This window comes from Methylobacterium platani, assembly GCF_001653715.1.
Taxonomy (GTDB): domain Bacteria; phylum Pseudomonadota; class Alphaproteobacteria; order Rhizobiales; family Beijerinckiaceae; genus Methylobacterium; species Methylobacterium platani.
The window spans coordinates 1-55,054 of record NZ_LWHQ01000022.1 but is presented as its reverse complement, the minus strand read 5'-3'; the positions used below and the strand labels follow the sequence as shown (position 1 = coordinate 55,054).

At 72.8% G+C, this 55,054-nt stretch carries 52 protein-coding genes, 2 tRNA genes and 1 pseudogene (1 of these 55 cut by a window edge); 21 read left to right on the top strand and 34 right to left on the bottom strand.

The genetic code is table 11. The features are described 5' to 3' along the window. Together A5481_RS12815 and A5481_RS12810 are read right to left on the bottom strand one after the other, a co-directional pair. Window positions 1-72: the start of a helix-hairpin-helix domain-containing protein gene (locus A5481_RS12815; protein WP_064503979.1), read on the bottom strand. Its footprint begins 567 nt before the window's first position; 72 of the gene's 639 nt are visible here — the first part of the coding sequence; it begins with the start codon at window positions 70-72; the stop codon falls past the left edge of the window. Between the two features lie 243 nt (window positions 73-315). Next, window positions 316-1,206: a C40 family peptidase gene (locus tag A5481_RS12810; protein WP_156655624.1), complete on the bottom strand. Its 891-nt coding sequence runs from the start codon at window positions 1,204-1,206 to the stop codon at window positions 316-318. A 333-nt stretch (window positions 1,207-1,539) separates the two neighbouring features. Here A5481_RS12810 and A5481_RS12805 point away from each other — a divergent pair, with 333 nt between their 5' ends. The 4 genes and pseudogenes from A5481_RS12805 (at window position 1,540) to A5481_RS12790 (ending at window position 4,291) form a co-directional block, all read left to right on the top strand. Then, complete coding sequence (locus tag A5481_RS12805; RefSeq protein ID WP_048437726.1) at window positions 1,540-1,902, top strand: hypothetical protein; 363 nt, start codon at window positions 1,540-1,542, stop codon at window positions 1,900-1,902. A 179-nt stretch (window positions 1,903-2,081) separates the two neighbouring features. After that, the gene (locus A5481_RS12800) at window positions 2,082-2,543 is read left to right on the top strand and encodes a MarR family winged helix-turn-helix transcriptional regulator (RefSeq protein ID WP_048434212.1); all 462 of its coding nucleotides are present in this window, start codon (window positions 2,082-2,084) and stop codon (window positions 2,541-2,543) included. A 294-nt stretch (window positions 2,544-2,837) separates the two neighbouring features. Beyond that, window positions 2,838-3,293, top strand: a pseudogene (locus A5481_RS12795) (NUDIX hydrolase); the annotation flags it as partial. A gap of 281 nt (window positions 3,294-3,574) precedes the next feature. After that, complete coding sequence (locus tag A5481_RS12790) at window positions 3,575-4,291, top strand: MgtC/SapB family protein (RefSeq protein ID WP_048434213.1); 717 nt, start codon at window positions 3,575-3,577, stop codon at window positions 4,289-4,291. Window positions 4,292-4,297: 6 nt separating this feature from the next. Here the strand turns inward: A5481_RS12790 and A5481_RS12785 are convergent, their stop codons facing one another. The 4 genes from A5481_RS12785 to A5481_RS12770 are packed head-to-tail and all read right to left on the bottom strand — an operon-like array spanning window position 4,298 to window position 8,444. Then, window positions 4,298-5,194, bottom strand: a complete 897-nt coding sequence (locus A5481_RS12785) for an ABC transporter permease (protein WP_048434214.1) — start codon at window positions 5,192-5,194, stop codon at window positions 4,298-4,300. Between the two features lie 3 nt (window positions 5,195-5,197). After that, the gene (locus tag A5481_RS12780) at window positions 5,198-6,145 is read right to left on the bottom strand and encodes an ABC transporter permease (protein WP_048434215.1); all 948 of its coding nucleotides are present in this window, start codon (window positions 6,143-6,145) and stop codon (window positions 5,198-5,200) included. Further along, window positions 6,142-7,425, bottom strand: coding sequence for an ABC transporter substrate-binding protein (locus A5481_RS12775; protein WP_048434216.1), 1,284 nt, complete (start codon window positions 7,423-7,425; stop codon window positions 6,142-6,144). Before A5481_RS12775 ends, A5481_RS12780 begins: the two co-directional genes overlap by 4 nt. A gap of 29 nt (window positions 7,426-7,454) precedes the next feature. Further along, entirely contained in the window at window positions 7,455-8,444 is a 990-nt protein-coding gene (locus A5481_RS12770) for an ABC transporter ATP-binding protein (RefSeq protein WP_064503978.1), read from the bottom strand. A 264-nt stretch (window positions 8,445-8,708) separates the two neighbouring features. Here A5481_RS12770 and A5481_RS12765 point away from each other — a divergent pair. The 3 genes from A5481_RS12765 to A5481_RS12755 all read left to right on the top strand — a co-directional run bounded on the left by A5481_RS12765 (window position 8,709) and on the right by A5481_RS12755 (window position 10,618). Next, window positions 8,709-8,783, top strand: a tRNA-Thr gene (locus A5481_RS12765). A gap of 85 nt (window positions 8,784-8,868) precedes the next feature. Then, a tRNA-Thr gene (locus A5481_RS12760) sits at window positions 8,869-8,943 on the top strand. A gap of 238 nt (window positions 8,944-9,181) precedes the next feature. Beyond that, window positions 9,182-10,618 carry a phosphohexomutase domain-containing protein gene (locus A5481_RS12755; RefSeq protein ID WP_064503977.1) on the top strand — a complete coding sequence of 479 codons (1,437 nt, stop codon included), beginning with the start codon at window positions 9,182-9,184 and terminating at the stop codon, window positions 10,616-10,618. A gap of 42 nt (window positions 10,619-10,660) precedes the next feature. On the opposite strand, the gene A5481_RS12750 is transcribed toward A5481_RS12755, so the two are convergent. Continuing rightward, window positions 10,661-13,507 (bottom strand): bifunctional diguanylate cyclase/phosphodiesterase, encoded by a 2,847-nt coding sequence (locus A5481_RS12750; protein WP_156655623.1) that lies wholly within the window; start codon window positions 13,505-13,507, stop codon window positions 10,661-10,663. A gap of 297 nt (window positions 13,508-13,804) precedes the next feature. Here A5481_RS12750 and A5481_RS33485 point away from each other — a divergent pair, with 297 nt between their 5' ends. The 3 genes from A5481_RS33485 (at window position 13,805) to A5481_RS12740 (ending at window position 15,307) form a co-directional block, all read left to right on the top strand. Then, the gene (locus A5481_RS33485; RefSeq protein ID WP_156311916.1) at window positions 13,805-13,960 is read left to right on the top strand and encodes a hypothetical protein; all 156 of its coding nucleotides are present in this window, start codon (window positions 13,805-13,807) and stop codon (window positions 13,958-13,960) included. 459 nt (window positions 13,961-14,419) lie between these two features. Then, the gene (locus tag A5481_RS12745; RefSeq protein ID WP_048435020.1) at window positions 14,420-14,653 is read left to right on the top strand and encodes a hypothetical protein; all 234 of its coding nucleotides are present in this window, start codon (window positions 14,420-14,422) and stop codon (window positions 14,651-14,653) included. 195 nt (window positions 14,654-14,848) lie between these two features. Continuing rightward, the gene (locus A5481_RS12740; protein WP_245238942.1) at window positions 14,849-15,307 is read left to right on the top strand and encodes a hypothetical protein; all 459 of its coding nucleotides are present in this window, start codon (window positions 14,849-14,851) and stop codon (window positions 15,305-15,307) included. Window positions 15,308-15,310: 3 nt separating this feature from the next. Here A5481_RS12740 and A5481_RS12735 read toward each other — a convergent pair whose 3' ends face one another. Then, the gene (locus A5481_RS12735; RefSeq protein ID WP_053082427.1) at window positions 15,311-17,035 is read right to left on the bottom strand and encodes a sensor histidine kinase; all 1,725 of its coding nucleotides are present in this window, start codon (window positions 17,033-17,035) and stop codon (window positions 15,311-15,313) included. A 119-nt stretch (window positions 17,036-17,154) separates the two neighbouring features. Continuing rightward, window positions 17,155-19,593, bottom strand: coding sequence for a PAS domain-containing protein (locus tag A5481_RS12730; RefSeq protein WP_053082426.1), 2,439 nt, complete (start codon window positions 19,591-19,593; stop codon window positions 17,155-17,157). A 371-nt stretch (window positions 19,594-19,964) separates the two neighbouring features. Here A5481_RS12730 and A5481_RS12725 point away from each other — a divergent pair, with 371 nt between their 5' ends. Then, entirely contained in the window at window positions 19,965-20,210 is a 246-nt protein-coding gene (locus tag A5481_RS12725; RefSeq protein ID WP_048435019.1) for a (2Fe-2S)-binding protein, read from the top strand. A 24-nt stretch (window positions 20,211-20,234) separates the two neighbouring features. Here the strand turns inward: A5481_RS12725 and bfr are convergent, their stop codons facing one another. Next, window positions 20,235-20,732, bottom strand: coding sequence for a bacterioferritin (bfr, locus tag A5481_RS12720; RefSeq protein ID WP_048435018.1), 498 nt, complete (start codon window positions 20,730-20,732; stop codon window positions 20,235-20,237). 126 nt (window positions 20,733-20,858) lie between these two features. Further along, window positions 20,859-21,962 carry a GTP cyclohydrolase II RibA gene (gene ribA / locus A5481_RS12715; RefSeq protein ID WP_048435022.1) on the bottom strand — a complete coding sequence of 368 codons (1,104 nt, stop codon included), beginning with the start codon at window positions 21,960-21,962 and terminating at the stop codon, window positions 20,859-20,861. 225 nt (window positions 21,963-22,187) lie between these two features. On the opposite strand from ribA, the gene A5481_RS12710 reads away from it, so the two are divergent. Beyond that, a complete protein-coding gene (locus A5481_RS12710) occupies window positions 22,188-22,733 on the top strand; it encodes a cytochrome b (RefSeq protein ID WP_064503975.1) in 546 nt (181 codons plus the stop codon). A gap of 321 nt (window positions 22,734-23,054) precedes the next feature. Further along, window positions 23,055-24,506 (top strand): mannose-1-phosphate guanylyltransferase/mannose-6-phosphate isomerase, encoded by a 1,452-nt coding sequence (locus A5481_RS12705; RefSeq protein ID WP_064503974.1) that lies wholly within the window; start codon window positions 23,055-23,057, stop codon window positions 24,504-24,506. A gap of 79 nt (window positions 24,507-24,585) precedes the next feature. Here A5481_RS12705 and A5481_RS12700 read toward each other — a convergent pair whose 3' ends face one another. From A5481_RS12700 to A5481_RS12685, 4 genes are all read right to left on the bottom strand, one after another. After that, on the bottom strand, window positions 24,586-25,422 hold the full coding sequence (locus A5481_RS12700; RefSeq protein WP_048431878.1) for a methyltransferase domain-containing protein: 837 nt from the start codon (window positions 25,420-25,422) through the stop codon (window positions 24,586-24,588). Beyond that, window positions 25,419-26,474 (bottom strand): glycosyltransferase family 4 protein, encoded by a 1,056-nt coding sequence (locus A5481_RS12695; RefSeq protein ID WP_048431877.1) that lies wholly within the window; start codon window positions 26,472-26,474, stop codon window positions 25,419-25,421. Before A5481_RS12695 ends, A5481_RS12700 begins: the two co-directional genes overlap by 4 nt. After that, window positions 26,474-26,875 (bottom strand): 6-pyruvoyl trahydropterin synthase family protein, encoded by a 402-nt coding sequence (locus A5481_RS12690; RefSeq protein ID WP_048431876.1) that lies wholly within the window; start codon window positions 26,873-26,875, stop codon window positions 26,474-26,476. The genes A5481_RS12695 and A5481_RS12690 overlap by 1 nt, the downstream gene beginning before the upstream one ends. Before the next feature lie 114 nt (window positions 26,876-26,989). Beyond that, entirely contained in the window at window positions 26,990-27,937 is a 948-nt protein-coding gene (locus A5481_RS12685) for a zinc-dependent alcohol dehydrogenase (protein ID WP_245238594.1), read from the bottom strand. 33 nt (window positions 27,938-27,970) lie between these two features. On the opposite strand from A5481_RS12685, the gene mdoH reads away from it, so the two are divergent. Beyond that, a complete protein-coding gene (mdoH, locus tag A5481_RS12680) occupies window positions 27,971-29,755 on the top strand; it encodes a glucans biosynthesis glucosyltransferase MdoH (protein WP_048431875.1) in 1,785 nt (594 codons plus the stop codon). A 15-nt stretch (window positions 29,756-29,770) separates the two neighbouring features. On the opposite strand, the gene pdxY is transcribed toward mdoH, so the two are convergent. After that, window positions 29,771-30,619 carry a pyridoxal kinase PdxY gene (pdxY, locus tag A5481_RS12675; protein WP_048431874.1) on the bottom strand — a complete coding sequence of 283 codons (849 nt, stop codon included), beginning with the start codon at window positions 30,617-30,619 and terminating at the stop codon, window positions 29,771-29,773. Window positions 30,620-30,827: 208 nt separating this feature from the next. Here pdxY and A5481_RS12670 point away from each other — a divergent pair, with 208 nt between their 5' ends. Both A5481_RS12670 and A5481_RS12665 read left to right on the top strand, forming a co-directional pair. After that, window positions 30,828-31,352 carry a DedA family protein gene (locus A5481_RS12670; protein WP_048431873.1) on the top strand — a complete coding sequence of 175 codons (525 nt, stop codon included), beginning with the start codon at window positions 30,828-30,830 and terminating at the stop codon, window positions 31,350-31,352. A 164-nt stretch (window positions 31,353-31,516) separates the two neighbouring features. Continuing rightward, complete coding sequence (locus A5481_RS12665) at window positions 31,517-32,698, top strand: GGDEF domain-containing protein (protein WP_048431872.1); 1,182 nt, start codon at window positions 31,517-31,519, stop codon at window positions 32,696-32,698. Between the two features lie 3 nt (window positions 32,699-32,701). Here the strand turns inward: A5481_RS12665 and A5481_RS12660 are convergent, their stop codons facing one another. The 5 genes from A5481_RS12660 to A5481_RS12640 all read right to left on the bottom strand — a co-directional run bounded on the left by A5481_RS12660 (window position 32,702) and on the right by A5481_RS12640 (window position 36,870). Beyond that, window positions 32,702-33,703, bottom strand: a complete 1,002-nt coding sequence (locus A5481_RS12660; RefSeq protein ID WP_048431871.1) for an ABC transporter substrate-binding protein — start codon at window positions 33,701-33,703, stop codon at window positions 32,702-32,704. A 23-nt stretch (window positions 33,704-33,726) separates the two neighbouring features. After that, complete coding sequence (locus tag A5481_RS12655; RefSeq protein ID WP_048431882.1) at window positions 33,727-34,512, bottom strand: ABC transporter permease; 786 nt, start codon at window positions 34,510-34,512, stop codon at window positions 33,727-33,729. Between the two features lie 22 nt (window positions 34,513-34,534). After that, on the bottom strand, window positions 34,535-35,365 hold the full coding sequence (locus tag A5481_RS12650) for an ABC transporter ATP-binding protein (RefSeq protein ID WP_064503973.1): 831 nt from the start codon (window positions 35,363-35,365) through the stop codon (window positions 34,535-34,537). Between the two features lie 159 nt (window positions 35,366-35,524). Next, window positions 35,525-35,746, bottom strand: coding sequence for a hypothetical protein (locus A5481_RS12645; protein ID WP_048431881.1), 222 nt, complete (start codon window positions 35,744-35,746; stop codon window positions 35,525-35,527). Then, window positions 35,743-36,870: a PepSY-associated TM helix domain-containing protein gene (locus tag A5481_RS12640; RefSeq protein ID WP_048431869.1), complete on the bottom strand. Its 1,128-nt coding sequence runs from the start codon at window positions 36,868-36,870 to the stop codon at window positions 35,743-35,745. Before A5481_RS12640 ends, A5481_RS12645 begins: the two co-directional genes overlap by 4 nt. Window positions 36,871-37,095: 225 nt before the next feature. Between A5481_RS12640 and A5481_RS12635 the strand changes: the two genes are divergently transcribed. After that, window positions 37,096-37,578 carry an MmcB family DNA repair protein gene (locus A5481_RS12635; RefSeq protein WP_048431868.1) on the top strand — a complete coding sequence of 161 codons (483 nt, stop codon included), beginning with the start codon at window positions 37,096-37,098 and terminating at the stop codon, window positions 37,576-37,578. Between the two features lie 4 nt (window positions 37,579-37,582). Here A5481_RS12635 and A5481_RS12630 read toward each other — a convergent pair whose 3' ends face one another. Then, the gene (locus tag A5481_RS12630) at window positions 37,583-38,206 is read right to left on the bottom strand and encodes a PilZ domain-containing protein (protein ID WP_048431880.1); all 624 of its coding nucleotides are present in this window, start codon (window positions 38,204-38,206) and stop codon (window positions 37,583-37,585) included. 173 nt (window positions 38,207-38,379) lie between these two features. Beyond that, window positions 38,380-38,985, bottom strand: a complete 606-nt coding sequence (locus A5481_RS12625; protein WP_048431867.1) for a PAS domain-containing protein — start codon at window positions 38,983-38,985, stop codon at window positions 38,380-38,382. Window positions 38,986-39,498: 513 nt separating this feature from the next. Here A5481_RS12625 and A5481_RS12620 point away from each other — a divergent pair. Continuing rightward, window positions 39,499-40,317, top strand: a complete 819-nt coding sequence (locus A5481_RS12620; protein ID WP_048431866.1) for a rhomboid family intramembrane serine protease — start codon at window positions 39,499-39,501, stop codon at window positions 40,315-40,317. 132 nt (window positions 40,318-40,449) lie between these two features. After that, entirely contained in the window at window positions 40,450-40,881 is a 432-nt protein-coding gene (locus A5481_RS12615) for a CBS domain-containing protein (protein WP_048431865.1), read from the top strand. Window positions 40,882-40,896: 15 nt separating this feature from the next. Here A5481_RS12615 and A5481_RS12610 read toward each other — a convergent pair whose 3' ends face one another. Next, the gene (locus A5481_RS12610) at window positions 40,897-41,961 is read right to left on the bottom strand and encodes a patatin-like phospholipase family protein (protein WP_048431864.1); all 1,065 of its coding nucleotides are present in this window, start codon (window positions 41,959-41,961) and stop codon (window positions 40,897-40,899) included. A gap of 127 nt (window positions 41,962-42,088) precedes the next feature. Then, window positions 42,089-42,580: an Lrp/AsnC family transcriptional regulator gene (locus tag A5481_RS12605; RefSeq protein WP_048431863.1), complete on the bottom strand. Its 492-nt coding sequence runs from the start codon at window positions 42,578-42,580 to the stop codon at window positions 42,089-42,091. 132 nt (window positions 42,581-42,712) lie between these two features. On the opposite strand from A5481_RS12605, the gene hppD reads away from it, so the two are divergent. Then, window positions 42,713-43,840: a 4-hydroxyphenylpyruvate dioxygenase gene (gene hppD / locus A5481_RS12600; RefSeq protein ID WP_048431862.1), complete on the top strand. Its 1,128-nt coding sequence runs from the start codon at window positions 42,713-42,715 to the stop codon at window positions 43,838-43,840. A gap of 324 nt (window positions 43,841-44,164) precedes the next feature. Further along, a complete protein-coding gene (locus tag A5481_RS12595) occupies window positions 44,165-45,889 on the top strand; it encodes an ABC transporter ATP-binding protein (protein ID WP_048431861.1) in 1,725 nt (574 codons plus the stop codon). Window positions 45,890-45,908: 19 nt separating this feature from the next. Here the strand turns inward: A5481_RS12595 and A5481_RS12590 are convergent, their stop codons facing one another. The 9 genes from A5481_RS12590 to benB form a co-directional block, all read right to left on the bottom strand. Beyond that, entirely contained in the window at window positions 45,909-46,205 is a 297-nt protein-coding gene (locus tag A5481_RS12590) for a hypothetical protein (protein WP_048431860.1), read from the bottom strand. Between the two features lie 394 nt (window positions 46,206-46,599). Further along, window positions 46,600-47,856: an FAD-dependent monooxygenase gene (locus A5481_RS12585; protein WP_197514179.1), complete on the bottom strand. Its 1,257-nt coding sequence runs from the start codon at window positions 47,854-47,856 to the stop codon at window positions 46,600-46,602. Window positions 47,857-47,932: 76 nt separating this feature from the next. Beyond that, window positions 47,933-49,279, bottom strand: a complete 1,347-nt coding sequence (locus A5481_RS12580) for an MFS transporter (RefSeq protein ID WP_048431858.1) — start codon at window positions 49,277-49,279, stop codon at window positions 47,933-47,935. A 295-nt stretch (window positions 49,280-49,574) separates the two neighbouring features. Next, window positions 49,575-49,853, bottom strand: a complete 279-nt coding sequence (gene catC / locus A5481_RS12575; RefSeq protein WP_048431857.1) for a muconolactone Delta-isomerase — start codon at window positions 49,851-49,853, stop codon at window positions 49,575-49,577. A 4-nt stretch (window positions 49,854-49,857) separates the two neighbouring features. Continuing rightward, on the bottom strand, window positions 49,858-51,027 hold the full coding sequence (locus tag A5481_RS12570; RefSeq protein ID WP_048431856.1) for a muconate/chloromuconate family cycloisomerase: 1,170 nt from the start codon (window positions 51,025-51,027) through the stop codon (window positions 49,858-49,860). A 584-nt stretch (window positions 51,028-51,611) separates the two neighbouring features. Further along, window positions 51,612-52,550, bottom strand: coding sequence for a catechol 1,2-dioxygenase (gene catA, locus A5481_RS12565; protein ID WP_048431855.1), 939 nt, complete (start codon window positions 52,548-52,550; stop codon window positions 51,612-51,614). Between the two features lie 34 nt (window positions 52,551-52,584). Continuing rightward, the gene (locus tag A5481_RS12560; protein ID WP_048431854.1) at window positions 52,585-53,394 is read right to left on the bottom strand and encodes a 1,6-dihydroxycyclohexa-2,4-diene-1-carboxylate dehydrogenase; all 810 of its coding nucleotides are present in this window, start codon (window positions 53,392-53,394) and stop codon (window positions 52,585-52,587) included. Beyond that, the gene (gene benC, locus A5481_RS12555; protein ID WP_048431853.1) at window positions 53,391-54,404 is read right to left on the bottom strand and encodes a benzoate 1,2-dioxygenase electron transfer component BenC; all 1,014 of its coding nucleotides are present in this window, start codon (window positions 54,402-54,404) and stop codon (window positions 53,391-53,393) included. Before benC ends, A5481_RS12560 begins: the two co-directional genes overlap by 4 nt. A gap of 10 nt (window positions 54,405-54,414) precedes the next feature. After that, entirely contained in the window at window positions 54,415-54,906 is a 492-nt protein-coding gene (gene benB / locus A5481_RS12550) for a benzoate 1,2-dioxygenase small subunit (RefSeq protein ID WP_048431852.1), read from the bottom strand. Window positions 54,907-55,054: the final 148 nt, after the last annotated feature.

The following is a 55,054-nucleotide window of genomic DNA, read 5'->3' as shown; positions in this document are numbered from 1 at the left end:
CCACAGCCCGGCGAGGCCGGCCGCCAGCACGACGATGACGAGGGCGCGGGTGATGGCCGAACCGGTCAGCATCGCGGGCAGGTGTCCTTGAGGGTGCGAGACGGGGCGCCCGCCGAGGGCGGCATTCGGCGCCAGTCTACAGCAGGTTATGGCCGGGGCGAGGCAGGAGCGCAGGCCCGCGGCCGGTCTTCTGCGAGATGTCCACGGTTTCACGCGCCGGTTATCCGTCCGGCCGGGTCCGGTTCCCCAGCGTCGCGGGGCGAGAACCACCGCGAAACATCGCCCGCGCGCCGGGTCTCGACGGTCGTCGGCCGCTCAGGCGAGGGCGGGCAGGCGCCGGATCGACCGGATCGCCCCGTCCCCGGTGCCCGGACCGGTCGCGCCGGCCCGGATGCGGCCTTCCGCTTCGGCCAGGGGCTCGACCGCCACCGCCATGTGGTGGCCGTTGGCGTGGATCAGCCGCGTGGCGTCGAGCATCATCCCGGTATGGCCGCGCCAATACACCAGGTCGCCGCGCCGCAGGCCCGCGAGATCCGGCCCGAAGGCGACCGGCTCGCCCAGCGCCGCCTCCTGCTGGTCGCTGTCGCGCGGGGCCGGGATGCCGGCGGCGGCGAGCGCGGCCTGGACCAGCCCGGAGCAGTCGAGCCCGAGGCTGCTGCGCCCGCCCCACAGGTAGGGCGTGCCGAGGAAGCGCAGGGCCGTCGCGGCGATGTCCGGCTCGACCGCGTCGCGGGGCGCGAGGTGGCCGGCCCAGACGAAGCGGCCGTCGGCGAGGCGGGCGTACTGTCCCTCCTGCGCCGCCACCGCCACCAGGGCGCCGAGGTCGAGGGCGGCGAGGGCCGGGCGCTTCAGGTCGGCGGCGGGGTAGAGGAAGGTGCGCAGGGCCGCGACCTTGTGGGTCGGGGCCGGATCGACCGGGCCGAGGGCCTCGGCCGGGAGGTAGCCGACATAGCCGTCCGCGGCGAGCTGCGCGAAGGCCCAGCCGTCGCGCAGCTCGTAGACCGTCGCCGCCTCGCCGAACAGCGCCTCGCTGTCGAGGGCGGCCTGCGGGTCGGGCGCGCGGCGCAAGGGGGCGACGGGGGCGACGATCCGCTGCGTCCGTCCGGCGACGAAGCGCGCCGCCTCGACCCGCCCGCGCAGGCGCTCGTCGGCGAGGTCCGGCCGGGCCGGGGTGAGGCGCGGGTCGAGGCGGGGCAGGTCGGTCATCGGAACAGATCGGTCACGCGCGACGAGGGGGCCGTCGGAGGGCTGCGGACCGCCGGGCGGTGGCCGGCGGGGACGGGCGGGCCGGCCGATCCTCTCAGGCCGGCGACGTCCCGGCAAGCCGGCCTGAGAGGATCGGCCGGCCCCGACCCGGTCGGCGTCCAGCGGCGCCTGCGACCTTATGCCATAGATCGCGGGCAGCGGCGGCCGTGGACCGAATTCCGCTGGCGGCGCCGCATCCTACCCGGAAACACGGCGCAACCATTCCAGCGCCGCCGGGTTGGACATGCGCGTGTTGCACTGCAACAATCGCCGTGCCTGCGCTATGGTCAGCCCATGATGATGAGCCGCACCGTGAAGAAGCCGACCGACAAGCCCCGCAACCTGCCGCCGATCCGGGTGCGCAAGGAGCCCCCTACCGTCTCCGAGGCGGTGGCCGCGGCGCAGGACCTGGCCGACGACGTCGAGCAGCAGGTCGAGATCGCCGCCGGCCTGATCGGCCTGCCGCCCGAGGAGGTGCGCCCGCACGTCCTGCAGGCCGCCCAGGTCCTGGCCGCCAAGCCGAGGGAGAGGGCGCCCGAGCGGATCATCAGCGCCGGCAGCGGCCTGCGCGCCCCGCGCACGGTCATCGTCGAGCGCCGGGCCGGCCGCCCCCTCGTCGAGCGCCGCATCCGCCCGCCCCTGGACGGGCGTCGCTGAAGCGCACACGATCCGTTCACCCATCATATGGTGTTGCGCTCCCGGCCGCATTCGAGAGAGTATTGTTCACCATCGAACGCCTCCGTGCGATTTCGGCGGCGTACCGGCCCGTGCTAGACTGGCCGGATGGGGATCCTGCGGCGAGGGCGGCGTCCGGTTGCCGTCGGTATGGTGTGCACATGAACTCTCTCGAGCCTGTCGCGACAGGCGTGGATGCGTTGCGGCTCGACAATCAGCTCTGCTACGCGCTCTACGCGGCCTCCCACCGCATGACGAAGTGCTATCGGCCGCTGCTCGAGCGGCTGGGCCTCACCTATCCGCAATACCTCGTGCTGATCGTGCTGTGGGAGCATGACGGGCTGACGGTGTCCGATATCGGCCGTCGCCTGCGCCTCGATTCCGGGACGCTGACCCCTGTGCTCAAGCGCCTCGAAGCGGCTGGCTTCGTGCGCCGCACCCGGCGCCAGGCCGACGAGCGCGAGGTCGAGATCAGCCTCACCGACGAGGGACGGGCCCTCCAGGCCGAGGCGGTCGAGGTGCGCCGGTCGGTCGTGCACACCCTGCAGATGTCGGAGGGCGAGATCGCCGACCTGCGCAACCGCCTCGATGCGCTCATCGCCACCCTGGGCAGCGAGGCCTGAACCGGCCGAGATCGTTTGCCGGTTAACAAATCCTGCTTGAGCGCCGCGGCCCATCCCGCTTAAAGGGACGGGCGAGGTGCGTCGTCCGCCGCGAGGCGGACGGATCGCGGATTCGCACGACGGGAGGCGGGCGCCTCCCGCCCGAGCCCGGACCCAGCGAGTGCGCGCCGCCGTGACATCCGAGACCCGTCCCAGCGTTCGAGCCGGCCTCCCGGGAGGCCGGGCCATGTCGGGTCGGGCCATATCGGGTCGAGCCTTGCCGCGTCGGGCCATCGTGGCGGGCCGGGCGGGGTCATGAAGAGCCTGCGGTCCCTCGCGGGCCTCCTCACCGGCTGGTCGGAGCGCGCGGGCGAGCCGCGCCGCCAGGTCGCGGTGCTGCCGGTCCGGCTCGGACCGGACGGCGCCCTGCAGGTCATGCTCATCACCTCCCGCGAGACCCGGCGCTGGGTGGTGCCCAAGGGCTGGCCGATGAAGGGCCTGAAGAACTACGAGGCCGCCGCTCGCGAGGCCTACGAGGAGGCGGGCCTGATCGGCCGGGTCGGCCGGCGCGCGCTCGGCAGCTACTTCTACCACAAGCGCCTGAAGAGCCGCGACACGGTCCTGTGCCAGGTCCAGGTCTTCCGCCTCGACGTCCGCAAGCAGCTCAAGACCTGGCCCGAGCAGCACGAGCGCGAAGGCCACTGGTTCAGCGTCCCGGAAGCCGCCGAGGCCGTGACCGAGGCCGGCCTCGCCGCCCTGATCCGGGCCGCCGGGGCCGAGGGCGCCAAGGCCCGCAAGGCCAAGGCCAAGGCCACGGTCAAGATCCCGCCCAAGGGCCCGCCCACGGGCAAGGACGCCTCCACGGGCAAGGAACCCTCCGGCAAGGAACCCTCGGGCAAGGGATCGCCCTCCGACAAGGGGGCCTCGGGCAAGCCGTCCGCCGGCAAGGCCTCGTGACCCCGGCGCTATCCATCCGTCACACGGCCCCGCTATAGGCGCGGGGTTCGGCCGGACCCGGACGGATCCGCATTCCCCTCACGAGCGGCGACGCGATGGCGATCATCCAGGCCTTCCAGGCCGGCGAATTTCTGAACTCGGCCCTGAGCCTGCTCTGCGCCTTCGTGCTCGGCACCCTGATCGGGGCCGAGCGCCAGTACCGCCAGCGGACGGCTGGCCTGCGCACCAACGTGCTGGTGGCGGTGGGGGCCGCGGCCTTCGTCGATCTGGGCATGCGCATCGGCCACGGCGACGGCGCGATCCGCATCGTCGCCTACGTGGTCTCGGGCGTCGGCTTCCTCGGCGCCGGCGTGATCATGAAGGAGGGGATGAACGTCCGCGGCCTCAACACCGCCGCGACCCTGTGGTGCTCGGCCGCGGTCGGGGCGCTGTCGGGGGTCGATCTCGCGGCGGAGGCCGCCCTCGTCACCGTCGCGGTGCTCGCCGGCAACACCCTGCTGCGGCCCCTCGTCAACGCGATCAACCGCATCCCGATCGACGAGCGCGACTCGGAGGCGACCTACGAGGTCCGCGCCACCACCGACACCGACCGGCTCTCCGAGGTGCGCGACCTCCTGGTCGAGCGCCTGGAGGCGGCCCACTACCCGGTGAGCGAGGTCGACGTCGAGGAGCGCGGCGACGACGACGTCGAGGTCGTCGCCACCCTGGTCAGCACCGCGATCGAGCCGGAGGAGATCGACGCGGTGATCGCGCGTCTCGGCGCCGCCGAGGGAATCCGCCGGGCGACCTGGACGGTGCGGACGACGGATTGAAGGACATCAGGTCCCGGGCAGCGTCACCCGCCGCGCCCGCCGGCGCTGGATCGCCAGGAAGCTGCCGAAGGCGAGCCCGATGACGAGGAGCGAGACCCCGGTCGTCACGGTGCCGAGCGCGTAGATCTCCGGCGTCGTCACCGTGGTGGTGAGGCCCTGGAGCTCCAGCGGCAGGGTGTTGCGCCCGCCGATCGCCTGGCTGGTGCGGGCGAGCTCGTCCCAGGACAGGGTGAAGCCGAACAAGGCCACCCCGACGAGGGAGGGCAGGATGATCGGCACCACGACGTGGCGCAGGGATTGCGGCCCGGTGGCGCCGAGGTCGCGCGCCGCCTCCTCGTAGGCCGGGTTGAAGCGGTTGAACACCGCGAACATGATGAGGAGGCCGAAGGGCAGGGTCCAGGTCAGGTGGGCGCCGAGCGCGGAGGTGAACAGCCCCATCACGGTGCCGTGGTCCTGGAGGACGCCCCAGCCGGTCCAGGCGGCCAGCGCCTTGATACCCTCGTCGATCAGCCGGAACTCGAGGCCGATGCCGAGCGAGACCACGATCGAGGGCACGATCAGGCTCGCCACCGCGACGTAGAACAGCGGCGTCTGGCCGAAGAAGCCCTTGCGGAAGGCCAGCCCCGCGAAGAACGCCAGGGTGACGGTGAGGCCCATCACCACGAGGCCGAGGGCCAGCGAGCGCCGGAACGCCGCCCAGATGTCGACGACGCCGAGCCCGGCCCAGAGGCGCGAGAACCAGAAGGTCGAGACCCCGTTCATCGGGAAGGTGAGGCCGCCCTGCGGGCCCTGGAAGCTCAGCGCCAGGATCGTCAGGGTCGGCCCGTAGAGGAAGAGCACGAACAGCCCGAAGAAGGCCGCCAGCACGTAGAACGAGAAGGGGCGGGGCCCGTCGCGGCGCATGGCTCACAGCTCCCGGCGCAGGTCGATCAGGCGGGTCAGCGCCGCGATCAGCACCATCACGGCGCCGAGCAGCACCACCGCGTTGGCGGCCGCCGCGGGGAATTGCAGGTAGGCCATCTGCACCTGGATCACCTTGCCGACCGAGGCGATCTGCTGGCCGCCCATGACGCCCACCGTGACGAAGTCGCCCATGATCAGCGTCAGGACGAAGATCGACCCGATGGCGATGCCGGGCTTGCATAGCGGCACGATGACGGTCCACAGCGTCTGCCAGGGCGTGGCGCCGGCATCCGTCGCGGCCTCGATCAGGGACCGGTCGATCCGCATCATCGAGTTGAAGATCGGCACGATCATGAACACCGTGTCGAGGTGGATGAAGGCCAGCACGACCGAGAAGTCGGAGTAGAGCAGCCCCTCGATCGGGCTGCTGATCAGCCGCAGGCCCATCAGCGTGTCGTTGACGAGGCCGTTGCGGCCGAGCAGCGGCACCCAGGCGATCATCCGGATCACGTTCGAGGTCCAGAACGGGATGGTGCAGACGAGGAACAGCACCGTCTGCATCGCCGTCGAGCGGACGTGGAAGGCGACGAAGTAGGCCACGGTGAAGCCGATGCCGAGCGTCGCGGCCCAGCCGAGCAGGCAGAACTTCAGCGTCGACAGGTAGGTCCGGAAGGTGGTGCAGAGGTCGGCCCCCGACAGGCAGCCCTCGAACACGTCGGCGTAGTTCTGGAGCGTGAAGGCCGGGATGATCTCGTACTCGTTGTACTCCCAGAAGCTGACGATCAGGGTGAGCGCCAGCGGCACAAGGAAGAAGACGAGGAAGACCAGCCCCAGCGGCATCGCCTGCCAGTAGGCGAGGCGGCGCTGGCGCCGCGTCGCTGCTGCGAGCCCCGGGAGGGGGGAGGCGGCGGAGACCGCCTCCGGGAGTGCAGGGACCGCGACCGTGCTCATGCGGCGATGAACTCGTTCCACTTGCGCACCATGTAGGTGTTCTCGTCCATCACCGAGTTCCAGCAGGCGACGGCGCCCATGCGGTTCTCGAACGAGCCGCCGTCGCGCACCGCGCCGGCCTTCTCCATGATGGTGCCGTCCGGGGCCTTGATGTCCTTCTCGGCCGGCTTGCCCTCCATCCAGAATGCCCATTCGTAGGGCTCCATGTTGGCCTTTGCCGTCTCCAGCACCGCCGAGTAGTAGCCCTGGCGATTCAAGTAGGCACCGGCCCAGCCCGACAGGAACCAGTTGATGAAATCGTAGGCAGCGTCGAGCTTCTTTCCGGTCAGGGTCTTGGGCAGGCCGAAGCCGGAGGCCCAGGCGCGGTAGCCCTCCTTGAGCGGCTGGTAGGTGCAGGCGACGCCCTGCGAGCGCACCTTGGTGACGGCGGGCGACCACATCGACTGGATCACCGTCTCGCCCGACGCCATCAGGTTCACGGATTCGTTGAAGTCCTGCCAGAAGGCGCGGAACTGCCCGGCGCGCTTGGCCTCGATCAGCACCTTCATGGTGCGGTCGATCTCGGCCTTCGTCATGTTGCCCTTGTCGGGATAGGTGTAGTCGCCGGTCGCCTCCACCACCATCGCGGCGTCCATGATGCCGATCGACGGGATGTTGAGGATCGAGGCCTTGCCCTTGAACTCGGGATTGAGCAGCTCCTTCCAGCTCGTGACCGGGCGCTTGATCAGGTCGGGGCGGATGCCGAGCGTGTCGGCATTGTAGGTGGTCGGGATCAGGGTGATCCACTCGGTTGGCGACGCGGCGAACTTGGTCGAGGTCGGGCCCTCGAGGTAGAACACCTTCTTGGGCGCCGTGCCCTGGTCGCCGATCTTCTTCCCCCCGACCTCGCCCTTGGTGAAGACCGGGGTGATCTTGTCGGCGTTCTTGATCCGGCGCGCATCCATGCCGACGAGGTTGCCCGACGGCATCAGCTTCTTGAGGCTGAAATACTCCGAATCGACGATGTCGAACGAGTTCGGCTGGGTGACGACGCGCTTCGAGACCTCGTCGGTCACGACCGGGATGTACTCGATCGTGATGCCGAGATCCTCCTTCACCTTGCGGGCGATGTCGCCGCTCTGGTTCACGGCGGTGCCGAGGTAGCGCAGGGTCACCGGCTCGGCCGCGATGATCGCCGGAAAGCCCGTGATGGCGCCCGAGCCGGCGGCGAGGCCGGCGGCGGCGCCGGCCCCTTGGAGCAGCGTGCGGCGCGACAGGCGGGGTGTCTTGGATTCGGTCATGGCGAGAATCTCCCTTGTCGAGGTCGTCGTCAGGCGTCGAGGCGGTGGGCCTCGTCCGCCGGCCAGCCCACCCGCACCGTCTCCCCGAGGGCCAGCGGGCTCGCGGCGTAGGCGCGGTCGCTCAGGATCGCCGTCAGGGCCGCGCCGGATTCGGCGGCGAGCTCCGGCGCCTCGAGGCTGACGTGGACGGTGCTGCCCTGGTACTCGACCGCGACCACCCGGGCGCTGCGCGCCTGCGGGCCGGCCTCCGGCCCGAGGCGCATCCGGTCGGCCCGCACGGCGATGCGCCGGTCGGGCAGCGCGATGACGTTGTGGCCGCCGATGAAGCGGGCGACGAAGGCCGTGGCCGGCCGCTCGAACACCGTGCGGGGATCGGCCGCCTGCTCGATGCGGCCGCCATTCATCACCACGACGAGGTCGGAGAGGGCCATCGCCTCCTCCTGGCTGTGGGTGACGTGCACGAAGGTGATGCCGAGCTCGCCCTGAAGGCGCTTGAGCTCGGCGCGCATCCGCACCCGCAGGAACGGATCGAGGGCCGAGAGCGGCTCGTCGAGGAGCAGCACCTTGGGCCCGGTGACGAGGGCGCGGGCGAGCGCCACGCGCTGCTGCTGGCCGCCCGAGAGCTGCGCCGGCAGGCGCCCGGCGAGGTGGTCCATCTGGACGAGCGCCAGCATCGCGTCGGCGCGCTTCGCCCGCTCGGCCTTGGGCACGCCCCGCATCTTGAGCCCGAAGGCGACGTTGTCGCGGCAGGTGAGGTGGGGAAACAGCGCGTAGCTCTGGAACATCATCGCGGTGCCGCGCTGCGCCGGCGGCAGGTCGCCGACCGCCTTCGGGCCGATCACCACGTCGCCGGACGTGACCGTCTCGTGCCCGGCGATCATCCGGAGCGTCGTGGTCTTGCCGCAGCCCGAGGGGCCGAGCAGGCAGCAATACGAGCCCGAGCGGATCTTCAGGTCGATGCCGTCGACCGCGACGGTGTCGCCGTAGCGCTTGGTCAGGCTGGCGAGTTCGATGTCCACGCGCGCTCCCCTCGGCGGCTCGTCTTGGCAGGGGGCAAAGCAAGGGGCGGGCCAGGGGTCGGGGCTCGCGGACCCGGAACCCGGCGCCGGCCCGCGCGGCGCACCCGGCAGGGCAGGGAGCCCCGCAGGGCCGATCCCGCGGGACGATTCCTGTCCGCGAAGCTGTTGCAATGCGCCGGGCGATCCGTTATCCCCCCGCTCGTCTTCGGCGCTCCACGGACCGCCCGGCCACGAGGCCGCGTGCGGGACGGGTTGGGTCGACGGGCCGTTGTAGCTCAGTGGTAGAGCGCGTCATTGGTAATGACGAGGTCGGGAGTTCAATCCTCCCCAGCGGCACCATCCTCAAGCGTGAGAGTCGGAGATTTCGCTCGGCGCGTGTGATCGCAGGTCTGCCCGAAGGGGCGGCCGCAGCACGAGCCGGCGCGCCGTTGTAGCTCAGTGGTAGAGCGCGTCATTGGTAATGACGAGGTCGGGAGTTCAATCCTCCCCAGCGGCACCATCCCCTCTCCGGACTTCGTCATTCCCGATCCCGTCGTCGCTCGTCGACCGGAGCGCAGCGCCGGCCCGAATCCGCCGGCCTCATCAGAGATCCGGCCGTCGGTGCCACCGCACGGGCGTGTGATACCGTGTCGGCAAGGACGCTTCCGAGCGCGGTATCGCTTCAGGCAACGATCCGCCCCGGCCCGGCGCGTCGTCACCCCATCCACGAGTGGCATCCCATGAGCAGCTTGAAATCCATGAGCAGCTTGAAATTCGGCACCTCCGGACTGCGCGGCCTGGTCACGGATCTCGAGGGGGGGCCGAGCTTCGCCTACGCGGCGGCGTTCCTCGCCGCGATCGGCACGGAGGCGGGGGCCCGCCGCGAGGTCGTGGTCGGGCGCGACCTGCGCGACAGCAGCGCGGGAATCGCCGCGACGGTCGCCGCGGCCGCGGCGGCGGCCGGCGTGACCGCGATCGATTGCGGCGCGCTGCCGACCCCGGCCCTCGCGCTCGAGGCGCGGCGGCGCGGCGCCTGCGCCGTCATGGTCACCGGCAGCCACATCCCGGAGGATCGCAACGGCCTAAAATTCTATCGCCCCGGCGGCGACGAGATCACCAAGGCCGACGAGGCCGCGATCCTGGCGGCCCTCGGCGCCGCCGGCGACGCTCCCCCTCCGCCGGCGGTCCCGGCCGCGCCGGAGCCGGACGCGATCGCGCGGTACCGCCGGCGCTCCCTCGACGCCTTCGGCCCGGATCTCCTGGCGGGCCGGACGGTCGCCGTCTACCAGCAGAGCTCGGTGGCGCGCGACCTGCTCGCCGACGTGCTGGCCTCCTGCGGCGCCCGGGCGGTCCCGATCGGCCGGTCCGACACGTTCGTGCCGATCGACACCGAGGCGCACCGCCCGCAGGACGTGGCGTTCATCCGCGACGTCATGGCCTCCGGCCGCTTCGACGCCCTGGTGACGACCGACGGCGACGCGGATCGCCCCCTGGTCGCGGATGCCGACGGCCGCATCCTGCGCGGCGACGTGCTCGGGTTGATCACCGCCCGGTATCTCGGGGCCGATGCCGTCGTCGTGCCGGTGACGGCCGGTTCCGCCATCGAGCGCACCGGCTTCCCGCGCGTGCTGCGCACCCGGGTCGGTTCGCCCTTCGTCATCGCCGGGATGGAGCAGGCGCGGCGGGAGGGGGCAACCGTCGTCTGCGGCTTCGAGGCCAATGGCGGGTTCCTGCTCGGATCGGACGTGGCGATCGGCGGGAGGATCCTGCCGGCGCTGCCGACGCGCGACGCGATGCTGCCGATCCTCGCGACCCTGGCCGCCGCGCAGGCGCAGGGCCTGAGCCTCGCCGATCTCGTCGCCGCGCTCGATGCGGGGCAGACGGCGAGCGACCGCCTGGGCGACGTCGCCGCCGAGCGCAGCGGCGCCCTGCTCGGCCGGCTCCGGGACGCGGCGTTCCGCCGGGATTTCCTGCGGCCCGTCGGATCGCCGCAGGCGGTCGACGAGCAGGACGGGGTCCGGATCGTGCTCGACGGCGAGCGGACGATCCACTTCCGCGCCTCCGGCAATGCCCCGGAGCTGCGGTGCTACGCGGAGGCGAAGTCGGAGCGCGAGGCCGAGGACCTGGTCCGGTGGGGGCTGGCCGCGGCGGCGGCGGCCATGGACGGGACGGCGGGGCCGGGCGGGGCCGCCTGATCCGGGGCGCGCGGGCGCCCGCGGGGCGGGTCCCGGGCGCCGTCAGGCGCGCGCCGCGCGCCGCTCCTCCCGCGCCGTCGCGCCGGTCCAGATCGTCGCCTCGTCCATCAGGCCGGCGAGGCGGTCGGCGGGCTGCGGCTTGCCGAACAGGTAGCCCTGCATCTCCTCGCAGCCCTCCTCGACGAGGAAGCGCACCTGCCCGTCGGTCTCCACGCCCTCGGCCACCACGCCGATCCGCAGGGAGCGGCCGAGGCCGAGCACGGCGCGGACGATCACGGCGGCGGAGGGCCGCTCCTCGAGCTGGCTGACGAAGGAGCGGTCGATCTTGATCTTGTCGAACGGGAAGGCCTGCAGGGTCGCCAGCGACGAGTAGCCGGTGCCGAAATCGTCCATGGCGATCTGGATCCCGAGCGCCTTCAGGCGCCGCAGGACCGTCAGCGCGCGGGCCATGTCGTTGACGATGACGGTCTCGGTGATCTCGATCTCCAGCCGGTCCGGCGACAGCCCGGTCTCGGTCAGGATCGCCAGCACCCGCTCGGGCAGGTCGGCCTGCTGGAACTGGCGCGGCGACAGGTTGACGGCGACCTTGAGCGGGCGCGCCCAGCCCGCCGCCTCGCGGCAAGCCGCCCGCAGGACCCACTCGCCGAGGGGCACGATGAGGCCGGTCTCCTCGGCGAGCGGGATGAAGGCGCAGGGCGGCACGAGGCCGCGCGACGGGTGCCGCCAGCGCACCAGCGCCTCGAACCCGGCGAGCCGGCCGCGGGCGGGCTGGACCTGCGGCTGGTAGTGCAGGGTCAGCTCGTCGCGTGCGAGCGCCCGGCGCAGGTCGGTCTCGAGCCGGCGCCGCTCCGCGAGCGCGGCATCCATCGCCGGCTCGAAGGCGCGGGCGGCGTTCCGGCCCTCCGCCTTCGCCTTGTAGAGCGCGAGGTCGGCGCGGCGGAAGATCGCCTCCTCGTCGGTCCCGTGGGCGGGCGCGACGGCGATGCCGATGCTCGCGCCGATCTCGGTCGGCTGGCCGCCGAGCTGGACCGGCCGGCCGATCTCGCGGATGAGCGCCTGGGCCCGCGCCAGCGCCGCCTCCGGGCCCGCGACCGAGCCGACCAGCACCGCGAACTCGTCGCCGCCGAGCCGCGCCGCGCTGTCGCCGGGGCCGAGCCCCGCCTGCAGGCGCGCGGCCACCGCGCGCAGGAGCGCGTCGCCCGCGAGGTGGCCGAGGGCGTCGTTGACCTCCTTGAAGCGGTCGAGGTCGAGGCACAGCACCGCGCAGGAGCCCCCCTCGCCCGCGACCTCGGCCAGGCGCCGCCGCAGCCGCTCGCGGAACAGGGTGCGGTTCGGCAGGTCGGTGAGGGCGTCGTGGGCCGCCATGTGGGCGATCCGTCCCTCGGCCTCCTTGCGCACGCCGATATCGACGTGGGTGCCGACCAGCCGGAGCGCCCGCCCGTCGGGAGCGCGCCCGACGACCTTCGCGCGGGTGAGGAACCAGCCCCAGGCGCCGTCCTTGCGCCGCAGCCGGTGCTCGCACTCGAAGACCGGGGTGGCGCCGGCGAGGTGCTCGTCGAGCATCGCGAAGACCCGCCCCCGGTCGTCCGGATGGACCAGCGCCCGCCAGGTCAGGGTATGGGAGGCCAATTCCCCCGGCGCGTAGCCGAGCAGGTCCCACCAGCGGTCCGAGGTCCAGGCCTCCCCGGTGGCGAGGTCGCAATCCCACAGGCCGTCGCTGCCGGCCTCGAGGGCGAAGGCCAGGCGCTCCTCGCTCGTCCGCAGCGCCTCGCGGGCGCGCACGATGTCGTCGATGTCGAGCGCCGTGCCGATCCACTCGGCGACCGCCCCCGCGCGCAGGACCGGCACCATGACGATCTTGTACCAGCGGTACTCGCCCGACAGGTCCCTCAGGCGCGCCTCGGTCTCGAGGGGGCGTGCCGCGGCCTGCGCGTCCCGCCAGGCCGCCTCCATGCGCTCCCGGGTGTCCGGATGGTGGGAGGCGAAGCGCTGCGTGCGGGAGGTGGCGCCCGCGCCGAACAGCGCCTGGTAGCGGCGGTTGGTGTAGACGCTGTCGCCGTCCGCCGGCGCGACCCAGACCATCTGGGGCAGCGCGTCGGTGAGCGCCCGCATGCGCTCCTCGCTCGCCGCGAGGGCGGTCGTCTGCTCGCTCAGCACGCGGTTCAAGCGACGCAGGCGGTCGGCGGCGAGCGCCATCGCCGCGCAGGCGAGCACCGCCAGGGTGACGACGGCGATGCCGGCGGCGAGCGCGGCGCGCGGCAGGCTGTCGGCGGCGAGGTCGGCGCGCGGGTCCGGGACGAGCCGGGTCGCGGCCATGGAGAGGAAATGCATCGCCGCGATGCCCGCCGACAGCAGGGTCGCCGACAGGATCAGGCCGCCGCGCTCCGTCCGCGGCAGCGCCAGGAGGGCGAGGCAGACCAGGACGGTCCCGGTCAGGATCGCGGCGGCGGCGAGCGCCGGATCCCACGCGAAGGTGCCCGGCGCCTGCACGCCGTGCATGCCGGTGACGTGCATCGCGGTGATGCCGAGGCCGAGGAGCACGCCGCCCGCGACGACCCCGCGGACGAGGCGGGCGCGACGCAGGACGGCCAGGGCCGCGAAGGCGCCGGCGACGCCGACGGCGAGGGAGGCCAGGGTGATCGCCGGATCGTAGCTGACGCCCACGCCCGGATCGTAGCCGAGCATGGCGATGAAGTGCGTGCTCCAGATCCCGGCGCCGGCCGAGAAGGCCGCACCGGCGAGCCAGCCGAACGCCCGCCCGCCGCGCTCGACCCGGGCCTGCTCCAGCAGGTGCAGCGCGGTATGGCAGGAGAGCCAGCAGACCAGCCCCGCCAGGGGCACCGCCCAGGCTGCATGCTCGGCCGTCAGGCACATAAACGCACGATACATGGTGTCCTGCTGCGACACGCGACGATGCCGGCCAACATGCATCGGCGACACTTAACAAAGGTGACGGATCGGAGGCGGGCCTGAATCCCGCCCGGGCCCGGCGGCACCGTCGCATCACCTGCGGATAGCCCGGCAATAGCGAACGTCATCCGCGCGACGACTGCGGCTCGATTGATGCCGGGGAGGGCGGCCGGTCCCCGGGCAGGGAGGCCCACGGGTGCCGGCGCTCCGGAACGACCGGTCACGAAGCGGCAATGGGTAACGATTTGTTAACCATTGCGGTCCAGTGAGCCGGCGATGTACTCACAGCTTCGTCGCACCGGTTGGCGCCCCCTCGAGGCGGTCGGCCACGTCGCCCTCGCCATCGCCCTGCTGGGACTCGGTCTCGCCTGCGCCGGCGCGGACCTCCTCGGCGGCTGGCGGGCGGCCGGCCTGCTCCTCACCGGCGGCTGAACTCGCCCCGCAAGACACGCTCCGCCGCTGAAAACGGACGGCGACGACCGTGCCCGCGAAGGACGAGATCCATCCCTCGTGCAACGGCCGGCGGGGCGCTGCCGATCCGTGACGTCCTCGCATCGAAGCCGTGTGCCGCGGCGGGCCGGACTGCGTCGGCGGGTGCCGGTCGGGGGACCGGAGACGGTCTCGAAACCATCCGGATTGATTCCCCGGGCCCGGATGTTAAGCTTGGCCGTGCCGCCCCGGCGCGCCAGCGCGTGCCCGGCCGTCCTGCGCCGCCCCCGGTGGCGGCGCTCATCCCTCGCGCCGCGGATCGCCGCGTCCGGGCGCGGGCGATCCCGATCCCATCCGGACGCGGCCCCGTCCGCGTCCCGCCCGCCGCGTCGCCGGGTGACCCGTCGGTTCCCCGCCGGGCTCCGTCGTGCGCGGCCGATCCTGTCGAGAGGACCCGACGCGATGATCGATCACCGCCGCCGCCTCCTGAGCCGCGCCGCCCTCGCCGAGGAGGGCCGCATCACCGTCCTGCGCGAGCCGGACCGGGCCTGGCCCGGCGATCACAGCCGTCTCTGCGCCCTGGAGAACGACGGCCACCTGCTGTTCCTGGGCGAGGAGCCCGGCCCGCATCCGGGCGGCACCTCGGCGGCCTGGCGCATCACCGCGCAGGGCCGCGAGGCCCTGGGCGACGCCTGACGCCGTCGCCGGGCGACCGCGTCCGGACCCCGATCGCACCGGGAGCCGGTACCACAAGGACTCGGTGCCACAAGGACTCGGTGCCACAAGGACTTGGCGCCGCACCCGCGCTTCAAAACCGGCCTGTTCGCTCCTACACTGAGAGGGACCGGTCCGCGGCCCGGACAGGCCGCCGCGGTGAGCGCGAGGTGAGCGATGGACTACGTCTGCGACGTTCCTGGCGCGACGTCCCTGCCGGGCGCGACGACCTCGGCCAGCGGCAAGACCTGCAGCAGCAAGACCTGGTTCCTGATCGAGACCGAGGCGGAGGCGATCCGGGAATCGGCCCTGATGGGCCACGCCGTCGAGAAGCACTTCCGCCAGGCCATGGCCCGGGCCGAGGCCTCCTACGTGCCGCCCTCCGGCCCGTTCATCGAGCAGCAGATCGGCCTCAAGGCGCATCTGCGCCGCACGATGCCGCGCTTCTTCACCCTGCGCGATCCGGAGGGCAACGGGCTCGCCACCGCGATGGTGCCGTCGGGCGCCGGCTGCCCGATCATCGTCGGAATCGGCAACCGCGACCCCTATGTCGAGCATGCCGAGGCGATCCGCGTGCTGGCGACGCATCTCGGCATCCCGCTGGAGCGCAGCCGCTGCTACCCTTACGGGCGGTGACGGTCACGCGGCCTCCGTGCGGGCCGCGAGCGGCACGGCGATCAGGCAGGCGAGGCCGCCGGCCGCGAAGTCGAGCCGGACCTCGCCGGCGAGTTCCCGCTCCAGGCTGGCGCGGATCAGCCGGGTGCCGAAGCCGGTGCGGGCCGGCGGCGCCACCCGGGGACCGCCGCTCTCGTGCCAGCGCAGGCGCAGCATCCCGGCGCGCACGCCCCATTCCACCGCCACCTGTCCCGCCTCGGCCGAGAGCGCGCCGTACTTCGCCGCGTTGGTGGCGAGCTCGTGGATCGCCATCCCGAGGGGCAGGGCCACCGCGGGGGTGAGGGAGACCGGCGGTCCCTCGAGGCGGATGCGGTCGTCCCGGCCGCCGGCATAGGGCTCGAGCTCGGCCGACAGGATGCCGCGCAGGCCCGCCCCCTCCCAGTGGTTGGCGGTGAGCACGTTGTGGGTCTGGGACATCGCCAGCAGCCGGGCCTCGAAGCTGCCGGTGAAGTCGCCCAGGGAGGCGGCGCTGCGGGCGGTCTGGCGCGCCATCGACTGCACGGTGGCGAGGGTGTTCTTCACCCGGTGGTTCAGCTCGTGGATCAGCAGGTCCTGGCGCGCATCGGCCGCCCGGCGCTCCTCGTCCTGCCGCTGCAGGGCGGAGGACGCCGCCGTCAGGGCGTGGCTGATCGCCTGCGCCTCCCGCACGGCCGAGGCCGGCACCGCGACCGGCTCGCCCCGGCCGAGCGCCGCGGCGGCGATCGCGAGGCGGCGCAGGGGCCGGGCGAGCAGGCCGGCGGCGAACCAGCCGATGCCGGCCGACAGCGTGGCGACGACGAGGCCCCAGAGCAGGATCTGCCGGCGCAGGTCCGCCACCGCCGCGAAGGCCGTGGCGGCATCCTGGCGCACCAGCACGGTCCAGCCGAGGCCCGGGAAGTCGCGGTAGCCCTTGGTCTGCCGGTAGCCGGTGAGGTAGCGCCGCCCGTCGGCCCAGGTCTCCGTCGCGGTGCCGGAGCCGCCCGCCCGCGCCGCGGCGACGCTCGGCAGGTCCGCCGGCAGGACCGTGCGGTTGAGCGACCGGGGGCCGAGCAGCACCGTGCCGTCCCGGGCGAGCACCACCGGGGTGACGTCGCGAAGCCCCGACGAGGTCTCGCGCAGGGAGGCCTCCGCCGCCCGCGCCCAGGCCCAGTCGAGGTGGCCCGAGACGATGCCGAGGAAGCGGCCGTCGTCGCCCCGCACCGGGGCGGCGATGTCGAGGACCCGCGGCGGGTCGGTCGGATCGCGGTCCGGCTGCAGGGTGGCGAGCAGCTTGGCGTCGTGCACGTCGCCGACGAACGGCCCGGTGCGGCCCTGCGTGAAGTACTCCCGGTGCGCGACGTCGATCCCCTCGAGCGCCCCGGTGCTCGTCGCCTCGATCCGTCCGTCGGCGCCGACCAGCCCGATGATGGCGTAGTCCGGATAGGTCTCCTGCGCGCGGCGCAGCACCCGGCGCTTGCGCTCGACCGGGACGGCGGGATCGCGGATCGTGTCGTTCTCGGCCAGGATGACCATGTCGCGCCAGCGCTCGAACAGCCCACGGTCGAGCCGGCCGGCCAGGGTGACGGCGACGTCCGCGAGCTCGCTCTCGATGCGCGCCTCGAGCCGCTGGCTCGCCACCCGCGACGCCACCAGGGCGAGGACCAGGGTCGCCACGAGGCTCGCGGCCCCGAGACCGAGAGCCAGGAAGACGCGGAGCGGCGGCTGGGGCAAGGGGCGATCCGGGTCTTCGGGGACGCAAGGGAAGGCGGCTCCCTCCCGGCGCGCACCGATCCTACCCCAAAGCCGGCGGCGGGAGGAAGCCTCGCGGTACGCGACGGCGAACGTCCCCGTCAGGCGGATCCCGGCTCGATCATCGACCGGACCTTGACGGCGAAGGCGTCGATGGCGAACGGCTTGGTGATCATCCGCATGCCCGGCGACAGGTGGCCGTTGCCGAAGGCGGCGTTCTCGGCGTAGCCGGTGATGAACAGGACCCGCAGGCGCGGCCGCGCCGCCAGCGCCTCGTCGATCATCCGGCGGCCGTTGAGGCCCGGCAGGCCGACATCGGTGACCACGAGGTCGATCCGCCCCGGGGCCTCCAGGATGCGCAGGCCGGCGGGCCCGTCGGGCGCCTCGATCACCCGGTAGCCGAGCTCGGTCAGGGCCTCGCCGATCAGCGTCCTGACGGTGGCGTCGTCCTCGACCACCAGCACCGTCTCGCCGTGCTCGGCCCGCGGCACCGGCATCCCCGGCGCCCGCGCCGGCTCGTCCGCGGCCCGGCCGATGTGGCGCGGCAGGTAGAGCTTGACCGTCGTGCCCTCGGCCACCTCCGAGTAGATCCGCACGTGCCCGTCGGATTGCTTGGCGAAGCCGTAGATCATCGACAGGCCGAGGCCCGTGCCCTGCCCGAGGGGCTTGGTCGTGAAGAACGGGTCGAAGGCGCGCGCGATCACGTCCGGCGGCATGCCGGCACCGGTATCGGTCACGCAGACGCAGACGTACTGCCCCGCCCGTACGCCGATCTCGCTCGCCACGTAGGCATCGTCGAGATGGGCGTTGGCGGTCTCGATGGTGAGCCGCCCGCCGTCGGGCATCGCGTCGCGGGCGTTGATCGCGAGGTTGAGGATCGCGTTCTCGAGCTGGTTGGGGTCGCAGAGGGTCAGCCACAGGCCGCCGGCCACCACCACCTCGAGCCGGACCCGCTCGCCGAGCGTCCGGCGCAGGAGCTCGTCCATCGAGCTGACCAGGCGGTTGGCATCGACCGCCCGCGCCTCCAGCGGCTGGCGGCGCGAGAAGGCGAGCAGGCGGTGGGTCAGGGCCGCGGCGCGCTGGGCCGAGGCCATGGCGAGGGCGGCATAGCGGGTGAGGTTCTGCGTACGGCCCTCGTTGATGCGGGTCTGCATCAGGTCGAGGGAGCCGACGATGCCGGTGAGGAGGTTGTTGAAGTCGTGGGCGATGCCGCCGGTGAGCTGGCCCACCGCCTCCATCTTCTGCGACTGGCGCAGCGCCGCCTCGATCCGGGCGCGCTCCGCCATCTCGGCCGTCAGCCGGGCATTGGCCTCGGCGAGCGCCGCCGTGCGCTCGGCCACCTGGGTCTCCAGCTCCTCGCGGCTGCGGGCCAGGGTCTCGCGGGCCCGGACCTGGTCGTCGATGTCGGTGCAGGTGCCGAACCAGCGCTCGATCGCCCCGGTCTGGGGCTCGCGGATCGGCATCGCCCGGCCGAGCACCCAGCGATAGACCCCGTCGTGCCGGCGCAGGCGGTACTCGATCTCGTAGGGCTCGCCGGTAGCGAGCGAGCGGCGCCAGCGCCGCCAGGCCTCCGGCTGCTCGTCGGGATGGAAGATCGCGTTCCAGCCCTCGCCGTCGGTCGAGCCCTCCGGCATACCGGTGAACTCGTACCAGCGGGTGTTGTAGTAGTCGTGGTAGCCGTCCGGCAGGGTCGACCACACCATCTGGGGCATCGATTCGGCGATCGCCCGGAACTTCAGCGCGCTGTCGGCGAGCGCCGCCCGCGCCTCCTTCTCGGCGGTGATGTCGACGCCCAGGAGATGCAGGTCGGCGACGGCCCCGTCGGGCCCGCGATGGGGCACGTAGCGCACCAGGGCCTGGCGTCCGTCGCCGCCCGGATGGGGGGATTCGAACGAGACCGCCTCGCCCGCGAAGGCGCGGTCGAGGAGCGGCCGGCGCACGGCGTAGAGCGCCTCGCCGACGATCGCCCGCAGCGGACGGCCGACGGCCTGGGCCGGGTCCAGCCCGAACCACCGCGAGAAATTGCCGTTGGCGAAGCGGCAGACCTCGTCGCGGTCGAGGGCGGCGATCAGGGCCGGGGCGGCCTCCGTGATGCTGCGCAGGTCGTCGCGATCGGCCCGGGCCTCGGCGAGCGCCCGGGCGAGGCGCATTTCCCGGGTGAGCTGCGCCGCGACGGCGGCGAGGCCGTCGGCCTCGCGGGCGCTCAGGCCGTCCGGCCGCGCCGCGGGATCGAGGACGCAGAGCGCGCCGAGGGGCCGTCCGTCCGGGCCGGCGAGGACGAGGCCGGCATAGAAGCGCGGGCCGCCCGCCGCGGGCAGCGCGGCCGTGCGGGGGTCCCGCGCCAGGTCCGGGACGACGACGGGCGTCGCGCCGGCCAGCGCGCCGAGCGCCGCCGCGTCGCCCGGGGAGAGCCCGTGCGGCAGCGTGCCGAGGATCGGCGCGCCCGGCCGATGGACCAGGGCGAAGGCGGTGCCGCAGATCGCCCCGGCGAGGCGGGCCGCGGCGGCGAAATCCGGCTCCTGGGCGTCGGCCGGGAGCATGACGGCGTCCCGTCCGGACCCGTCTCCCTCTCCGCTCGCGTCGTGGATGCTCATGAACGATCTTGGACGAAAACGACCTTGGACGATCGATGCGGCGCGCCCGGCTTGTCGCCGGACCCTGCGGAACGGCCGGCGATAGACGCAGGACATCCCGCAGGCAACCGGCGAGACGCCCCAGGGTTTCCGCGCATCCCCAGCCGCGCGCGCCGCACCCGCCGGCCTGCGGCGCGATGACCGGTGCGGGCCGGTTGCGGAAACCGCCCCGGACCGGTAACTTGTTGATTATGCTGTAGTTTTCAAGAGTTCTAATCTACGGGCGGCCGGCGGGAGCGATTCCGCGGCGCCCCGCGCACCGGGTGCCTGATTCCAGCATGATCGTCTGTTCCTGCAACGTGCTCTCCGACGGCCAGGTGCGCGCGTGCCTCAATCCCGGCCCGGGCTGCCCGCGCACGCCCGCCCAGGTCTATGCCTGTCTCGGCTGCAGCCCGAAATGCGGCCGCTGTGCCCGAACGATCCGCGGCATCCTCGACCGGGCGCTGGCCGACGCGCATGCGGCCTGCACCACGACCTGCGGCGCGGCCTGCACGCTGAAGGAACTGAAGGAGGAGGCCGCCTGAGGCGGCCCCGCTCCGGCCGGGGCGTTACTCGACCTCGGGCTCGATCTTCTCCAGGCCGCCGATGTGGCGCTGGGCGTAGAGCGGCAGGCCGACCTGGCGGATCAGCTCCTGCTGGGTCTCCAGGAAGTCGATATGGCCCTCCTCGTCGGCGGCCAGGTCCTCGAACAGCTGCTTCGACACCCGGTCGTTGATCGAGTCGCAGTACTTCGCGGCCTCGAGGTAGAGGCTGCGGGCCTCGACCTCGGCGGCGAGGTCGCACTCGATGATCTCCTGCACGTTCTGGCCGATCCGCAGCGGATCGAGCTCCTGCAGGTTCGGGAAGCCTTCGAGGAACAGGATCCGATCGACGAAGCGATCGGCGTGGTTCATCTCCTCGATCGATTCCTTACGCCAGAACTTGGCGAGATCGATGTAACCCCAGTCGTTCAGCATCCGGAAGTGGAGCCAGTACTGGCTCACCGCGGTCAGCTCGCTGCGCAGGCCGCGGTTGAGGTACTCGACGACCTTGGCGTCACCCTTCATCGCTCGATCTCCCGTATCGATGGTCCGTCGGGGCCGGGCGGGTGCCGGCCCAACCGGGGCCCTAGCTAGCAGCGAACGTGCCCCAGGGCCACAGCGGCCAGGCGCTCACAGCCCGCGATCCGGCGATTACACGTCGATGCAGGCGAAGGCGTCGAGGTCGAGGGCGTGCCCGGCCCGGTCGCGCTTGGCGGTGAGGTAGCGGATGTTCTCCGGCGTCACCCGGCCGAGCGCCCGCTGGGTCTCGGCCACGGTCAGGCCGGCGGCTTCCAGGCTCGCGGCCTTCTCGGGGTTGTTGCTGACGAGGCGGACCGCGGTGACGCCGAGCGCCTTCAGCATCGCCGCCGCGAAGTCGAACCGGCGCTGGTCGAGGCCGAAGCCGAGGGCCTCGTCGGCCTCGTAGGTGTCGAGCCCGCGGGCCTGGAGGTCGTAGGCGCGGATCTTGTTGGCCAGCCCGTTCCCGCGGCCCTCCTGGTCGAGGTAGAGCACGATGCCGCCGCCGTGCTGGGCCATCCAGCCGGCGGTGCCGCGCAACTGGTCGCCGCAATCGCATTTGAGCGAGTCGAACAGGTCGCCGGTCAGGCAGGCCGAGTGCAGCCGCACCGCCACCGGCCCGGAGAGGTCCGGCTTGCCGATCACCACCGCCACCTGGTCGCGCAGGCCCTCGCCGCCGCGGAAGACCACGAACTCGCTGTCCGGCGCGCCCGCGAGCGGCACCGGCGCCCGGCTCACCGGACGTAAGGCGGCGGCCTGCCGGCCCGGATAGCGCGCGACGGCCCCGGCGGCGACGCAGAGGGTCCCGGGCGGCGCCGCCTCGCCGGGCACGACGACGACCGCCGGCAGCACCTGGGCGAGCGCCATCAGGGCGAGCGCCGCCTCGTCGCCGGGCGAGGCGGGCGCCACCGGCGCGTCGATGCGGCCGTCGAGCCGCAGGGCCAGGGCCTCGATCCGGGCGGGATCGATCGCCGGCAGCGCCACCGCGCCGGCCTCCCGGCGCTCGGGCAGGCCGAGGCGGCGCAGGCGCGGCGCCGGCAGGACGAGGCGGGCGCCGGTGCCGGCGAGCGCCGTCAGGGTCGCGACGGTGCCCTCGTCGAGCGCCTCGGCGGAGAGGGCGAGCACCGGATCGTCGCCGCGCAGGCTCACGGGCCGGCCGGCGCGGATCTCCGCCAGCGCCCGCTCGACGTCGATCTGGTCCCGGCCCGCGGCCGGGTCTAGACTGCTGCTGCTCTGCATCGTGACCGACATCATCGACCCTGAGAGAGAGGGCCCGGCGCTGTCGCGGCGGGCCGGAAACCGGATGCGGACGGACCGGCGGGGATCGGCCGAGGATCGGCCAAGGATCGACGCCCGGACGCCCGCCGCCATGTGGGGCCTGCGGCCCCGCTTTGCTGCGGATCCCTTCATCAACCTTTCGCGATTGTCCAGGCCGTCCATACACCCCGGGAGTGAGGCCAGATCATGCCGCGTCGCTACGCCCCGTCCCAGAAGGCGCTGCACTGGGCGGTCGCCGCCCTGGTCTTCGCCCTGGTGCCGATCGCGCTCGCCATGGCCAACCTGCCGGACGGGCCGGTGAAGAACGCCCTCTACGAATGGCACAAGTCGTTCGGTCTCACGGTGCTGGCGCTGGCGCTGGCCCGCCTCCTGGTGCGGGCCGCTCGCGGCGCCCCGCCGCTGGCGGCGGGCCTGCCGGCCTGGCAGCGCCGGGCGGCGCAGGCCTCGCACCTCGCGCTCTACGCCCTGATCGTCCTGGTGCCGCTCCTCGGCTGGGCCGGCACCTCGGCCTGCTGTGCGCCGGTGATGCTGTACTTCACGCTCCCCCTCACCCTGCCGGTCTCCGGCGGCATGCCGGTGGGCGAGGCGATCCTCCGGGTACACCAGGTCGCGGCCTTCACGCTCGTCGCCCTCGTGGCCCTGCACGCGGGCGCCGCCCTGCACCACCATTGGGTGCGCCGCGACGGGACCCTGCGGCGGATGCTGCCGGGGCGGGGGCAGGGGGAGGGGTGACGGGGTGGGGACGGGGTGATGGGGTGGGGGAGGGGTGACGGGGTGGAGGGACAAGTGAGACCTCCGCTCCCGGCGGGCGCCCGCGGTTTCGATTAACGACGCGCCGAGCCCGTGCGGGCGCGGGAGGCTCCGATCCTGGCCTCGGGATCGCGGCCGGTGTACATGCTTTGGCGGTAGACCCCTCCCTTCGGCCGGGTCCGGTCCGACGAGATCGGGTGTTGGCGATCCCCCGGGAATCCAGAACATGGAACCCCGACCATGCGCCGGCGGGAGCGACGGTCGACGCGGCGGTTTCGCCCGCATCCTTCGAGAGGGGCCGAGATGCATTCCGAGCAGGATGGTCTGATCCACCCGGTGATCCTGTGCGGCGGGTCCGGGACGCGGCTGTGGCCGGCCTCCCGCGAGAGCTTTCCCAAGCAGTTCATCCCCCTCGCCGAGCCCGGCCGCTCGTCGTTCCAGGCCACCGCCGCGCGCCTCGCCGACCCTGCCGTGTTCGCGCGCCCGGCGGTCGTCACCGCCAACGACGCCCGCTTCCTCGTCGCCGAGCAACTCGCCCAGGGCGGGGTCGCCGCCGACATCCTGCTCGAACCGTGCCGGCGCGATTCCGCCCCGGCCGTCGCCGTCGCGACGCTCACCGCCGCCGCCCGCGACCCCCAGGCCCTGGTGCTGATCCTGCCGGCCGACCACGCCGTCGGCGACGACGCGGCCTTCGTGGCGGCGGCGCGTGCCGCCCGCGCCGGGGCGCGGGCCGGGCGCATCATGACGCTCGGCCTCGCGCCGACGCAGCCCTCCACCGCCTACGGCTACATCCAGCCCGGCGCCGCCCTGCCGGGCGCGGCGGGCGAGGCCGGCGCCCGCGCGGTCGCCCGCTTCCTCGAGAAGCCCGACGCCGCCCGCGCCGCCGGCCTGATCGCCGAGGGCGCGCTGTGGAACGGCGGCTACTTCCTGTTCCGCGCCGACGTGATGCTGGACGAGCTCGAGGCCTACGCCCCGGCGGTGCTGGCGGCCGCCCGCGCCGCCGTCGCGACCGCCGCCCGCGACCTCGATTTCGTGCGCCTCGGCGAGGCGGCCTTCGCGCAGGCGCCGCAGATCTCGATCGACTACGCCGTGATGGAGCGGACCGAGCGGGCCGGCGTGCTGCCGGTGAGCTTCCCGTGGTCGGATATCGGCACCTGGGGGGCGCTGTGGGAGGTCTCGCCCCGGGACGGCGACGGCAACGCCCTGCGCGGCCGCGTGGCGGTGCAGGGCACCCGCAACAGCCTGGTCCATTCCTCCGGCGAGATCCTGACCACGGTGGTCGGCCTCGACGACGTGGTGGTGGTGACGACGGACGACGCGGTGCTGGTGACGAGCCGCACCGCCGGGGCGGAGGTGAAGGGCCTGGTCGAGGCCCTGCGGCGGCGGGCCGAGCCGGAGGCGGACGCCCACCGGCTGATGTACCGCCCGTGGGGCTCCTACCAGCGCATCGACATCGGCGGGCGCTTCCAGGTGAAGCGGATCACCGTGAAGCCGGGCGGCCGGCTGTCGCTGCAGAAGCACTACCACCGGGCCGAGCACTGGGTGGTGGTGCGCGGCACCGCCGAGGTGACGGTGGACGGGGTGGTGCGCCTCGTCCACGAGAACGAGGCGGCCTATCTGCCGATCGGGTGCGTCCACCGGCTGGCCAATCCGGGCAAGATCCCGCTCGAGCTGATCGAGGTCCAGGTCGGCAGCTATACCGGCGAGGACGACATCATCCGCATCGAGGACGTCTACGGGCGCGACAGCGCCTGACGCCGCAGCGCCGTCGAACGGCCCCGGTCGAAGGCGACGGGCAGGCCTGCAAGGTTCCCTTTCCCTTGGCCGGCGCGGCTCAGCCCGGCAGCGCCAGCAGGTCCCGGTGCCCGATCACCGCCCCCGTGCCGGGCGCGCGCCGCAAGGCCGCCCAGGACGCGGCCGCGTCCGCCGCGACCCGCCCGGTCTCCCGCGCCGCCCGCGCCGTGCCCTCGGCGAGCGGGTGCAGCAGCGCGGCGTCGTCCGGGCCGAGGCGCCAGGGGCTCTCCGCGGTCTCGACCCGGTAGCCGCGGCTGCCGAAGGCCCTTGCCAGCGCCGCCGTCGCCCCCGGGCCGGCGGCGGGCCCGAAGCCCTTGTCGCCGGCCTGATGGGCGAGGAACGCGGCGTGGATCGCGGCGTCGGCCGGATGCGGCGGCGTCCAGGCCTCGTGCCCGTCATAGGTCAGCGCGGTGTAGAAGGCGGCGCCGGCCGCGGCGACCGCGCGCGCCAGGGCGGCGATCCAGGCCTCCGAGGTCAGGTCGAACAGCGCCGCCGCGGTGACGAGGTCGGGCGCTTCGGTCAGGGCCGCGCCCGGATCGGCGGCGAGGTCGAGGGCGCGAAACCGCACCGCGATCCGGGCCTTGCCGCTGCGCAGGACCAGCCCGTCCCCGTCCGCCTCCGCATCCTCGGCCCAGGCCGCGAGGCGGTCCCGCGCCGCGGCGAGCAGGGCGGGATCGTGGTCGACGAGGAGCCAGTCCTGCGCCGGCCCGAGACGCGGCGCCAGCGCCCGCAGGTTCGAGCCGGTGCCGCAGCCGAGATCGACCGCCCGCACCGGGCGCGGCAGCGCCCGGGCCAGGGCGGCGACGAGGCCGGGGTCGCGCGCCGCGCGGTCGGCGGGCTCGCGCAGGGCGAGCCAGTCGGGGCTGAAGCCGGTCATGCTGTCCTCGGGCAGTCTGTCCTCAGGGAAGCGGCGACCGCCGCGGCGGTGTCGGGCCAGTCCGGCAGGTGGCGTCCCGCCGCGAAGGACGCGGCGGCGGCCTCGGCCCGGCGGGCGGGATCGGCGATCAGGGCGCCAAGCGCGGCCGCGAGCGCGGCCGCGTCGCCGGGCGGCACCGCGAGGCCGGCGCCCGGCGGCACCGTCTCGGCCGCGGCGCCGCCGGCGGCGGCGACGAGCGGCAGGCCCCGGGCCAGGGCCTCCGTCAGCGCCATGCCGTAGCCCTCGAACAGCGAGGCCGAGACCGCGATGTCGGCCTCGGCCGCGAGCCGCTCCAGCTCCGCCTGCGTCACCGCCCCGGCGAGCGTGATGCGGTCGGTCAGACCCGCGGCGGCGATCCGGTCGCGCAGGTTCGCCGCGCAATCCGGCGCCCGGTCGAGGGTGCCCGCGACGGTGAGCGACCAGTCGAGGCCGGCGAGCCCCGCGAGCGCGTCCACCAGCACCGGGTAGCCCTTGCGCGGCGTCACCGTGCCGACGGCGAGGAGGCGCACGTGGGGACCCGGCCGCGGCGCCACCCGGGGCCTCGGGGGCGTTCCGGGCTCGGCGACGGCGATCCGCTCCGGGGCCACGCCGAACTCGCCGGCGAGCATCCGGGCGGTGAACCGGCTCGAGGCGATCACCCGGGCGGCCAGCGCCAAGGCCGCGCGCTCGCCCGCGATGAGGGCCGCCGCGCGCTCCGGCGTCAGCCCGGTCTCGTGGCCGAGGGGATGGTGCACCAGGGCGCAGACCGGCCGGCCGGTCGCGCGGATCGCCTCGGGCGGCAGCGCCCCGTAGGCGAGGCCGTCGACGAGGAGCGCGGCCTCGGCCGGGACCGCCGCCAGGAGGGCGGCGGTGCGGGCGACGTCGTCGGCATCCGGATCCGGAAATCCGGCCGGCAGGGCGAGGTGCACGGCCTCGACGCCCTGGGCCGGCAGGTGCTCCAGGAGCGCGCGGGCATAGGCGTAGCCCCCGGTCGGGGCCGCGAGGTCGCCCGGGACGGCGAGGACGAGGCGCATCAGGCGAGCGGCGCCTCGAACCAGGCGCGGGCGAGGTGGGATTCGTGCAGGGTGACGCGGATGCGGCTCACGCCCTCGCCGCCGGGGCCGAGGGCGCCGGCCCGGGCCGCCGCCGCCATCGCCCCGTGGATGTGCCCGCACAGGAACTCGGTGGTGGTGTTCGTGCCGGCGAAGTCCGGCAGGTCGTCGAGGTTGCGGTAGTTGAGCGGCGCCAGCACGGCCTTGAGCGCCTCGCCCGCCCGGCCGATATCGACCACCACCCCGTCGGCGGTCAGGCTCTCGCGGAAGAACGCCACGTCGACCACGAAGGTCGCCCCGTGCAGGCCCTGCGCCGGCCCGAACAGCGCCCCGCGGAAGCTGTGGGCGATCATCACGTGCTCGCGGACCTCGACGGCGTACATGGCGGCTTCCTTCCAGAGCATTGTCCGACGCGGCGGATACCGGTTCGTCGACGGAGATGCAGCAGTTTCAACGGCCCGGAGCCGCGCCCGATCGCGCCGCGATCGGGCGCGGCTCTAGCCGTCGTAGCGGATCACGGTGCACAGGCCCGGCGCGCCGGGCGCGAGCAGGCGCGGGAGGGCGGCGGGGAGGGCGTCGAAGGCGATCTCCTCGGTGAGGAGGGCGTCGAGGCGGGGATCGGCGAGCAGGTCGAGGGCCTTGAGGAGGCGCCGCCGGTGGCTCCAGCGCGGGCGGCGCGAGGCCGCCACCGCCCCGACCTGGCTCGCGACGAGGCGCAGGCGCCGGGCGTGGAAGGCGAGGCCGAGGGGGCTCGCGACCGGCGCGTCGCCGTACCAGCTCAGCTCGACGATCGCCGCTTCCTCGCCGGCGAGCGACAGGGCGAGGGCGAGACCCGCCGCGCTGGCGCTGGCATGGAACACGATGTCGGCCTCCGGCTCCGCCTCCTCCGGCAGCGCGAATGCAAGATCCAGGGCCCGCGCGGTCGCGGCCCGGGCCGGATCGCGGTCGATGACGAGAACCTCCGCCCCCGGCAGCCCGGCGCAGAGATGGGCGACGAAGAGCCCGACCACGCCGCCGCCGACCACGGCGATCCGGTCGCCGGGGCCGGCGCCGGAATCCCACAGGGCGTTCAGCGCCGTCTCCATGTTGGCGGCGAGCACCGCGCGACGCGGCGGCAGGCCGGCCGGCAGCGGACAGAGCGCCGCCAGGGGGGCGTTGAAGGCCTCCTGGTGCGGCCGGAGCGCGAAGACGGGCGTGCCGTCCTGCGTCTCGCCGACGGCGCAGTAGCCGTACTTGACCGGAAACGAGAAGGCGCCGCCTTGCGCCGGGGCCCGCATCCGGTCGGCCACCGCGTCGGGCACGCGGCCCTCGAAGACCAGCCGCTCGGTGCCGCGGCTCAGGGCCGTCCACAGGGTGCGTACCCGGACCTCGTCCGGGCCGGGCGCGGGCAGGCGCTCTTGCCGCAGCTCCGCTTGTCCGGCTGCGCTATACCAGAGCGCCCGCACGGCGTCCGCCGTGCCGCTCCCGGATGCCTGACGATGCCGCAAACCGACTCCTCGGTGGTCACCCTCGCGGAGGGGCCCGCCCGCGCTCCTCTCACGACGCCGACGGGCCTGCAAGCCTCGGTCACCCTGCGTCGCCGCCGTCTCCTGGTGCTCGGGCTCACTCTCGCGACCATCGCGGGACTCGCGGCCTGCCTGTGGGGCGTCCTGGCGGCGGACGGGTTCGACGGGCTCGACCTCGCGCTCCTCGCCTGCGGCCTCGCCACCCTGCCCTGGACGGTGCTCGGATTCTGGAACGCCGCGATCGGCTTCGTGCTGCTGCGGGCCGGCCGCGCCGGGCTGATGGCGGCGGCGCCCCACGCCGCGGCGGGGGAGGGGGACATTCCCCTCCACCTGACGACCGCCGTCGTGATGACGCTGCGCAACGAGGACCCGGCCCGGGCGCTCGCCCGCCTCGCCCTGGTGCGCGAGAGCCTGGAGCGCACCGGCTTCGGGTCCGCCTTCGGCTACCATGTCCTGAGCGACAGCGACGATCCGGGCGTGATCCGGGCCGAGGAGGCGTGGGTCGCCGCCTGGCGCGCCGGGCTGGCCCCGGACGCGGCCGCCCGGATCCGCTACCGGCGCCGGAGCGAGAATACCGGCTACAAGGCCGGCAACCTGCAGGATTTCTGCGCCGGCAGCGACGCCGACCTGATGCTGCCCCTCGACGCCGACAGCCTGATGACCGGCCCGGCGATCCTGCGCCTCGTGCGGATCATGCAGGCGCATCCCCGCCTCGGCATCCTGCAGAGCCTGGCGGTGGGCGCGCCGGCGGGCAGCGCCTTTTCGCGGCTGTTCCAGTTCGGCATGCGCCACGGCATGCTGCCCTACACGCTGGGTGCGGCCTGGTGGGGGGCGGAATGCGGCCCGTTCTGGGGCCACAACGCGGTCGTGCGCATCGCGCCCTTCGCGGCCCATTGCCGGCTGCCGCGGTTGCGCGGCGGCGGGTCGGTGCTCTCGCACGACCAGGTCGAGGCGGTGCTGATGCGCCGGGCCGGCTACGAGGTCCGGGTGCTGCCGCTCGAGGAGGGCAGCTTCGAGGACAACCCGCCGACCCTCCTCGACCACCTCGTCCGCGACGCCCGCTGGTGCCGGGGCAACATGCAGTACCTGCGCCTGCCGGCGATGCCCGGGCTCCTGCCGATGAGCCGCTTCCAACTCGCCTGGGCGGTGATGATGTTCCTCAACCCGCCGGCCCTGACGCTGGCCCTGCTGCTGCTGCCCTGGCGGGCCGCGACGCAAGGCGGCCCGGCCGCGGGCGCCGCCGCGCTCTACCTCGCCTGGCTCCTGCTCTCCCTCGCCCCGAAGCTCGCCGGCTACGCCGCGGCGCTCTCCGACCGCGAGGTGCGGGCGGCCCATGGCGGCGGCGCCCGCTTCCTTGCCGGGATGCTGGCCGAGGTCGCGGCCTCGTTCCTGCTGCTGGCTGCGTCGTCGGTGCGGCTTACCGCGGTACTGATCGGGCTCGGTCTCGGGCGCGCCGGGCTGTGGACGGCGCAGGACCGGGACGCCCGGACGCTCGGCTGGGGCGAGGCGCTGGCGGCCCTGCGCGGCGTCACGCTGTTCGGGCTCGCCGTCTGCGGGGCGCTGGCCGTCGTCTCGCCGGCGCTGCTCGTCTGGAGCCTGCCGCTCACCCTCGGCAGCCTCCTCGCCGTGCCGTTCTGCGTCGTCACGGCGTCGCCCGCGGCGGGGCGGGCGATGGTCCGGTCCGGGCTCTGCGCGACCCGCGAGGAGATCGCGCCGCCCTGGGAGATCGCCCGGCTCGGCGGGCGGACGGTCTCCTGAGGGAGCACCGATCCGTCACACCGCCTCGACCGGGAAGGTGCGGCTCGGCGCCACGAACTCGTCCTGCGCCGCCACGGTCAGGATCTCCCGCGCGCCGGCCTCCGCGGTGCGGCGCAGGAGGCCGAAGACCGAGGCGGCGGCGGCCCCCAGGGCCTCGCCGGCCGAGCGGCTGCGGGCGTAGTGCACCAGGAACAGGGCCGCGGTGGCGTCGCCCGCGCCGTTGACGCTGAGCGACAGCCGCGGGGTGCGCAGGCGCCAGAACCGTCCGCCCTCGCCGGCGAGCATGTCGATGCTGTCGTCCGGCGTCTCCTTCGTGTGGAGCGAGGTCACGAGCACGACCTTCGGCCCGCTCGCCTGCACGGCGGCGACCGCGGCCTTGGCCTCGGCGAGCGTCCGGGTCTCGATCCCGCTCAGGTAGTCGAGCTCGAACTGGTTCGGGGTGATGAGGTCGGCCGCCGGCACCGCGTGGTCGCGCATGAATTCCGGGATGCCGGGCCGCACGAACACCCCGCGGCCGACATCGCCGATCACCGGGTCGCAGCAATAGAGCGCCGCCGGATTGGCCGCCCGCACCCGCGCGACCGCCCGCAGGATCGCGGTGCCGATATCGGCCGAGCCCATGTAGCCCGACAGCACCCCGTCGCAGGACGGCAGCACCCCGCGCTCGGCGATGCCCTCGACCAGTTCCTCGATCGCCGGGCCGTCGAACACCCGGCCGCGCCAGGCGCCGTAGCCGGTGTGGTTGGAGAACTGCACCGTGTGCACCGCCCAGACCTCGACCCCGAGGCGCTGCATCGGGAAGACCGCCGAGGCGTTGCCGACATGGCCGTAGGCGACGTGGGACTGGATCGACAGGACGTTCATCGCGACACGAGGCCTCGCGCGGGGGGGATCCGGGCCCCCACGATTCCCGGAACCGGGCGCGTCTGGCAACCGCCTGCGGGCCCGAAACCGCGCCGGAGCGCCGTCACGCGGCGCTCACCGGTTCCGGGTCAGGGATGGCGGCGGCGGGGGAACGTCCGGCCCGATCCCCGACTTGTCCCGCCATCCGGCATTCCCAGGTCAAGGTTCCATGGATTTCGAGAGCTTACGCACCACGGTCCTCGACTTCGTGCGCGACCACCAGTCCTGGGCGCCGGTGATCACCGGGATCATCGCGTTCTGCGAGTCGCTGGCGGTGCTCTCGCTCCTGGTGCCGGCGACCGTGATCCTGATCGGGATCGGGGCGCTCATCGGCTCGGGGGCGATTCCCTTCCTGCCGGTGATGGTCGGCGCGGCGATCGGGGCGATCCTGGGCGACTGGATCTCCTACGAGATCGGCCGCTACTACAAGGACGGCGCCAAGCGGATGTGGCCGCTCAGCCGCTACCCGGAGATGGTGCAGAAGGGCGAGAGCTTCTGCCGGCGCTGGGGCGCCTGGGCGATCGTCGTCGGCCGCTTCATCGGCCCGGCCCGGGCGGTGGTGCCGCTCGTCGCCGGCATCGCGCTGCTGCCGCGGCTGCCGTTCCAGCTCGCCAATCTCTCCTCGGCCTTCCTATGGGCCTTCGTCTGGCTGGCGCCCGGCGCGGGCTTGATCGACTGGTTCCGGCGTGCGTGACGAAGCGGTAACCGCGCCTGCCGAAAGACAGGGGCGAGACTTCGTTCGATGAGACATTGATCCTATTCGGTGCATCCGTATCGGGCACCATCATCGATTGTTAAGCCGGGGCTGCACAGTGGAGTCGTGCGCCCCTGATCGGGCCTGCGCCCGGAAGCGGTTCCATGTCCGACGCCCCACCGACCTACCTGTTGCCGAAGGTGGCGCCCCTGCGCTGGCTGGCGGATCCGGGTCTCGACCTGCCGGCGGACCTGCGGAGCCGCCTGCTGGCGACGTTCCTGCCCTCCGTCTCCTCGCTGGTGCTGGGCGCCATGGCGATGCTGCTCGTCGAGGCCGCGGCCGCGATCCGGCATCCGGGGCCGCTCTTCCTCGGCCTGCTGCTCGCGGATGCCGGGCTGCTCGTCCTCCGGATCGGGCTGTTCCTGCGCGCCGGCCGGGTCCTCGCCCGGGGAGAGCCGGTCCCGACGGACCTCCTGCTCGCCACCAGCGTCGTCTGGGCCGGCCTCGTCGGCGCCTCGACCGTCCTGTGCTTCGTCAGCGGCGACCCGCTGCTGCAGTTCCTGGCGACTCTCACCATGATGGGAGTCGTCAGCGGGATCGTCACCCGCAATTACGGCGCGCCGCGCCTCGCCGTCACGATGGTCGCCTTGTGCGACCTGCCGCTGAAGACGATGATGCCGATCCACTTCCGGGATCCCTGGTACCTGATCGGCACGCTCCTGGGCCTGCTGTTCGTGGTCGCGATCGTCGGCACCCTGGGGCGGCTCAACCGCAACTACGTCGAGGTGATGCTGGCGAAGCGCGAGAACCAGCGCCGGGCCACCCACGACCCCCTGACCGGCCTGCGCAACCGCACCGGGCTGATGGAGGAACTCGCCGGGCGGCTGCGGGGCGGGACCGACGACCTCGCCCTGCTCTACCTCGACCTCGACGGCTTCAAGGCGGTCAACGACGGCCTCGGCCACGCCGCCGGCGACGCCCTGCTGGTGGAGATCGCCCGGCGGATCGCCGCCGCGATCCCGAAGGAGTGGCAGGCGGCCCGGTTCGGCGGCGACGAGTTCGTGATCCTGGCCTGCGGCGGGCGGGCGCACGAGGCCGCGGTGGTGGCGGTGCGCCTGATCGAGGCCGTGAAGGCGCCCTACGCGATCGGGATCGGCGTGGGCTTGAGCGTCGGAATCGGCTGGGCGACCCCGGGGATGACCCCGGAGGCGCTGCTGGCCGAGGCCGACGCGGCGCTCTACCGCGCCAAGGCCGCCGGCAAGGGCCGCCTGGCGACGTCGGGCGTCACGATCGAGCCTGCTGCGGCGCCCGGGCCGCGCGGCGCGACCCGGACCGGATGGGCGTGAGGGTCAGCCCATCGCCCGCTTGATGAACCGGTCCTCGACCGTCGTCGCGAGGTCGATCTTGGCGCCCTGCAGGTCGGGATCGAGGGTGCGCACCAGTTCCAGCACGCTCGCCATGCCCTCCTGCGTCGGGATGCCGGTGCGGGAATAGCTCTCGAGCGAGTTCTTCACCGCCTGCACGTAGAGCGCCTTGTCGCCGAAATGGTAGGCCGGCGGCACCGTGTCGGCGATCTCCTCGGCCGAGGCGGCGACGATCCACTTCAGCGACTTGGCGAAGGCGTTGACGACCTTCTGGGTCGCGGCGGCGTGGTGCTCGATCCAGTCCTGCTTGGTGTAGACGACCGCCGCCGGGTTCGGCCCGCCGAAGAGCGCGCGCGTGCCGGCCTCGGTGCGGGTGTCGATCAGCACCTTGATGTCGCCGTCGGCCTCCAGCTTGGCGATCACCGGATCGAGGTGGGAGATGACGTCGATCTCGCCCTTCTTCATCGCCGCGATGGCGCCGGCCCCGCCGCCGACCCCGATCAGCGGCGCGTCGCTCGCCTTCAGCCCGGCCTTGAGCATCGCGTACTGGGCGGTCAGCGCCGTCGAGGAGCCGGGCGCCGTCACGCCGATCTTGCGGCCCTTGAAGTCGGCGGCGGACTTCACCGTGTCGGCGAGATCCTTGCGCACCGCGATGACGATGGCGGGGAAGCGGCCGAGCTCGCACACCGCGCGCACGTCCTGGCCCTTGGCCTGCATCCGGATCGTGTGCTCGTAGGCCCCCGTCACCACGTCGACCGAGCCGCCGATCAGCGCCTGGAGCGAGCGCGCGCCGCCGCCGAAATCGTTGATCTCGGCCTCGACGCCCTCCTCCTTGAAGAAGCCCTTCCGCTCGGCGATCGTCAGCGGCAGGTAGTAGAGCAGGGGCTTGCCGCCGACGCCGATGCGCACCTTCACGGTGTCGGCCCGGGCGGGAACCGGCGCGAGCGCCAGGGCGGCGGCCCCGGCGAGGAAGCTGCGGCGTTGCATGGGGTGGTTCCTCCCTTCGTCTCTCAGCTCTGGCCGCCGGCTTGCGGGCGCCAGACCAGGAGGCGGTTCTCGATCAGGGTGACGACCGTGTCGATCACGATGACGAACACGGTCAGGATCAGCATCCCGGCGAAGACACCGGTGACGTCGAACACGCTCTCGGCCTCGTGGATCTTGTAGCCGAGGCCGGCCGAGGAGCCGAGATACTCGCCCACCACGGCACCGACGAGCGCGAAGCCGACCGCGGTGTGCAGCGAGGAGAACATCCAGGTCAGCGCCGAGGGCCAGTAGACGTGGCGCAGCAGGCCGCGCTCGCTCATGCCGAGCATCCGGGCGTTGTTGAGCACCACCGGGCTCACCTCGCGCACGCCCTGGTAGACGTTGAAGAACACGATGAAGAACACCAGCGTGAAGCCGAGCGCCACCTTCGACCAGATGCCGAGCCCGAACCACAGGGCGAAGATCGGCGCCAGCACCACCCGGGGCAGGGCGTTCGCCGCCTTGATGTAGGGGTCGAACACGGCAGCCAGCAGCGCGTTGCGGGCGAACAGGAACCCGAAGGCGATGCCGCCCGCCGCGCCGAAGACGAAGGCCAGCACCGTCTCCTGCAGGGTGATCCACAGGTGGCCCCAGATCTCGGGGCTCGCCATCTCGGTCCAGGTGCGCTTGAGCACCTCGACCGGGGTCGAGAAGAAGAACTGGATCTGCTTGGGCGCGCCGAGGATCGGGTAGACGGTGAGGACGTGCCAGATCGCGAAGCCGACGAGGCCGACGAGGATCTGCAGGGCGAGGAGGCCGAAGCGGTTCACGAGAGGGATCTCCGGTTCATCGTCACGCCGGGCCGCCCGCATAGGCGCGGGAGACCTCGACCCGCAGGCAGGACCAGATCTCCTTGTAGAGGGCGTGGAATTGCGGCTCGAGGCGGATCTCGCTGATGTCGCGCGGGCGGGCGAGATCGACCTTGAACTCGCCGACGATTCCAGCCGCCGGGCCGGCGGAGAGCACCACCACCCGGTCGGCGAGCGCGATCGCCTCCTCGAGGTCGTGGGTGACGAACATCACCGCCTTGCGGTTGGCCGCCCATAGCTCCAGCAGCAGGTTGCCCATGATCTGCCGGGTCTGCGCGTCGAGCGGCCCGAACGGCTCGTCCATCAGGAGGATCTCGGGATCGCGGATCAGCATCTGGGCGAGCGCCACGCGCTTGCGCTGGCCGCCCGAGAGCATGTGCGGGTAGCGGTCGGCGAAGGCCGCGAGCCCGACTCTGGCCAGCCACTCGCGGGCGCGCACCAGCGCCTCGGCGCGGGGCACCTTCTGCGGCTCCAGCGCCACCGCGACGTTGTCGAGCGCCGTCTTCCACGGCATCAGCGCGTCGGCCTGGAAGAGGTAGCCGGCCCGGGCGTTGAGGCCCGACAGGGCCGAGGAGAACACCGTGACCGAACCGGCGGCGGGCTTCAGCAGGCCGGCGGCGGCGTTGAGGAGCGTCGACTTGCCGGAGCCGGTCGGCCCGACCACCGCCACGAACTCGCCCGGCATCACCCCGAGATCGATGCCCTCGACCGCGACGTAGCGTTTGCCGCCCTTGAGGGTGAAGGCGATGCCGACCCCGTCGAGGCGCACCGCGGCATCGTCGTGGGCGAGCGCCGTGCCGCCGACCAGGCGCATGCCGGCCCGTCCCCCTTTTCGTCCCTCGGCGGCGCGCTGCCCCACCATGCCCCTCGCTCCCTCCCGGCGTCCTTGCCCGTCGCTCCCCTGGACGGCCTTGCCGTTCCGCGGGGCTCCCGGGGCGGCGACCATCGGCGAGCGGGCGCGTGAGATCAACCGCTACGTCCGTCGCGCCGGCCGGTTTCGGGGCAGGCAGGCCTTGCCGGCATGCCAGGCGATCAGGGCCAGGGGCAGGCCGAGGGCCGCCCAGGCCGCGACCCAGCCGGCGCCCTCGTGGAGGAGCGCCGCCACGAGGCCGGCCAGGGTGGCGGCGCCGACGGCGAGCGGCACGCCGAACACCGCGCGCCAGCCATCCCGGCCCTTCGTTCTCCCGCCCCTCATGCCGGCCGCACCCGCAGCGCCGGCACCGGGCGGCGGCGGCGCGCCCACCACAGGTAGAGCCCGCTGCCCAGGACCGCGATGGCGACGAGGTCGAGCAGCGCCCACAGCACCTTCATGGGCATCCCGCCGTAATCGCCGAAATGCAGCGGCTGCGAGACGAGGAGCGCGGTCAGGTACCAGGGCAGGCGCTGCGTATCGGCCACCGCGCCGGTGCCGGCATCGAGCAGCACCGGCTGCAGCAGCCGCGCGGTGAGCGGCGCGGTGCCGCGCAGGAAGACGCCGAAATGCCGGGGCGTGGCGAAGGGCGTGCCCGGGAAGGCGATGAAGCCCGGCACCATCCCGGGCGCCGCCGCCTTCGCGTGCGCCACGATGGTGTCGAGGGAGGCGGGCCGCTCCGCCGGCGGGCCGGCCGGGCTGGCGGCGATCATCCGGCCCAGGGTCTCGGCCTTCCACATCCCGATCATCGGCTCGGACAGGGTGTTGATCGCCCCGGTGAGGCCCACGACCGCGAGCCAGGCCACCGTGACGATGCCGAGGAGGTTGTGCAGGTCGAGCCAGGCCACCCGCCGCGACCGCCCGGGGCGCAGGGTGCCGAAGGCGAGCCGCCGGGTGAACGGCCAGTACAGCACCACCCCCGAGACGATCGCCGCGACGAGGAGCAGGCCCATCGCCCCGAGGAAGAGCTTGCCGGGCAAGCCGGCATACATGTCGACGTGGAGCCGCAGCATCACCTGCATGAACGCGCTGCCCGACGGACCGAGCCTGGTGCCGCGGGTCGCGTCGTAGAGCGTCACCGCGGCGTCGTTCGGCGGGGCGTCCGCGGCGGCGTTGAGGATGACGAAGACCGTGTCGGGCTCGTGCTGGTCCCAGCCGATGTACTGGATCACCTGGCCCGGATGGTCGCGCAGGGCGTTCCCGGCGATCCGGTCGGCGGGGGCGGGCGCAAGGTCCGGAGCCTGCCCGGCGAGGGCGGCGGGCGCGTCGCCGATCCCGAGCCACCCATCGATCTCGTGGTGGAAGATCAGCGGCAGGCCGGTGAGGCACAGGAGCAGCATGAACAGCGTCGAGATCAGGCTCGACCACGTATGCACGAAGGCCCAGGCGCGGACGCTGGACGCTCTCATCCGGTTCTCCTCCCCGGGGATGTGGGCGCGGGGCAGTTTTGAATGAGAATAAACTGCTGATTCCGCTTCGGATTTCCGGACCGGTGGCTAGAGGCTGGCGCGGCCGTACGCAAGGGTGCGCGGCCTGCGACACGGGTTGCAGGTGACAACGGGGGGTGAAGCTGGTCCGATGGCGTTCCCGATTCGATCCTTTGGCAATCCCTCGATCAGCGTCCGTCCACAGCCTTGTCCGCCGCCCTCGCCCTCTCGCTCCCCGTCGACCGCCGCCAATCGCCGACCGCGCTCGGCGTCCAGCGCGGCGTGCGGCGCCTGTTCGCCGAACTCGGGCACGTCACGATTCCGGAATTCACCCTGGCCAACGGCCGGCGCGCCGACCTGATCGCGCTCGGGGCTTGCGGCAAGCTGACGATCGTCGAGATCAAGTCGAGCGTCGCCGATTTCCGCGCCGACCGGAAATGGCCGGACTACCGCGACTATTGCGACCGGTTCTACTTCGCGGTGCCGGAGACCCTGCCGGTGGAGATCCTGCCCGACGACACCGGGCTCATCGTCGCCGACGCCTTCGGCGCCGCGATCCTGCGGCCGCCGCCCGAGCACCCCCTGGCCGGCGCCCGCCGCAAGGCCGTGACCCTGCGCTTCGCCCATGCGGCGGCGGGGCTGCTCCACGCGCTCGCCGATCCGGGCTCGATCCGCGAGGGGGCGCTGTAGGACGCTACAGCACCAGGTTCTCGTCGAACCGGTCCGGCGACAGCGGCAGCCGGAACTCGACCGCGACGCCGCCCTTGAACTGGCGCACCACCCGGGCCGGCGTGCGCCCGATGACGAGGCCGGTATCGAGCGGCAGCTCGGTCTCGCAGGCGAGCGCGGCGCCCGACAGCGAGATGTCGACGATGCGGGCGGCGACCTCGCGCCCGCCCTCGAGGCGCAGGGTGGTGAGGGCCTGGCGCGGCACCACGCGCTCGTGCCGGCGGTCCTCCGGCAGGCCGAGCACCGCCCGGTTGGCGAGCCAGGTCAGCTGCGAGGCGATCTTGTCGCGCTTGCGCGCCGTGGCGCTGATCGCCACCGCGACGCCGTCCGGCAAGAGCCGCGAGATGGTGCCCTCGATCCGCCCGACATGTTCGAGGTAGATCACGATGCGCTCGCCGACCTCGCCGCCGACCGCGCAGATCAGCCGCACCCCGCCCGGGGACATGTCGACGGTCTGGCAGGGATATTCCTGGCGGTCGGCCAGCATGTAGCGCCCGAGCAGCGCGACGGCCACGCGGCGATGCCGGCGCTGGTCCGCCGCCGCCCGCAGGGCGAGGGGCCGCACGCTCGACAGGGCGGACTGACCCAGGACGCTGCCGAGGGTACCGCCAAGGGTACCGCCAAGTGTCCCGCCCATGCCGTTCGCCGGGCCATTGCGCAAGCCGCTGCCCACCCCGCTCGCCATGACGCGCGCCTCTCCCGGTGCGAAAACGACCGCTCCGGCAGAGCGTGCGCCCGAATGGTTAAGGAACCGCCGACGCCTCAGGCCCGCCCGCCGCGATGCACCACGAAGCGCTTGCGCCGCTCGAGGCCGGGCTCGTCGTTGGCGGCCGGCGGGGGCATGCCCGGGCTCGCGGCCGCGGCGGCGTTCGCCTCCGGCGTGAGGATGCGCAGCGACACCGTGCGCAGGGCCACGATCGGGCGCAGGCCGAGCCAGGTCGGGATCAGCGCGGGCGAGAGCGAGCCGATCACCCGGACCTGGGTCTTGCCGCGGTGGCGCAGCGGCAGGAGCAGCAATTCGAGGTCGATCGTCTCGCCCGCCTCGGTCACCCCGACGAGGCCGACCACCACCCCGGCGGTCTCCTGGATCACCACCTCGATCAGCCGCCACGGATCGGCGGCCGGCGCCTCGCCCCACAGTCCGGCGAAGGAGAGGCCGCGCAACTCGCCCCCGAACAGCGCGCAGAGCCGGGTGCCGGCGAGGCGGACGGAGGCGGCCTGCCGGGGCGCGTCGATCTCGAGGATCAGGCTGTCGGCGAGCACGTGGCGGATCTCCCCGGGCTCGATCTCGCCCCGCTCCGGCGCCGCGCGGGCGCCGCGCAGGCCGTTCCAGTAGGCGTGGAGCAGGCGGCTGGTCGGGTGCTTCATGGCGTCTCGGTCTGGCACGGGTCGTGGGGCGGGCGGTCCAGGGTGCCGCCGGACGCTGTCCCGTTTCGGGACCGATTCCGGCTGAACTGATTCGGTTCAGCAGACCGTATGCCGAACCGCGGGGCAGCGAGAGCGTAAGGTTTCGGTAAGGTTACCGGATCATGAATGTTGCGTTCGGCCTACACCTGCGCGATTGTGGCGGGCGACAGCGAATTCGGGCTGGCTGGGGTGGCGGACGCGCCCTATGCCCGCTCGCGTGCAAAGGGGTGAGGGCCGTCCGGCCCGCGTCGTCACGGTCCTGACGGCGTCCTCGCGCGGGCCCACGAGCGGCCCGGCGCGGTTCATCCTCTTTCGGGGAGGGCGGCAACGCTCTCCCCTCTTTTTTTGGCGCGCCGGATTCTCCGCGGTGCCGGGGCGGTTTCTCCCCGGGCCGGCGTCTTTCTTTCGGCGTGCGGCCCGTCCGCGGCGCCGGCCGCCCTTGCGGTCGGGCCCGCGCCCCCGCAAAGGTGCCGCATGGATGCCACCCCCGACCTCCCGCGACCGCCGCGCGTGCCGGTCTTCAACATGCCCGCCGTGGTCACCGCCTCGGTCGCGGTGCTGGTGCTGATCCACGCCGTGCGGCAGGTGCTGCCGGACGTCTGGGACATCACCGCGCTCCTCGACCTCGCCCTGGTGCCGGCGCGCTGGACGCTCGCGCTCGATCCCGGCCGCGCCGCCGACGTGCTGCGGGCGGCCGCCGCCTCGGAGGGGTCCGCCCTCGAGATCGAGGCGCGCAAGGCCTTCGCGGCCTACCTGGTGGCCGATCCGGGGGCGATGCCCTGGACCTTCGTCACCTACGCGCTCCTGCACGGCTCCTGGGCCCACGTGCTCCTCAACAGCGTGTGGCTCGCGGCCTTCGGCACGCCGGTGGCGCGGCGCTGCGGAGCCTGGCGCTACGGGGTGATCGCGCTGGTCTCGACCGCCGCGGGCGGGTTCCTGCACGTCCTGATCGATCCCCTGAGCACCGTGCCGCTGATCGGCGCCTCGGCCGGGGTGTCGGGCCTGATGGCGGCGGCGGTGCGCTTCGCCTTCCAGCCGCCCGAGGTCGCCGGCGCCGGCGCCGTGCCGTGGCAGCGCCCGGTGCCGACCCGGCTGCAGACCATTCCCGAGTTGCTGCGCAACCGCTCGGCGGCGGTGTTCCTGGTGATCTGGTTCGTCACCAACCTGCTGTTCGGCCTCGCCGCCCTGCCGCTCGGCCTCAGCGATTCGGCGGTCGCCTGGGACGCGCATCTCGGCGGCTTCATCGTCGGTTTCCTGATGCTTCCCCTGGTCGAGCGGCTCGGACGACGCTGAGTCGGGCACGGATCAAGTGCTTTGGACTTCCGGGGTGCTTGCGTCGTCCCGCGGGCGGTCACACACTCCCCGTCCAAACGAGCGTCCCACCCGGATCGCTTCAGGCCGGGGGGGCCGAGCAGGGAGGTGTTGATGACCGTTGCGCGCATCCTGTCGCAGAAGGGCCGCACCGTCGTGACCGTGCAGCCGCACCGCACGCTGGCGGAGGCGGCCGCGCTCCTCACCGAGAAGGGCATCGGCGCCCTGGTGGTGAGCGATGCCGGCCAGAACGTCCTCGGCATGCTGTCGGAGCGCGACATCATCCGGGCGGTGGTCCGCGGCGGCGGCGCCGCGCTCGAGGCGCCGGTCTCCCGGCACATGACCGCCAAGGTGGTGTGCTGCGGCCGCGCCACCGCCGTCGACGAGGTGATGGAGCTGATGACCGACGGGCGCTTCCGCCACGTCCCGGTGGTCGAGGACGGCCGTCTCGTCGGCCTCGTGTCGATCGGCGACGTGGTCAAGCACCGCATCGAATCGGTCGAGGCCGAGCACCGGGCCCTGCGCGAGTACATCGCGACGGCCTGACGCCCGCCCGCCCCGTCACGCCGGCGTGACGGCGGCGGCGATCATCTCGTGGATCTCCGGCAGCAGGCGCCGCGTCGCCTGGCGGCCGAGCTCGATGCACTCCTCGGCGCGGTGGAACTCGAACAGGCCCATCTGGGCGAGCTTCGGGTTGATCATCACGTCGGGCGGGTCGCCGGCGAGCCGCGAGCGCGAGATCCGGTCCTGCGTGATGTTGAAGGCGTCGACCATCACGCTGGCGATGCCGCTCGGCGCGCCGGCCTCCGGCCGGGGCTTCGGCTGGGATTTCGGCTTGTTGCGGCGGCCGCCGATCAGCGGCCAGCGCCGCGGCTCCTCGGGCATCGCGCCGGCGGCCTCGGCGGCGGCCTCCATCACCGCGTCGGCGCCCTCCGCCCCGTGCGACTGGATCACCGTGCCGCGCACCCGCATGTCGCCGTTGAGGTTCACGCACAGGACCACGTCGGCGCCGAGCGCGCGGGCCGCCGTGACCGGCACCGGGTTGACCAGCGCCCCGTCCATCAGCCAGCGCCCGGCGATCTTGACCGGATCGAAGATGCCCGGGAGCGCGTAGGAGGCCCGCACCGCCTCGACGAGGCCGCCGCGGGTGAGCCAGATCTCGTGGCCGGTGCCGAGTTCGGTCGCCACCGCCGCGAAGGTCAGCGGCAGGTCCTCGATGCGGGAGGCGCCGAGGTCGCGCTCGAGCAGCCGCCGCAGCCGCTCGCCGGCGATCAGCCCCGAGCCGCTGATGTGGAAGTCGAGGAGACCCATCACCCGCCGCTTGGTCAGCGACACGGCGAAGTCGCGCAGCTCGCCGAGCTTGCCGGCGGCGTGGCAGGCGCCCACCGCCGCGCCGATCGAGCAGCCGGCGACCACGTCGATCGGGATGCCGGCCTCCTGCAGGACCTCGATCGCCCCGATATGCGACCAGCCCCGGGCGGCGCCGCCGCCGAGCGCCAGGCCGACCTTGGCCCGCCGCGGCCGCTCGGGCTCGCGCAGCGGAGGAACGCCCGCGGCACCGAGCACGCCGTCCGCTGAGCGCCGCACCGGCGCGCCGGAGAAGAGTGCGATGCCGTCCCACATCATGGCGCCTGACCTCTGCCGGGCCTGTCCCGGTTCCCAGTGTGGCCTGGATCCATCAAGCGTTCGTCAACGGCGGAGGTTGCATCGCCGTTTCGTCGGGGATCGGGGGGAACGGCCCCGCCGGCGCGGCTCAGCCGGCGGCCGGCCCGCGCGGCAGCGGCAGGGCGGCGGCCTCCTTCAGCGTGTCGAGCACGACCGAGGAATGGACGTGGGCCACGCTCTCGTGCGGCAGGAGCACGTCGTTGATCAGGCCCGAGAGCGCCTTCAGGTCGGGCACGATCACCTTCAGGAGGTAGTCGCTGTCGCCGGTCATCACGTGGGCTTCCAGCACGCAGTCGAGGCCGCGGACCAGCTCGGCGAAGCGGCGGGCATTGTCGCGGTTGTGGGTGGCGAGCGCGACCTTGGTGAACACCGTGACGGCGAGGCCGAGCGGCCCCGGCGCCAGTTCCGCCCGGTAGCCCCGCACCACGCCGCGCTCCTCGAGCCGCAGGCGCCGGCGCGAGCACTGGCTCGGCGACAGGTGCACCCGCTCGGCGAGCTCCTGGTTGCCGAGCCGGCCGTCCTCCTGCAGGGCCGCGAGGATCTTCAGGTCGAACCCGTCGAGGGTGAGAGGATCGGTCATCCGGGGCTGTGTTCGTGCACGGACCGTGCGTGCGGGGCGGGACGGCGCCCGGATTTCGCACGCCCCACGCGCGCCGTCCATGCTGTGATGGCCCCAACGAACGCGATCCAGCGACCACGAGGAGCACGCACCATGGGCCCCTATCCGCACGACGCCCCGGCCGCGCAGGTCACCGCCGCCAACCCGATGGGCACGGACGGGTTCGAGTTCGTGGAATACGCCCATCCCGAGCCTCAGGCCCTGCACGACCTGTTCCGTGCCATGGGCTTTGCCGCGGTGGCGCGCCACCGCACCAAGGCGATCACCGTCTACCGCCAGGGCGACGTGAACTACCTCGTCAACGAGGAGCCCGGCAGCCACGGCCACCGCTTCGTCGCCGCCCACGGCCCCTGCGCCCCGTCGATGGCGTTCCGGGTGGTCGACGCGCAGGCCGCCTATGCGCGGGCGATCGCCCTCGGCGCCGAGCCGGCCGACCCGGCGGACGGGACGAAGACCCTCGACGTGCCGGCGATCAAGGGCATCGGCGGCTCGCTGCTCTACTTCGTCGAGACCTACGGGCGGAAGGGCTCGCCCTACGCGGCCGCGTTCGACTGGCTGGCCGACGCCGACCCCAGGCCGGAGGGCCTCGGCCTCTTCTACCTGGACCACCTGACGCATAACGTGCATCGCGGCCGGATGGGCGTCTGGGCCGGGTTCTACGAAGCGATCTTCAACTTCCGGCAGATCCGCTACTTCGACATCGCCGGCAAGCAGACCGGTCTGTTCTCGAAGGCGCTGACCTCGCCCGACGGCAAGATCCGCATCCCGATCAACGAATCGGCCGACGAGAAGAGCCAGATCGAGGAATACCTGCACGCCTATAGCGGCGAGGGCATCCAGCACATCGCCTGCGGCTGCCGCGACATCTACGCGACGATCGAGGCGCTGCGGGCCGGCGGGGTCGCCTTTATGCCCGCGCCGCCCTCCGTCTATTATCGCCGGGTCGACAGGCGCCTGCCCGGTCACGGCGAGTCGCTGGAGCGGATGGAGAAGAACGGCATCCTGATCGACGGCGAGGGCGTGGTCGAGGGCGGGATGACCAAGATCCTTCTGCAGCTGTTCTCGGCCAACGCGATCGGGCCGATCTTCTTCGAGTTCATCCAGCGAAAAGGCGACGACGGCTTCGGCGAGGGCAACTTCAAGGCGCTGTTCGAGTCGATCGAGGAGGACCAGATCCGCCGCGGCGTGCTCGCCGCCGACAGCCCCCGCGACGCCGCCTGAGCGGCTGCGGTCCGGACCGGTCGATCGGGGCGATTCGATCCGGGTCGCCTCGCACCGCGCAAGCTGTGTTCCAGTAGAGCGTCGTCTTCCTCGGCGATCCGGTCCCGGGCAACGCCGCCTTGCTTTATCTGGAATAAATCAAAGATAAGACGGGGCGAGGTGGCGCCGGGCGTTCCGGCTGCGTTTGTCCCGCCTCTGCCGCGACGCTCCCGCCCGGGGCGGCTCTTTGGCACGCGGCCTGATCTTGTGGCGCGTGCGGGTTCCCGCCTATCAGGGAGCCCGCGCGGCCAGCGGCCGCGACCCTCCCATCGCCGCCGGACCGACATGCTCAAGGCCTTCCTCGCCTATTACCGGCCGTACCGGGCCCTGTTCCTCGTCGATTTCGGCTGCGCCATCCTGTCGGGCCTGCTCGAGCTCGGCTTCCCGATGGCGGTGAAGGCCTTCGTCGACGTGCTGCTGCCGCGCCAGGACTGGAGCCTGATCCTGCTCGCCGCGGGCGGGCTCGCGGCGCTCTACGTCGCCAATGCGGGCCTGATGGTGGTGGTGACCTACTGGGGTCACGTGCTCGGCATCAACATCGAGACGACGATGCGGGCGCGCGCCTTCGATCACCTGCAGACGCTGTCGTTCCGCTTCTTCGACAACCAGAAGACCGGCCACCTCGTCGCCCGGGTGACGAAGGACCTGGAGGAGATCGGCGAGGTCGCCCATCACGGGCCCGAGGACCTGTTCATCGCCGTGATGACGCTCATCGGCGCCTTCGGGCTGATGCTCACCGTCCACCCGCCGCTGGCGCTGATGACCGCCGCGATCCTGCCGGTCATCGCCTTCGTCACCGTGCGCTACGGCGGCCGGATGACCCGCAACTGGCAGGCGCAGTACGGCCGGGTCGGCGCCTTCAACGCCCGCATCGAGGAGAATGTCGGCGGCATCCGGGTGGTGAAGGCCTTCGCCAACGAGGCCCACGAGCGGCGCCTCTTCGCCGCCGACAACCAGCGCTACCGCGCCACCAAGCTCGACGCCTACAGGATCATGGCGGCGAGCCTGTCGCTCAACTATCTCGGCATGCGCCTCGTCCAGATCGTGGTGCTGCTCGGCGGCGCCGCCTTCGTGGTGCGGGGCGATCTCAGCGCGGGCGGCTTCATCGGCTTCCTGCTCCTCGTCGGGGTGTTCTACCGGCCGCTCGAGAAGATCAGCGCGGTGGTCGAGACCTACCCGAAGGGCATCGCGGGCTTTCGCCGCTACCTCGCGCTGCTCGCCACCGCGCCCGACATCGTCGACCGCCCCGGCGCGGCGGCGGTGCCGCTCACCGGCGCGATCCGCTTCGAGGGCGTGCGCTTCGGCTACGGCGACGGCCGCCGGGTGCTCGACGGGGTCGACCTCGTCGTCCGCTCAGGCGAGACCGTGGCCTTCGTCGGGCCCTCGGGGGCCGGCAAGACCACCCTGTGTTCGCTGGTGCCGCGCTTCTACGACGTCGAGGGCGGGCGCATCACGATCGACGGCCACGACATCCGCGACCTGACGCTCGCCTCGCTGCGCAGCCAGATCGGCATCGTGCAGCAGGACGTGTTCCTGTTCGCCGGCACGATCCGCGAGAACATCGCCTACGGCCGCCTCGACGCGAGCGAGGCCGAGATCCGGGAGGCGGCGCACCGCGCCCGCCTCGACGCCCTGATCGCGGCGCTGCCGGACGGCCTCGACACGGTGGTGGGCGAGCGCGGGGTCAAGCTCTCGGGCGGGCAGAAGCAGCGCCTGGCGATCGCCCGGGTCTTCCTCAAGAACCCGCCGATCCTGATCCTCGACGAGGCGACCTCGGCCCTCGACACCCAGACCGAGCGCGAGATCCAGCAGGCCCTGTCCGAGCTGACGGTCGGCCGCACGACCCTCGTCATCGCCCACCGCCTCGCCACCATCCGGCACGCCGACCGCATCGCCGTGGTGTCGGACGGGCGCATCCTGGAGCAGGGTTCGCACGACGCGCTCGTGGCGGCGGACGGCGCCTACCGCCGCCTGCACGCGGCGCAAGGGGGAATCGTCGCGGCGGAGTAACGGGGACGGAGGAGGGGGGTCAGTGCGCGGCGGTGTGGAGCGCCCAGACGTCTTCCTCGACGTCGAGCAGCGTCTCGTGCACCTGCCGCGCCAGGGCGTAGGCGGCCTCGTCGCTCGTCGCCGCGCCGGAGAAGCGCGCGATGACGGCGAGCGACTCGACCGACAGGGCCTGCCGGAAGCGGGCGAAGCCCCCCGGGCACTCGGCCTCGTAGGACAGGGCGAGGTCGCGCAGGACATGCGCGAGCAGGCCCGCGGCGCGGGGAGGGGTGGGGGGACGGCTCGTGGCGGCCGTCGTCGCATCGTGTGCCAGGATCATGCCCGCGCAGGTAGTACTTGATCTATGTTGGAAACATTCGGACTTACAGCCTAGGCCGTACGGCGTAATGCGTACGGGGGGTCGCTTCCCCACCGGTCGCAGAGCAGATCCGGCCGATCGCGGGGCCGGTTTCGTTAAGTTCCTGACATTGCGGCTCCGGACGCGCGAGACGGCGATCGGTAGAATCGAAAGTTGTGAGAATCGGTTCGATTGTCGCTTCTTCGTTCGGCGTCGCCGACAGGGTGCACCCGCGCAGTCTCGATCGATGCAGACTTGAGGCCCGAGACGGGAAAGCTTGCGGGACGGGCCCGGGCCGGCGGGTCGGCGCCGGCCCGCAGAGACCCGGACTCTCGTACGCCGTCATTCGGCTTAATGCATGGGAAGTGAATGATATTCAAAGATCTTTCAGTAAATCGACCCGGATGCCGTCGATCGCCTCCGTCACGGCGGCCCGCGCGTCGAAGGCGTGGATCCAGCCGAAATCCTCGGGGAAGCGCGCCATCCGGGCGTCGCGCTCGGCCAGCGCGTCGGGACCCGCGGCATCGGGCAGGTGCAGCAGGCGGTTCGTCGCCCAGGCGCTGCGCTGGATCGTGCGGGTGCGCCGCTGCCGCAGGCCCTGATAGTGCCGCATCGTCCCGCCCAGGTCGCGGGCGCCGCCCGCGGCGAGCAGCTCGGCCAGGGTCACGGCGTCCTCGATCGTGGTGTTGGCGCCCTGGCCGTGATGGGGCAGCATCGCGTGGGCGCTGTCGCCCATCAGCACCGCCCGGCCGCGATGCCAGCGCCGCAGCGGATCGGTGACGAACAGGCCCCAACGCCGGCTCTGGGGCAGGGCGTCGAGCATCTCGATCACCGCCGGATGCCAGCCGGCGAAGCCGGCGCGGTGCTCGCCCGGGCCGATGCCGCAGAGCCAGCGCTCCGCGGTCCAGGCCGCCGGTCCCTCGACGACGGCGAAGAAGTTGACCGAATCGGCCGTGCCGCCGATGGCGTAGTGCAGGAGATGCGCGTCTGGCCCCATCCAGAACTGGATCGCTTCCGGGTCGGGAAGGGAGGGCAGCAGGCCCATCGGCACCACGCCCCGGAAGGCGCTGGTGCCGGAGTAGCGCACCCGCTCGCCGCCGGTGATCCAGCGCCGCACGGCCGAGCGAACGCCGTCGCCGCCGACGACGAGGTCGGCCTCGACCTCGACGCCGTTGGCGAAGGTGAGCGCCATCACGTCGCCGCGCTGGTCGAGGGCGGCAAGGCGGTGGCCGAGATGCAGGCCCTCGCCGGCGAGCGCCCCGCTCAGCACCGTCTGCAGGTCGGCCCGGTGCACGCCGTAATACGGCGCCCCGAACCGCCTGCCGTAGGCGCCGCCGTCGCGGACCGGGTGGGCGGCGACCCGGGCGCCGCTGCGCCCATCGCGAAAGATCAGCTCGGTCGGCTCGGTCGAGACGGCGGCCAGCGCCGGCCCGAGGCCGAGGCGCTCCAGCTCCCGCGTCGCGTTGGCCGAGAGCGCCACGGCGGCGCCGATCTCGGCCAGCTCCGCCGCCTGCTCGTAGATCTCGGCCCGCAGGCCCCGGGCGCGGAGCGCGAGGCCGAGGGTCAGCCCGCCGATGCCGCCGCCGATCACGGCGACGCGCAAGGGCCGGTCGGCGGGGGATGTCGCTGGCACGGGTCGGATCTCCCTGGAGGGCAGGCTCGATCGAGCCCCGCGCGGGGTCTCTGCGCCCCGCGCGGGGACGAGGGCGTCAGGAGTTCTGCAGCACCGGGGCGAGGCGCGGCGCCGGCGTGCCGAGCCGGCCCTTGAGCGCGATGCTCGCGGCGGCGACCAGGGCCGGCAGGGCGACGATGCCGAAGGTCGCCGGCAGGCCGAGACCCAGCCCGATCAGCGAGGCGCCGATCATCGAGCCGACCACCGAGCCGACCCGGCCGACCGCGTTGGCCCAGGCGACGCCGGTGGCGCGGTTCGCGGTCGGGTAGTAGCTCGCCGAGAGGGCGTTGATGCCGATCTGCGAGCCGGCGACGCAGAACCCGGCGCCGAACACCGCGACCACCAGCAGGGGCACCGAGCCGGTGGCGCTGCCGATCAGCGCCACGAAGCCGGCTGCCGCGAGATAGGACAGGCCGAGCACCACGTGCGGGTTCGCCCGGTCCATCAGCGCCCCGAGCACCAGCCCGCCCACGGTGCCGCCGGTGGCGAGCATCACGGTGACGAGGGAGGCCTCCTTGAGCGACAGGCCGGCGCTGCTGATGATGGTCGGGAGCCAGCTCGACAGCAGGTAGAAGATCAGGAGGCTCATGAAGAAGGTGAGCCACAGGCACAGCGTGCCGGCGACGAGGCCGGGCCGGAACAGCTGGCCGATCGGCGAGCCCTTCGGCTTGGCGATGCCGGTGAAGGTGGCGCCGGAGAAGTCTTCCGCCGGGGCGATGTGTCGGAGGAGCTTGGCGACGCTCTCCGCCGGGGCCTGCTTGAGGACGAGGAAGCGGACCGATTCCGGCAGGCCGAGCATCAGCACCGGCACGAGGGCGAGCGGCAGCACGCCGCCGAGCACCAGCACCGAGGTCCAGCCGTAATCGGCGATCAGGTGCGCCGCCGCGAAGCCGCCGAGCGCCGAGCCGACGGTGAAGCCGCAGAACATCGCCATGGTGAGGAACGAGCGCCGGTGCTCGGGGCAGTATTCCGAGGTCAGCGTGATGGCGTTCGGCATCGCGCCGCCGAGCCCCAGGCCGGTGACGAAGCGCAGCACCGTCAGCATCTCGATCGAGGTCGACCAGGCCGAGGCGAGGCTGGCGAGTCCGAAGAACGCCGTGGTGACGATCAGCACCGCCTTGCGGCCGACCCGGTCGGCGAGCGGCCCGAACAGGAAGGCGCCGATCATCAGGCCGAACAGCCCGGCCCCGAACAGCGGCGCCAGCTGGGCCTGCGTCACCCCCCACTGGCTGCGCAAGGCCGGGGCGATGTAGCCGATCGCGGCGGTGTCGAACCCGTCGATGGCGACGACGAGGAAGCACAGCAGCACGATCCGCATCTGGAATCGCGATACGCCGTGGCGGTTGATGACGTCCTGGACGTCGATGCTGCGGGGAGTGGGCATGGGCGTCGGTTCCTCCGGGATGATTTTTGAGATTTTTTTCGTCTTGCGCCGGGTGGCGCCGCGATCTGTCCAAGATGCTGGACAGTGTTCATGCCCTCCATCGTCATCCCGGGGTCGCGCAGCGGAAACCGGGATCCAGAACCGCCGACGATGCAGGACGAAGAGAATGGCGATCTGTTTTTTCTTCTTCGTCAGCAGTGATGGATCCCGGGTTCTCGTCTTCGACGGGCCGCGGGATGACGCCGAGGGTGTCCGCGGCCGGGGGAGCTGTGCCGCCCGGCAACGGTCCCGTCGCTCACTCGATCGCCGAGGGATGGCGCGCGAGCGGCGTCACGCGCATCGTCATGAACGGGAACAGCGGCAGGCCGGACAGGATGTCGTGCAGCTCGTCGTGGCTCGCGACGTCGAACACGCTGATATTGGCGTAGCGGCCGGCGACCCGCCACAGGTGCAGCCACTTGCCCTGGCGCTGGAGATCCTGGGCGCGCGCCTTCTCGTCGGCCTTCAGCCGGGCGACGTGCTCGGGATCGAGGCCGTGCGGGATCGCGACGTCCATCTCGACGCAGTACAGCATGGGATCAGCTCCTGGCGTAGTGGCGCAGCTTGTCGGGATCGAGGGTCACGCCGAGGCCGGGACCCTCGGGCAGGTGCACCGCGAAGTCGTGGAAGGCGAGCGGCTCGGTGACGAGGTCGCCGGTGAGGATCTGCGGCCCGAAATGCTCGCAGCCCCAGGCGAGCTCGCGCAGGCCCGCGAAGGCGTGGAGATGCGCCGCGGCGCCGACCGAGCTCTCCAGGAGGCAGCCGCCGTAGAGCCCGATGCCGGCGGCCTCCGCCACCGCCGCGACCTTGCGCAAGCCCACGAGCCCGCCATGCTTGACGAGCTTGAGCGAGACCGCGTCCGCGGCGGCGGCCTGCGCGACGCCCATCATGTCGTGGGCGGTGAACACGCATTCGTCGGCGAGCAGCGGCGGCAGCCCGCCCTGCGCCCGCAGGCGCCCCATCCCGGCGACGTTCCAGGCCGGCAGCGGCTGCTCGACGAGGGCGATGCCGAGATCGGCCAGCCGCGGCAGGCAGCGCCGGGCGACCGTCTCGTCCCAGGCCTGGTTGGCGTCGACGATGAGCGTGGCGCGGTCGGCGAGCGCCGTCGACAGGCGGGTCAGCCGCGCGAGGTCGGCCTCGGGTGATTGCGCGCCGATCTTGATCTTGAAGGTCCGGTGCAGCCGCGCGCCGAGCTTGGCTTCGGCTTCCGCGATCTCCTGGTCGGGATCGCCGGAGGCGAGCGTCCACAGGACCGGGAAGCGGGTGCGCACGGCGCCGCCGAGCAGGGCCGCGACCGGCAGGCCGAGGGTCTTGCCCACCGCATCGAACAGGGCGGTCTCGAGCGCCGCCTTGGCGGCGTTGTTGCGCTTGGCCGCCGCGTCCAGGCGCTCGCCGGCGGTGACGAAGCGGTCGGCGGCCTGGCCGATCAGGGCGGGGGCGAGGTAGGTGTCGATGGTGGCCTTGATGCCCTCGACGCTCTCCTCGCTCCAGCGCGGTCCCCCGAGCGTCGCCGCCTCGCCGATGCCCTCGACGCCGTTGGCGAGGCGGGCTTGCACGATGACGTAGCTCTGCGCGGTGACCGATGTCTGCGAGAGCTTGTGCTTCCGCACCGTCGGCACGTCGACGATCGTGGTGCGGATCCCGGCGACCGCGAGGTCTCGGGCGGGGGTGTGGTGCACGGCGTCGTGCCGCTGGGTCTTCGCGAGCATGGGGGTCTCGGGATGCGTGGGGTGGGGTCGGTTCGGGTTTGAAGCGCGGGCTCTGAACCCTTCCCCCTCCCCCTCTGCGGCAGGGCTGTTCGGGGAAAGAAGGGCGCGGGTCTTCTCCTCTCCCCGACGGATCCCGGGCTTGCCCGGGATCCGCGAGTGACGGACGAAGTCGGGCTTGCCCGACTTCGTTGCGGGGAGAGGGCTGTGTCTCCGTTCAGGAGACGCAGCAAGCGGAGGCGAAGCCGGAGCGAGGGTGAGGGGGTGTCAACGCATGAGGCTCCTCCGGAAACACCCCCTCACCCTCGCGGCGAACCTGCGGTTCGCTGCTCCCTGAGCCCCTTCGGAGCTCAGGCCTCTCCCCGCCCGCGGGGAGAGGGGGAAACCCGTGTTCTTCTCGTCTCAGACGTTTTCCCGGACAGCCCTGCCTCTGTGAGGGAGGGTGGACCCTGCGTCGGCAGGGGCCGGGAGAGGGGCAGCGCGACGCCGATCCAGGTGGCGCCCGTCAGAATGGTCGCGACCTCTCCGGAAGCGGCGTCCCCTCTCCCGCCCGGCTCCGCAGAGGGGCAGAGGTCGGACGTCGCGCCTCAGGCCGCCTCGGCGTGCGGCCGCACCACCACCGGGTCGGGGGCGTGCGCCACCTCCGGGTTGAGCGCGAAGTCGAACCGGATGGTCGAGAACGGTGCCTCCAGCCCGGCCGCCGCGATCGCCGCCGGGTCGGTGACCCGCACCACGTCGGCGATCAGCCCGTCGCGGGTGGCGAAGGCGAAGTCGTCGTGCAGGTAGGGGTCGTCCGAGAGGTTGATCTGCGTCGTCAGGTGCCGGTGGCCGAGGCCGGAGACGAAGAAGTGGATATGGGCCGGGCGCTGGCCGTGGCGGCCGAGCTGGTCGAGCAGCGCCTGGGTCTGGCCTTGCGGCGGGCAGCCGTAGCCCTTCGGCAGGATGCTGCGGAAGCGGTAGCGCCCCTCCCCGTCGGTCTCGATGCGGCGGCGCAGGTTCCAGGTGCTCTGGCCCTTGTCGAAGACCGAGTAGTTGCCGAGCGTGTTGGCGTGCCAGACGTCGACGACGGCCCCCGCCACCGGCGCGCCGCCCTCCCCGGTGACTTGCCCCTCGACGATCAGCACCTCGCCGTCCTCCGGGTCGTCGTCGAGGCGCGCCTCGCCCTTCGCCAGCGGCGCGCCGGCGACGTAGAGCGGACCCTCGATGGTGCGCGGCGTGCCGCCCGCGATGCCGGCCGCCCGCTCCTTGGCGTCGATGCACAGGTCGATGAAGTGCTCGATGCCGAGCCCCGGCATCAGGAGGCCGAACTCGTTCTTCTGGCCGGTCTCGGTCAGGTAGCTCATCGCGGTCCAGAACTCGCTCGGGGTCACGTCGAGATCCTCGACGATCCGGCAGGCATCCTCGACGATGCGGCGCACGATCTGCTTGACGCGCGGATTGCCGGCCTCGGTGGAGAGGCCCGCGACCTTGTCGAACAGGCCCTGGGCCTCGGCGGAATCGGCGATCTTGGAGGTCGTCGTGGTCATTGGGCGTTTCCTCTCTTGTGGTTGCAGGGACAGGTCAGCCGAGGTCGCCGCCGGCCACCGGGAGGGTGACGCCGGTGACGTAGGAGGCCTCGTCGGAGGCGAGGAACAGGATGGCGGCGGCCTGCTCGGCGGCGGTGCCGTAGCGGTGCATCAGGCTCGACGCCTTGGTCTGGGCCACCACCTCGGCGATCCAGGCCCGCTCCTGGTCGCTCGGCGGGGTCGGGTTGCGGGCGATGCGCCGGGGCGGCGCCTCGGTGCCGCCGGGCGCCACCGCGTTCACCCGGATGCCGTGCTCGGCATATTCGACCGCGAGGCAGGCGGTGAGCGCGTTCACCCCGCCCTTCGCGGCGGCGTAGGGAACGCGGTTGACGCCCCGCGTCGCCACCGACGACACGTTGACGATGCTGCCGCCGCCTCCCGCCAGCATGTGCGGCAGGGCCGCCCGGCAGCACCACAGGGTGGGAAAGAGCGAGCGCCGGATCTCGGCCTCGACCTCGTGCGGGGCGTAGTGCGCGAACGGCTTGAACCAGATCGAGCCGCCGACATTGTTGACCAGCACGTCGAGCCGGCCGAACCGGGCGACCGTCGCCGCCATCACGCTCTCGCAGCCGTCAAAACTCTCGGCGTCGGCGAGCTGCACCGCGGCCTTCGCGCCGAGGTCGCGCGCCTCGGCGGCCGTTTCCCCGACGATCTCCGAGCGGTCGGTGAGGAGGAGGGCGGCGCCCTCGCGGGCGAGCCGCAAGGACACCTCGCGGCCGATGCCTTGCGCGGCGCCGGTCACCACCGCGACCTTGCCCGCGAAGCGGCCGGGCGAGACGAAGCCGCTCTTGCCGAGGTCGCTCATGCCCCACCCCCGACGCCGCTCGCCGCGAACTTCTCGTAGTGGAAGCTCGCGGGGCTCAATCCCCGCTCGACGAAGGTCCTGCGCACCGCATCCACCATCGCGGGCGGGCCGCACAGGTAGGTGTCGATCGCGCCGCCATGCAGGTGCGCGTCGGCGAGGTGCTCGGTGACGTAGCCCTTCCTGGCGTGCCGGCTCTCGGGCGAGGCGACGCAGGTCTCGAAGCTGAAGCCCGAGATTTTTCCGGCGGCCTCCTCCAGCGCCTCGGTCTCGACGAGGTCGGCATCGTGGGTGACGCCGTAGACGAGGTGGATCGGCTGGTCGGTGCCGGTTTCCGCCACCTTGGCGAGCATCGACAGGAACGGCGCCAGCCCGGTGCCGCCGGCAAGCATCAGCACCGGGCGGCGGATCTCGCGGAGATAGAAGCTGCCCGAGGGGCCGGTCAGGTCGAGGGCGGCGCCCGCCTTCGCGGTCTTCGCCAGGAACGTGCTCATCAGCCCGCCCGGGATGTTGCGGATCAGGAACTCGGCCGTGCTGCTGCCCGGGACCGAGCTGAACGAGTAGGACCGCGCCTGGCCGCTCCCCGGCACCGCGATGTTGACGTACTGCCCCGGCAGGAAGCCGACCGGCGCCTCGGTCTCGACGCTCAGGCCGAAGGTGGTGTCGGAGAGCCGCCGCAAAGCCGCGACCTTGCCCTTGAGGGCGGCGGCCTTCGTCTTGCAGACCTCGGAGGAGGCCGCCACCGCCAGCACCAGGTCGGTCTGCGGCCGCATCTGGCAGGCGAGACCGTAGCCCTGGGCGGCCTCCTCGTCGGAGAGCGCGTCCTCGATGTAGCTGCCCGGATCGAACCGGCCGGATTCGCAATGGACCCGGCAGGTGCCGCAGGCGCCGTCCCGGCAATCGAGCGGGATGTTGATGCCGAGGCGGTAGGAGGCGTCGGCCACCGTCTCGCCGGGCCGGCAGGCGACGAAGCGGGTGACCCCGTCCTCGAAATTGAGCGCAACGGTGCTCACGGCGGCCTCCTCAGATGTGATAGACGTCGATGACGTGGTGGATGTAGTCGTTCTTGAGGATCACCTTCTTGGTCTTGATCAGCGGAGCCTCGCCGCTGGTGTCGAGGGTGTAGAACGACGTGCCGAAATGCGTATCCACCGTCTTGTAGCGGTAGTTGAAGGTGAGCCAGTTGAAGCGGAGCGTCACGCGCGTCTCGTCCTGCTCCAGGATCTCGACGTTCGAGATGTTGTGCGAGGTGCGCGGCTCCGGCAGGCTGGTGGCGCTGGAGCGCTCGGTGCGGATGCGGAACACCCGATCTTCCAGGCCGCTGCGGCTGTCGTAGTAGATCAGCGAGACGTCGGTCTGCGGATCGGTGACGAGCTGGTCGTCGTCGTCCCAGGACGGCATCCAGAACTCGACGTCGGGGGCGTAGAGCGCCAGCCAGGCGTCGAAGTCGCGGTCGTCGAGATAGCGCGCCTCGCGGTAGAGGAATTGCTGCACCTGCTCCAGGGTGAGGGGCATCGGGGGGCTCCGTGTGGGCGTGCGGGGGCGCTCAGGCCCCGGTGGGGGGCGCCGTCGGTGTGTCGGTTCGGTGGACGAGTGGGGCTCCCGAACCCTCCCCCCTCTGCGGGGGAGGGTGGTCCCTGCGTCAGCAGGGGCCGGGAGAGGG

Bases quoted from the DNA above. Each gene is read 5' to 3' on its own strand.
- A5481_RS12810 (WP_156655624.1), bottom strand. From the start codon at position 1,206: ATGACCGACCTGCCCCGCCTCGACCCGCGCCTCACCCCGGCCCGGCCG.
- A5481_RS12805 (WP_048437726.1), top strand. From the start codon at position 1,540: ATGATGATGAGCCGCACCGTGAAGAAGCCGACCGACAAGCCCCGCAAC.
- A5481_RS12800 (WP_048434212.1), top strand. From the start codon at position 2,082: ATGAACTCTCTCGAGCCTGTCGCGACAGGCGTGGATGCGTTGCGGCTC.
- A5481_RS12790 (WP_048434213.1), top strand. From the start codon at position 3,575: ATGGCGATCATCCAGGCCTTCCAGGCCGGCGAATTTCTGAACTCGGCC.
- A5481_RS12785 (WP_048434214.1), bottom strand. From the start codon at position 5,194: ATGCGCCGCGACGGGCCCCGCCCCTTCTCGTTCTACGTGCTGGCGGCC.
- A5481_RS12780 (WP_048434215.1), bottom strand. From the start codon at position 6,145: ATGAGCACGGTCGCGGTCCCTGCACTCCCGGAGGCGGTCTCCGCCGCC.
- A5481_RS12775 (WP_048434216.1), bottom strand. From the start codon at position 7,425: ATGACCGAATCCAAGACACCCCGCCTGTCGCGCCGCACGCTGCTCCAA.
- A5481_RS12755 (WP_064503977.1), top strand. From the start codon at position 9,182: ATGAGCAGCTTGAAATTCGGCACCTCCGGACTGCGCGGCCTGGTCACG.
- A5481_RS12750 (WP_156655623.1), bottom strand. From the start codon at position 13,507: ATGTATCGTGCGTTTATGTGCCTGACGGCCGAGCATGCAGCCTGGGCG.
- A5481_RS33485 (WP_156311916.1), top strand. From the start codon at position 13,805: ATGTACTCACAGCTTCGTCGCACCGGTTGGCGCCCCCTCGAGGCGGTC.
- A5481_RS12745 (WP_048435020.1), top strand. From the start codon at position 14,420: ATGATCGATCACCGCCGCCGCCTCCTGAGCCGCGCCGCCCTCGCCGAG.
- A5481_RS12740 (WP_245238942.1), top strand. From the start codon at position 14,849: ATGGACTACGTCTGCGACGTTCCTGGCGCGACGTCCCTGCCGGGCGCG.
- A5481_RS12730 (WP_053082426.1), bottom strand. From the start codon at position 19,593: ATGCTCCCGGCCGACGCCCAGGAGCCGGATTTCGCCGCCGCGGCCCGC.
- A5481_RS12725 (WP_048435019.1), top strand. From the start codon at position 19,965: ATGATCGTCTGTTCCTGCAACGTGCTCTCCGACGGCCAGGTGCGCGCG.
- bfr (WP_048435018.1), bottom strand. From the start codon at position 20,732: ATGAAGGGTGACGCCAAGGTCGTCGAGTACCTCAACCGCGGCCTGCGC.
- ribA (WP_048435022.1), bottom strand. From the start codon at position 21,962: ATGCAGAGCAGCAGCAGTCTAGACCCGGCCGCGGGCCGGGACCAGATC.
- A5481_RS12710 (WP_064503975.1), top strand. From the start codon at position 22,188: ATGCCGCGTCGCTACGCCCCGTCCCAGAAGGCGCTGCACTGGGCGGTC.
- A5481_RS12705 (WP_064503974.1), top strand. From the start codon at position 23,055: ATGCATTCCGAGCAGGATGGTCTGATCCACCCGGTGATCCTGTGCGGC.
- A5481_RS12700 (WP_048431878.1), bottom strand. From the start codon at position 25,422: ATGACCGGCTTCAGCCCCGACTGGCTCGCCCTGCGCGAGCCCGCCGAC.
- A5481_RS12695 (WP_048431877.1), bottom strand. From the start codon at position 26,474: ATGCGCCTCGTCCTCGCCGTCCCGGGCGACCTCGCGGCCCCGACCGGG.
- A5481_RS12690 (WP_048431876.1), bottom strand. From the start codon at position 26,875: ATGTACGCCGTCGAGGTCCGCGAGCACGTGATGATCGCCCACAGCTTC.
- mdoH (WP_048431875.1), top strand. From the start codon at position 27,971: ATGCCGCAAACCGACTCCTCGGTGGTCACCCTCGCGGAGGGGCCCGCC.
- pdxY (WP_048431874.1), bottom strand. From the start codon at position 30,619: ATGAACGTCCTGTCGATCCAGTCCCACGTCGCCTACGGCCATGTCGGC.
- A5481_RS12670 (WP_048431873.1), top strand. From the start codon at position 30,828: ATGGATTTCGAGAGCTTACGCACCACGGTCCTCGACTTCGTGCGCGAC.
- A5481_RS12665 (WP_048431872.1), top strand. From the start codon at position 31,517: ATGTCCGACGCCCCACCGACCTACCTGTTGCCGAAGGTGGCGCCCCTG.
- A5481_RS12660 (WP_048431871.1), bottom strand. From the start codon at position 33,703: ATGCAACGCCGCAGCTTCCTCGCCGGGGCCGCCGCCCTGGCGCTCGCG.
- A5481_RS12650 (WP_064503973.1), bottom strand. From the start codon at position 35,365: ATGCGCCTGGTCGGCGGCACGGCGCTCGCCCACGACGATGCCGCGGTG.
- A5481_RS12645 (WP_048431881.1), bottom strand. From the start codon at position 35,746: ATGAGGGGCGGGAGAACGAAGGGCCGGGATGGCTGGCGCGCGGTGTTC.
- A5481_RS12640 (WP_048431869.1), bottom strand. From the start codon at position 36,870: ATGAGAGCGTCCAGCGTCCGCGCCTGGGCCTTCGTGCATACGTGGTCG.
- A5481_RS12625 (WP_048431867.1), bottom strand. From the start codon at position 38,985: ATGAAGCACCCGACCAGCCGCCTGCTCCACGCCTACTGGAACGGCCTG.
- A5481_RS12620 (WP_048431866.1), top strand. From the start codon at position 39,499: ATGGATGCCACCCCCGACCTCCCGCGACCGCCGCGCGTGCCGGTCTTC.
- A5481_RS12615 (WP_048431865.1), top strand. From the start codon at position 40,450: ATGACCGTTGCGCGCATCCTGTCGCAGAAGGGCCGCACCGTCGTGACC.
- A5481_RS12610 (WP_048431864.1), bottom strand. From the start codon at position 41,961: ATGATGTGGGACGGCATCGCACTCTTCTCCGGCGCGCCGGTGCGGCGC.
- A5481_RS12605 (WP_048431863.1), bottom strand. From the start codon at position 42,580: ATGACCGATCCTCTCACCCTCGACGGGTTCGACCTGAAGATCCTCGCG.
- hppD (WP_048431862.1), top strand. From the start codon at position 42,713: ATGGGCCCCTATCCGCACGACGCCCCGGCCGCGCAGGTCACCGCCGCC.
- A5481_RS12595 (WP_048431861.1), top strand. From the start codon at position 44,165: ATGCTCAAGGCCTTCCTCGCCTATTACCGGCCGTACCGGGCCCTGTTC.
- A5481_RS12590 (WP_048431860.1), bottom strand. From the start codon at position 46,205: ATGATCCTGGCACACGATGCGACGACGGCCGCCACGAGCCGTCCCCCC.
- A5481_RS12580 (WP_048431858.1), bottom strand. From the start codon at position 49,279: ATGCCCACTCCCCGCAGCATCGACGTCCAGGACGTCATCAACCGCCAC.
- catC (WP_048431857.1), bottom strand. From the start codon at position 49,853: ATGCTGTACTGCGTCGAGATGGACGTCGCGATCCCGCACGGCCTCGAT.
- A5481_RS12570 (WP_048431856.1), bottom strand. From the start codon at position 51,027: ATGCTCGCGAAGACCCAGCGGCACGACGCCGTGCACCACACCCCCGCC.
- catA (WP_048431855.1), bottom strand. From the start codon at position 52,550: ATGACCACGACGACCTCCAAGATCGCCGATTCCGCCGAGGCCCAGGGC.
- A5481_RS12560 (WP_048431854.1), bottom strand. From the start codon at position 53,394: ATGAGCGACCTCGGCAAGAGCGGCTTCGTCTCGCCCGGCCGCTTCGCG.
- benB (WP_048431852.1), bottom strand. From the start codon at position 54,906: ATGCCCCTCACCCTGGAGCAGGTGCAGCAATTCCTCTACCGCGAGGCG.